Below are 57,671 nucleotides of genomic sequence, written 5' to 3' on the forward strand. Positions count from 1 at the left end.
GCCCTACGATGAATCTCAAGGTGACCTCTTCAACGAAGCGGAATGTGAAGCCGCTAAGGAAGAAGAGGTTGAGGTTACGACGACCACCACAACCACAACGAAGAAACGCGGTAAGCGTAAGCCTCTTCCAAAGACCTTACCTCGTGAAGTTATCGAACTTGATTTAGACGACCATGAAAAGCAGTGTGCATGCTGCAATCATGACCTGCATAAAATCGGTGAAGACAGCAGTGAAAAGCTGGAGTTTTCGCCAGCCGTACTCAAAGTGCTGGAATATGTTCGCCCTAAATATGCTTGCCGCCAGTGCGAGCAAACTGAAGACAGCAATCACATCGTTCAAAAGCCAGCACCGCAAAGCATTATCCCGAAGAGCTTTGCCACAGAAAGCTTGCTTGCCAACATCATTCTTGGCAAATACCAGTACGCGATGCCACTTTACCGCCAAGAGTCGCTGTTTACCCAGTCGGGAATCGAGCTATCACGAACCACTATGGCCAGATGGGTTATCCAAGTTAGTGAGAAGTTCAAACCACTCTATGCCGCTCTAAAAGAGCACCTACTTCAACAAGTGGTGGTCCAGGCGGATGAAACGCCACTCAATGTTCTCAAGGAAGAAAAACAGTGTTACATGTGGCTCTACTGCTCGGGCGCAGACTCGCCAGAAGCCGCACTCCCCAATGTGAAGAATATTGCCTTGTACGACTATCAAAACAGTCGCGCGAGGGCATGCCCTGTTGCCTTCTTGGGGGATTACAGTGGTTATCTACAAACCGATGGCTATGGTGCCTATGATGGTCTTTATCACGTCACCAATGTTGGCTGCATGGCACATGCACGGCGAAAGTTCATGGAGGCTAAGAAGCTTCAAGGTAAAGGTAAGTCAGGCAAAGCAGATAAAGCGCTGGCCAAAATCCAGAAGCTCTATGGGATAGAATCGCGCTTAAAAGGTGCGACTGTCGAAACACGAAAAGCAGAACGTCAACTGCATAGCAAACCGATACTGGACGAGTTGTACGAGTGGATGACATCTCAACAAGTGATAGCGTCTAGCCCGCTGGGTAAAGCGATAAAATACACGCTCGGCCAATGGCCGAAGGTGATCCGCTATATCGATGACGGTCACTTATCGATAGACAATAACCGCGCTGAACGCGCAATTAAACCGCTGGTCATTGGCAGAAAGAACTGGTTGTTCTCGAACACGCCAAATGGTGCTGATGCGAGTGCGATGCTTTACAGCATCGTCGAGACTGCGAAAGCCAACGGCCTTATCCTCTACGACTACATGGTCAAGTGCATGAAAGAGCTCGCGAAAGCTGAGCCCGATATCGATGCACTCCTACCTTGGAACCTCAAACACTAACAAATATCGCCCCGTGGGTTCATGGGGCGTTTACCGAGAGCCTATCAATTAATGCTGCTTGATCTGAGGTGGGTACCATAACATCTCGCTGTAACCCGCCATCAATAGATAGGGTAATACCATCTTTGTTATAGTTATTAACGAGTTTAGGAATATCATCAATAATTCGTGTTTGCTCATTAAGACTAGTAAATCGAGCTTCTACGGTGAGAGTTGCGTGTGGTGATATTGTATTGGCACCAATACCACCATTTATTTTTCCGACATTGATTGTGGTTCCATTATCAAGATCAGTTTGTTCGGCTAACTGAATAAGAAGTTTTGCAGCGACTAAATTGGCATCCGCACCATCGCAAAAATGGTTACCAGCATGTGCTGCCTTACCCTCAATATTAATGGTGTAGGTAGCAATACCTTTACGTGCTGTTACTACTTCATGATTTTTTCCTGCCGCTTCAAAATCAATACAAGCACTGTAATTCGACGCAATAGTTCGAAGTAGAGACTTACTGTCATCACTGCCTGTTTCTTCATCACTGACGAGTAAGATATCTATATTTTGAACTTTCCCAAGTCTTTCGTAGATATTATGTAGCGCCATTAAAGCAACAAAGTTCCCACCTTTCATATCACATGCACCTGGTCCGTATAGCCACTCTTCATCCTCACTGACTTCTTCAAACGTATTTGGTGGAAATACGGTATCAAGGTGACCAAGAAGAAGAAGGGTTGGAGATTGAGCTTTATGTGAAGAGCTAAAGAGCAGGTGATTACCTACTTCTGAACGCTGAAAACACTGAAGTTCCATACCTAGTTCTGTTAGCCAACCTGCCATCAATTGACCATACTCATCGACCCCTTTTTTGTTTTTGGTCCAAGAGTTTTTTTTCATCATTGTCTTAAGAATTAAATAATCATCGTGTTTCATAGGTAACTCCACATAAATGCAATTTTAATATGCTACTAATTTATTATTAATTATTGCATTTTGACAAGATTATATGAAACCATGTTTACATAGATTGATGAATTTTATGTTTATGGCGTATTTACAGTAGGAGTTAAAATGGAACGTCGTATTGGATTATGGATGTATCAAAACGGTGGCGGTGAGCAGATACAGGAGCAATTAGTTTCTAAGTTAAATGAACGAGAGATCAGCGTTGTTACCAACCTTGATCTTGGAAATGCGGTTGCACATGACGGAGGTATTTTCTGTAATGATCAGGATATGGGCTCGCTAGATCTGTTTTTTTCATATAATGCAGGTCAGCAAACGCCTTACCAAACGTATCTGTATCAAACTCTTAGTACTATTATTCCAACTATTAATAACTATGAAGCATTTGAATTAACGGAAGATAAATTTAAAACAGCTCAATTGTTAAAAAGGCATGGAATTAATACGCCAGACTATGTTGTTTGCAATAAAAGAAATATAGATAACTTAAAAAAGCATTTCAATTTTTGGCAAGGACAAGCCATTTGTAAACCAATCAATGGCTGGGGAGGCAACGGGATCATCAAACTCGAAAGTGAACGTGATCTTGACTTGATCTATCCTTACATCGTGAATCAAGCATCACCTCAGCTATATCTAGAGCGCATCATTGAAAATGACTTCACTGATTATCGTGTTGATATTGTCGATGATCAGTTTATTGCTTGTTACGGCAGAAAAGCGGCTGAGGGTAGTTGGAAAACTAACATCACAAGCGGTGGTAATGTCATACAGCGAGAAGCTCCGCCAGAGGTAATTGAACTCGCTCTTAAAGCAGCACGCATTACTGGTTTAGAAATTGCGGGCGTTGATATTATTTATGATATCAAGCATCAAAAGTATGTTGTTCTTGAAGTTAACGGTATTCCTGCTTTTGCAACACCAGCTCAAGAAAAAATGGGAATCAATTTTAACGCTAAGAAAATTCAATGCATCGTTGATCTTATAGATAGAAAAACAAGAAAGGATAGCAACCGTTCAAACTACGCATCCACTAATTCAAACGTTGCTACTGACGTTAACTTCACTGATTTCGCATAATTTAGGGAGGATATATGCTAAACGGTAATACAAATTCTCGTCCAAAACTTGGGCTACTTTACCTTGATCATGTTTTACGCTTTTTTGATCGTTCAAATTTTAAAGGGTGGCCAGATAAGATAGAGCAGGTGACCTATCATTGGGGGAATGATAAACAGCGCTTTATCAATGAAGTGAAAAGAAAAAATATTGATGTACTGATTGGAAATATTCCAGCTACTGCTTACGAAACATTTCGTGATATCTCAAGAGCGCTTCCGAATGTGAAGTTTATTCCGTCTTTGGATGCGCAGTTTTGTAATAAATCTAAAGAGAATGTCACTCGCTTTTGTCATAAATATCAATTACCTATACCTAAAACAAAGATATTCTACAATGTAGAAGAGGCACTTGTTTATATCAATGAGACAAGTTATCCGAAAATCATTAAGCGTTCTTATGGACCATCAAACTACGGTGGGTATTTTGTCCACAAACTAGATAGTGCTGATGAAGCAATAAAACTATTTTCTGAACGTCGCTACTTCCCCGCTTATATTCAAGATTTTGTTCCAATGAAAGCCGATATCCGTGTGATGTTAATTGGGCATAAACCTGTTTGTGCTTTTTGGCGAAGACCGCCAGAAGGTGAGTGGTTAACCAATACTAGCCAAGGTGGCAGTATGGATTATCAAGCCATTCCTGAGAAAGTATTAGAAATTTCAATTAAAGCTTCAAAAGCTGCGAAAGCAGAATATTGGGCATGTGATATCGCTGTTAGCCACACTGATGAATACAGTATTTTAGAATGTGCGACAGCTTTTGCCGCTTTTCCTTATATTCGCGATTGGATTGGGCAATATTTAATGTGGCAACTTGTGCCAGAGATGTTTAAAAAGCCTTATTTCCCTCATAAGAACTGGGAAGAGTTAGGAAAAATTGATGCTTCACTCTTAAGAACGATGCGTAATATCTCATTTGGGCAAGCTTCAATATCCACTGATACTGGCGAATTAAATCCTCAAGATAAGTTATATGCACTTGAAAACATTCAAGATGACTTAAATGAAGAGTGGCCGAGTGAAGTTTGGAACTTACAAGGTCTACACAGTGGCGATAACGGGTTAAATCAATTTTTAGCGAAGTTTTTAGAGCCTAAAGCGCAAACGGAATTAGAGAAAGCGCTAGATTTAGGCGTCGAGCAAGCGCAATACCCAACAGCGGCTATTGCTTCAGATAAAGTTGATGATACGCTAAATCAGCAAGAGATAATCGCGTTTTTTACTTCAGTTAAAGGAATCGGGGCGAACCTTGCTAACAACGTTGTTGAGCGTTTTGGTGTAGCAGGAACCTTGGATGTATTGAATAATCATCCTTTACGATTACTTGAAATTAGTAATTTAAAGCAGAAAAAGCTAAATGCAATCATTACTGCTTGGAATACTCTTCCAAGTGAGGTTGAGTAATGAAAAAACAATATCTCTCTTATCAAAATACTATTGATTTTCTCACCGAGGCGATGGAGAAGTACCCACACCTTATAAGATTACAAAATATTGGGCAGACTCACGAAGATCGTCCTATCATGATGGTGACTTTGTCACAGGATGTGGCTTATGCAGATTTGAAGCCCGCATTACTTTATACAGGAACGATTCACGCAAGAGAATGGATTGGTATCGAGTTAGCTGTGAATTTTATTCAGTATATTCTTGATAATTATCCTTCCAATCCCGATGTTGTTGAAGCATTAACGCGAAACACACTTTATATGGTGCCTTGTCTTAATCCTGATGGGTTTGAATATTCAAGACAGCACTTTTCATTTTGGCGCAAGAATAGACGTGATAATAAAGACGGTACGTTCGGCGTTGATTTAAATCGAAACTTTGGCGTGAATTTTAAGCGTAGTTTTGATACTCAGTCGAATATTTACAGTGGACCTGAGGCATTTTCAGAGCCAGAAACACAAGCTATCAAAACGTTTGTTGAAGAACATAAAAATATCAGTATTGCGTTAGATTATCACTCGCAGGGGAACGTGTTTTTCCCAGCGCATAAGTTTAACCATGAAGCGGAAATTGAAGGTACCGATTTAAATATTTTATGCGCTAATATGGCGCATAAAATTCATAAAGTAACAAACAGACAATATGGCATACACAGAGGTAAGCCACCTGCTAATTTGATCCATGGAAGTGGTCGCGAGTACTACTATGATCGCGGGATTCTCTCAAGTGTTGTCGAGGTCGGTAGCCGAAATATACCTGACTATTTAGTTAATATGACGCAAAGTGTGAATGAGAATATTCCTGCTTTGCTATATGCGTTAAATAGTGCGATTGATTATTCTGATCTTGCCCCGTCTCGACCTGAAAACTTCACGGTAAAACAAGTAGAAGATACCCAAGTTGAGTTGATTTGGAATAGCAACGATGATGACAGTAATTGTTATTATCAAATCTACCGTAGTGATACACCAAAATATCACTGTACCCCTGAGACGTTAATCGCTAATACCTCCGAAAGCAGTTTCACTGATAGTCAATTACAATCTGGTCATCGATACTTTTATAATTTGAGAAAAGTTAATAGGGTGACACGAATAAAATCACCTTTCGCTCCAGAACTTAAGATAAAAACAAATTTGGCAAAAGATGAGTTTTCTTACATCTTATTCCCTGCAGCTGAACAAATTGGCTATGTAGGGGAATTAACAAAAGAGTTTAATGCGGAGCATTTTGGATATAATTCTTTGTTTATTGGTGTCAATAAAACTAAAGGTATCTGTTATGGTGTCATTGCTTTTGATATTGATAGATTGCCCGAAGATGCGATTATCAAAGATGCATGCTTTTCGCTATATCCAATGAACCGTGTAGGTGCCAAAATAGAAAACTATGGCGAATGGTCAGTTTCTATTCTTGATCCTGAAGAAATCACCAACATTCGAAGTTTTGATCAAATTCATCAAGCTGTACCGCAACAAACCCTAGGTGATGCCATTTGCTCCGATCAAATTACGCAAGGTATTTGGAAGTCATGGTGTTTCAGTGCGATAGAAAAACAATTACTGCAACAACAATTAAATCAAGGACGTTTACTTCTTAAAATTCAGGGGCCGACTTCGCTTCCAATTGGTAATGATTCCCAAATTATGCAATTTGATATCGGTTATGGTCGTTTTGGTGGTGGTATTCATTACCGCCCAAGCTTAGAAGTAATCTACACTAAAAAAACATCTAAAGTCGCGATATCTGCAAGTGACTGTCATACCTTTACCTTGCAAGAACCACCACAAAAGAATGTTATCCAATGTGGCTTTGATAGTGATGAGAATACAGTATTTGGGCAAGTCATGTTTTCATTAGACTGCCTCAATCAGGAAAAAGATATTGTTATTACTCAAGCCTATTTTGAGATAGAGCATGAGCAATCGAGAGAAATTTCACAACCAATGCGTTTTACCGTCGATATTGCGGAAATTGATAACCTTGATTTTGATAGCGTAAAAAATCGTGAAAAAATCGAATATCTAGGTTATGAGGCAAGTAGTATCGGTTTATCTAAAGCACCTAGAAAGAGCTTTATGTTTGATAGCTCTGCAAGGCAACATTTAGAAGATGTTATAAGCCGTGGACTGCCTCTTAATTTGATCATCCGTGCTACTTCGGCTTCAAGGCACAAAAATGCCATGGTGACTTGGTTCAATTGTGATAGCGAAAAATGCCCGCAGTTGGTTATTGAATACATGGAACGTCGAAAACAACCAGTAGCAGCACCGACAGATTTAAATGCCACACTCGTTGATGGTGCAACGAAATTGACCTGGAAGAAGCCAGAGGATCCAGACTTAGTGGGTGTTTATGTGGTTAGAAATTGCTTTCATCCTCCTCGAACACCACTCGATGGCGTAAAGCTTTATGCTGGCAAGGATGAGTATACATTTGACCGATTTGGTAATGCGAATATACCGAAATTTTACTCGGTGTTTAGCTATGATAATGTTCCGAATTACTCTGAGCCTGTCACATTGCAATTTAGTAGTGATAACTCTTCACCAGTGATATTTGATGAATTGGAACCACAAGATGAGGCTGAACATCTATATCGAAATGGTGATTAATTGATGGCATATGCTGGCGTTAAAAAAACTGCTTAATAAAAGTATATAAAAAAGCCCCAATATATGGGGCTTTTTAGTTTGGAAGTTATGACGTTAATTGTTTCACTGCTAATGCTTCTTCTTCGTCATCTTGTGCTAATTGAGCTTCAGTTGCTGGTGGACAGCGATCCACAAACCATCCCATGAATGAACAGACAATTGTTACGATAATACAAACGAAGCTTAACCACATAAAAGGTGCGTATGAGAACGTTGCAACACCTAAAATGCTCGCCATGTAAATACCGTTATCACTCCACGGCACCATACCAGAGGTTAACGTACCACCAAACTCAGCGTTACGAGAAAGGTTCTTACGTTGGTAGCCTAGACGGTCATAATTTTTCGCACAAATTTTAGGCGTTAGGATCAGTGATACATACATCGCAGAACCAAATACGTTACCAAGGAAAGCAGTAGCAATAGTAGTAACGGATAGGCTACCTGCAGAATTTACCCGCTTTTCAAATAGGCGAGCAATAGTTTGCAGTACACCGACTTTATCTAATAAGCCACCAAAGCCTAGACCAAAGATGATCACAGCAACAGAGCCAAGCATTGAAGACATACCACCACGGTTTAGGATCGCATCAATAAACTCAATACCAGAACTAATAGAAAATGGAGCCCATGCAGTATTAAAGGCCACTAAAGGATCCATACCTTGAATCATCACCGCCCAAATAATACCCAATAGAGAACCTAGCGAAATAACAGGGAATGATGGTAAGCGTAAAGCCAGTAAAACCAAGACAATAGCCACAGGGATAAAAGACCATGGTGAGATAACAAATTGCTTATCCATTGCTTGCATTACTGAATCAACTTGAGACATATCCACGTTACCGGCGTAGTGGTAGCCCACAACAGTAAACATAATACCAGTGATCACATAACTGATTAATGCAATCGGCAACATGCCTTTAATGTGCTCCATAATTTCTACGTTAGACATAGAAGATGCAAGGATCACAGAATCTGAAAGTGGTGACATTTTATCACCAAAGTAACAGCCTGAAAGAACAGCACCAGCTGTCATAGGTGCGGGAATACCTAAACCTTGGCCAATCCCCATCATAGCGATACCTGCCGTACCTGCTGCACCCCAAGAAGTACCGGTTGCTAACGCTGTTAATGAGCAAATGATCATTGTTGCTAGCAAGAAAATGGATGGGTGGATGGCTTTTAGACCGTAGTAAATAATGGTTGGAACAATACCACCTGCAATCCAAGTACCCACAAGAGCACCAACGGCAAGAAGAATTAATACGGCACCAAGACCATTAGCAATACCTTTTGTTGCGGCTTTTTCTAATGACTTGTAATCATGACCTAGTTTTATACCTAGCCCGATAATGATGAACCAGCCGATGTAGAGTGCTAGCTGAATAGGCAAATTTAACTTAGCGGTAAATGAGAATGCTAGTGCAAGGAAAATACCGAGAGCAAAAAAAACTTGCATCAACGAGGGTAGTTTCACGACAGTCTGTTTTTCCATACTTCTAACCTTGTTTATCGTACCTGTAAATGAGCTGCTAGCCCAAAGTCAGTAATTAATATTTCTATACTGGTTAATAAATCACGTGCATCACAGCTTGTAACAAAGTTGGCTACTCTAGCAGGTGGCTCTAAAACCGCGATAAATAATGTTTCTTTATGTGATCTGAGTCTTTTGCTTTGAAAGATAAACAAAAGCACTGCTTTTCTTGTGTTTTTTTTGTTAAATAATGTTTTTATTTTGTGTTTGCATCTTGGTTTTATTGTTCTAGTTATTTGTTTCAAAACATAATGGTAATGTTCTAATTAGTTTAAAAAACTAAAATGACCTCAATTAGTAAATAATATATCTAACAAAAAACGACTGTGGAGATTATCAGGATAGTCGGGTGTTTTCAAAGATATGTATTTGATTGAATTATATGGCCTTGAATGTTGAATTTCATATTTATAGGTAAAAATACACGTTAAGTACTAGTTTTTAAGTCTTTTTGCTGCTTTATTCTTCTTTGTTGTTGCATTTTTGAACTTATAAAAATAACTAATACCAGTGATAAGAAATTCAAATATCGATAAATTAACAAAGATTGTTACTCTTTTTTGCGATAGTATTTTTAACTAGATATTAAAATTATGCTTGTTTTTAAGCCGTTAAATCTCTATAGATGGAAACAGCAGTTAAATTACGACAGGGAGTGTACTAGCAAATGATGAAAGTAGGTTTAGTTGGTTGGCGTGGTATGGTTGGTTCTGTGCTGATGCAACGTATGGTCGAAGAGGGCGATTTTAAACTGATTGACCCTGTATTCTATTCAACCTCTCAGATTGGTATCCCAGCGCCTAATTTAGGTAAAGATGCTGGTATGCTGCAAGATGCTTTTGATTTAGAAAGCTTAAAAAAACTTGATGCCATTATTACCTGTCAAGGTGGCGGTTATACTGAAAAAGTATACCCAGCATTACGCCAAGCTGGCTGGAAAGGTTACTGGATTGATGCGGCATCAACATTACGTATGAAGCCAGAATCTATTATTACACTTGATCCTGTTAACTTTGATCAAATTCAGCAGGGCATTCACAATGGTACCAATACGTATGTAGGTGGTAACTGTACTGTGAGTTTGATGCTGATGGCTGTCGGCGGCCTATATAAGGCTGGACTTGTTGAGTGGATGACGTCACAAACGTATCAAGCTGCCTCTGGTGCTGGTGCTAAGAACATGCGTGAGTTGATCAGCCAAATGGGTGTGATTAACGATACAGTGACAAGCGAGCTTGCGAATCCATCAACATCGATTCTTGATATTGACCGTAAAGTTGCAGATACCTTACGTTCGAGCAATTTTCCATCACAAGAGTTTGGTGCGCCATTAGCCGGTTCTCTGATCCCTTGGATTGATGTGAAGCGTGACAATGGTCAAAGCAAAGAAGAGTGGAAAGCGTCTGTTGAAACGAACAAAATTCTTGGCTTAGAGGATTCTCCAATTCCAATTGATGGTACTTGTGTACGTATTGGTGCGATGCGCTGCCACAGCCAAGCACTAACATTGAAGCTGAAGAAAAATGTGCCGCTAGATGAAATTGAAGAAATTATTGCATCGCATAACGATTGGGTAAAAGTTATCCCGAATGATCGTGATGTAACAGTGCAAGAGCTTAGCCCAGCTAAAGTAACAGGCACACTATCGGTACCTGTAGGTCGTCTACGTAAACTTGCGATGGGTGATGATTACCTAAACGCCTTTACTGTTGGTGATCAGCTACTGTGGGGCGCTGCTGAGCCACTTCGTCGAACACTACGTATTATCCTTTCTGAAAAAGCATAATATTAGTCAGTTGATTATAAAAGAACGCCTGCAGTGATGCAGGCGTTTTTGTTTATAGCGGTTTTTATTAAGTGTTATTTACGCTGGCGGAAACCACGACCACTTAAGATCGTTTTTAGTACGTCTTTTTCTCTTAATTTACTCATCCCGACATAAGCAACTGGAACAAGAAATAGTGAGAAAAATGTACCAGCGGTTAATCCACCCACTAATACCAAACCAATATTAACGCGACCTAATGAGCCAGGACCTGATGCAAACGCCAATGGTAAAGCGCCTAAAATCATGGTTAATGATGTCATTAAAATTGGACGTAAACGTGAGCGCGCACTATGGATTGCAGCCTCAATGGCTGTTTTACCATGCTTACGTTGCTCATTGGCAAATTCAACCAGCAAGATACCGTGTTTAGTGACCAATCCGACTAAGGTTAATAAGCCTATTTGTGAGTAAATATTGAGGCTTTGGCCAAAGACCCAGAGGGTCAATACAGCACCTACAATACACAAAGGGACTGTCAGCAAAATAATCAATGGGTCAACGAAACTTTCAAATTGCGCAGCTAAGATCAGATAGATGAAAATTAGCGCCATTAAAAATAACGTTTGTGTACCATCTTGTGAGTCCATTAACTCTTTAACCACACCGTCATAGGCGTAGCTTTGTGAGTCATCAAGTAACTCAGGTACATTTTCATTGATGTAATCACGTATATCACCCGCGGTATAACCTGGCATTAATGTCGCTGTGATTTCAGCACTGTTTTGTCCCATATAAGTCTTAAAACTGGACTCAGATGTTACTGCTTTAATTGAGACGAATTCAGACAACGGGATATTCTGCCCTGACTCTGACGCCACATAAAGCTTATCGATAATATCGAAGTTACCCAGATCTTTACGGTTTACTTGAACGCGAATAGGGTAGGTATAACCGTCATCAGCCTGTAAGTTTGCCGCTTTCAATGAACCAAGGAAGGTTGAAAGAGCATTGGTCACATCGGTATAAGCTACGCCTGATAAAATTATCGCATTGCGGTCAATTCGTAAGTCATAACGCAATTGATCTCGAAGTAATGAGCTTTTAACGCGAGTTAAGCCTTTATACTCACTCAATTTTTTAACGATACGGTTAGCCGTATCATTGAGTTCAGTATTGTCTCTATTGACGGTTTTAAGCTGTAACTTCAAATTAGATGTAGCGTTTAGGCCATCAGCTGAGCGTACACTAAATGACATACTGTAAGCTGATAGTGTTTTTGCTGCCTTTTCAGTAAGCTCAGCAACGATCTCATCTGCCGGTTTAGTACGTTTACCCCAAGGTTCGAGTAAAATATGATTTGATGGTGTTGCTTCGATATAAGATAAATTCGCAGCAATATCTTTGTTATCTTCCATAACCGTATTTAGCTCAGAGTTATGTTTGATATGATAACGACGACCTACACCAGTCGGTGCTTCTGAAGTACCATCAATAAAGCCTGTATCTTCTGTCGGCAACAATACTTGTGGCATATACCATACAGCGACACCCGAAAGTGCGATAAGTGCGAGTGCGATACCACCCATCAATGCTTTTCGATCAAACCATTTAGATAGTTGTTTCGTGTAACCTATTGATAGTTTGTGAATCTGCTTATCAATTGCAGCAAACCATTTAGGTTGTTGTGCTACGGGTTTAATTAAATAAGCACACATCATCGGTGAAAGTGTTAGTGCGACCATACCTGAGATGATAACTGATGCTGCAAGGGTAAAAGCAAATTGGCGGAAAAGATCAGCTGTCATACCTGACATCAAACCAATAGGCAGGTAAACCGCTGCAAGGGTCATTGTCATTGCTATTACTGGGAAGATAATTTCATTACTACCCTTAATGGCTGCATTAAGGGGTGTTTCACCTTCTTCTATATAGCGATAACAGTTTTCAACCACCACGATAGCATCATCAACCACAAGGCCGATCGCAAGAATAATTGCTAAAATAGTTAGCACGTTAATGCTGAAACCAAGAAATGACATCACAGCAAAAACACCAATAATACAGACTGGGATGGTGATAATTGGGATTGATGCAATACGCAGTGAGCCAAGGAAAAGTACCACAATTACTGATACTAAAACGATAGCTTCAAAGAGGGTATGGAAGCCTTGGTCAATAGATTCTTGAATGAAATCGGCTTGGTTATAGACCATCTTCATTTCTAAACCGTCAGGCAAGTGTTGCTGCATCTTGGCGATTTCAGCTTTTACACGTGCGGCAACATCAACAGGGTTCTCACTTTTCAGTGGTAGTACCTGCAACGACATTGCGGTTTCACCATTCACTTTAAGTTTGCTTGGTGTCAGACTGTTTTCACCCATTTTGACATCAGCAATATCTTTGATACGAATGATGTTGCCATCATCGACTCGGATAACAAGATCTTGTACATCCTTAACACTGGTTACTTGAGTAACAGGGTTAATTTGGAAGTTTCGTGCTTCACCAACGATCTGACCAACAGTAAATGATGAGCTGTATGCACTTAATGTTGTTACAACATCAGCAGCTTTTACATTGAGTGCCATCATACGGTTTGGGTTAAGCCAAACACGGACAGCTTTTGCTGCACCACCATACGGTCCATATACCCCACCGACACCTTGAATATGTCTAAACTGAGGTTTAATTTGCTGACCAATGAAGTCGTACATCTCTTGCGAGCTCATCTTCCCTTTATTGACAAAGGTAATAATGTTACTTGCTGAGCCCTTATCACCTGAATCATCGGTAACAGTCGGCTTATCAACCATACTTGGTGGAAAATCAATGATAGCTTCAATGCTGCTACGTAACTTATTCATTAAGTTCGCATATTCAACATCAGTAATGCCGTCGTCAAACTTTACATTTAATGTACATTTACCTTGGGTACAGTCAGTCGTCATAATATCGACGCTCTCTAACCCTGTTGCGGCATTAATTAAATGCGTCGCAACATTTCGTGACATGAAGTCTGCACTAGCACCATCAATGCTGGCTGTAACTGTCGCTTTAGGTGTACTGTGTTCAGGGAAATATTGAATTGCAAGTTTTTGGAAAGAAAACAAACCAATAAGAATAATTGCAATACTTAAAACTGAAGCAAAAACAGGGTGCTTAATACAGACTTCAGGTAGCCTCATTGCTCTGCTCCTTCACTGGTTTAGTTTCTTCTTTTCCTGCTTTTGCTGGATCAGTTGTTTTCTTTTTCTTTTCAGGTACTGGTGCATCAGCTGTTGATGCTTGAGTCTTGATAATATTTACTAAAGTTTCATCATCGATTTTTTGATGACCGGTAACCACAACAACTTCATCAACTTTTAAACCTTTTTCTATAATGACATAGCCATTATTAAGGTTTTTACCTAATGTAAGGTATCGCTTGGTTGCAACATTGTTTTTATTAACGACCCACACGTAACGATCTTCATTGTGGGCAATAATAGCGTTTTGTGGCGCAACAATTCGATTAGTGCGACCATTTACCATCTGGCTTACTTGTGCAAACATACCTGGTGCTAAAACGTGGTCAGGGTTCTCAATACGAGCATGAATTGCTACACGACCAGTATTTTTATTAACGGCAGGTGCAACGTAATCTACAACACCCTTAAATGTCATATCTTTATATGCTTCGACCGTTACTGTGATGGGTTGCCCTTTCACAGCTTTACCTAAATCGTTTTGGCTGATGGTATAGGTAACTTCAACTGGATCTAGATTATAAACACTCACCAGAGGTGTCGCAGCATCTATCATGCTGCCCTTTGATTTTGTGAAATTTGTGAGCTCACCATCGAAAGGGGCGGTTAATGAATAATCTTTTAGAATTGCTTGTTGTTGGCGGTAGTCTGCGGCTGCAAGGTTTGCAGCATCTTGAAGTTCTTCAAAGTCTTGCTTAGATAGTGCGCCAGGTTGCTTTTTGTTTAGTTCAATAACACGTCGAACTTTATTCTTTGCGGTAGTGAGCGAGCTTGATGCTTTATCAAGATCTGCTTTAACTTTACTGCTGTCTAGTTTGGCAATAACCTGCCCTTTTTTTACTACGTCACCGTCTTTAAAATTGATAGCCACGAGTTTACCGGGAGTACTAAAGGTGAGTTCTGCAAAATCAATCGCATTGATCTTACCAACCTCATTTAATGTGGCGACAAACTCTTTGGTAGAAATGGGTTCGACAGTAACAGGAACCGCTTGTGGTTTCTCATCGTCTTTAGCGTGAGCAAAGTTCGATATTGTTAAAGCCATTAGGGTAAGTAGAAGTGGGGATAACTTTTTGTAGTGCACGTCGTATAACTCTCTTATTTCAGGATAAGGGTGTCAGTCTTAGTTAATGTATATTAAATAGCCATATGAATTGTCAGTGAATGGTTAGCTTATAATTGCATCTTGGTGCGTATCTATTTAGACGTAGGTTATATGTCTAATTTAGCCCATAAAAATTCAGATACAAAAAAACCGTAAATAGATGCTTCTATTTACGGTTTAATTTCGGTTTACGCTTATTTTTTAGAAATTAAGCAGCTAGATTTTTAGCAACGAAATCCCAGTTTACTAGTGACCAGAAACCATCCATGTAGCTTGGACGTAGGTTGCGGTAGTCGATGTAGTAAGCGTGTTCCCATAGGTCAACAGTTAGTAGAGGTGTAACACCTTCTTCTGTGATTGGGCAGCCAGCGTTAGAAGTGTTAACGATCTCTAGAGAGCCGTCAGCTTTCTTAACTAACCAAGTCCATGAAGAACCGAAGTTGTTAATTGCTGAATCTGTGAATTTTGCTTTGAAATCAGCGAAAGAACCGAATGCTTTTACGATAGCTTCAGCTACTTCACCTGTTGGTTCACCGCCAGCATTTGGTGCTAGACAGTTCCAGTAGAACGTGTGGTTCCACACTTGAGCTGCATTGTTAAATACGCCGCCAGTTGAAGATTTGATGATATCTTCAAGTGACTTTTCAGCAAGCTCTGTACCTTCAACAAGACCGTTTAGCTTTACAACGTAAGTGTTGTGGTGCTTACCGTAGTGGTATTCAAGAGTTTCTTGAGAAATGTGTGGCTCAAGAGCGTTCATTGCGAAAGGTAGAGCTGGTAATTCAAATGCCATTGCTCAATTCTCCATATTGGTTTGGTGGCTTTCGCCACGACATCATTGCTTCCAGTAAGCATCAAGGCTTACTTCATTATTTTTGAATCTGACCGATTCATTTTAGCAACTTTTTTCTTTATTAAAAGGCTTGGAAATAAAAAAATACCCTATACCTCGTTTATCAAAGCGTCAATGACCTTTAATAAAGCGAGGGTATTAAAACTGAGATCTGGTATTGCATCAAAAGCATTCGCTTAGGACGGGAAAATATTTTTATTGGTGACGATAACCAAGTAGAATGGTAGGGTTTAAATTATTACTATTAAGATTGTACGAGGAAGTTATGGAAACTATCGACAAAATTAAGCAGCAAATCGCAGAAAACCCAATTCTACTTTACATGAAAGGTTCACCTAAGCTGCCTAGCTGTGGTTTCTCTTCTCAAGCTTCACAAGCACTAATGGGCTGTGGTGAAAAGTTTGCCTACGTTGATATTCTACAAAACCCAGATATTCGCGCAGAACTTCCAATTTACGCGCAGTGGCCAACCTTCCCACAATTATGGGTTGATGGTGAGCTTATCGGCGGGTGTGACATTATTCTTGAGATGTTCCAAAAAGGTGAGCTTCAGCCATTACTAAAAGAAGTTGCTGAACGTCGTGACGCAGCCTCTGCTGAATAATTTTTATGACTAAACGTTATTGTTAAATAGTGTTTAGCTGATAAATAAAAACCGCCAAATTGGCGGTTTTTTTTGTTTGTATTGATAAATAATGTATGGCTTATAGCACCATAGAAGCTAACCAACCAAATCCAATTAATGGCAAGTTATAGTGGATGAACGTTGGTACAACCGAATCCCAAATGTGATCGTGCTGACCATCAGCATTCAAGCCTGATGTTGGACCTAAGGTCGAATCTGAAGCTGGAGAGCCCGCATCACCTAATGCTGCAGCAGTACCTACTATTGCGATTGTTGCCATTGGTGAGAAACCAAAAGATAGACAAAGCGGTACATAAATCGTAGCTAGAATTGGAATGGTTGAAAACGAAGAACCGATCCCCATGGTTACTAATAAACCCACAACCAGCATTAGCAGTGAAGCAAGAGGTTTGTTATTACCAATCACAGCTTCAAGGGAATTCACTAAGGTTTCTACGCCGCCTGTTGCTTTCATTACCGCAGCAAAACCTGCTGCTGCAATCATAATAAAGCCGATCATTGCCATCATATGAACACCTTTGGTGAACACATCATGGGTTTCTTTCCACTTAATGACGCCCGTGAAAGTAAACACCATAAAGCCAACAAGGCCACCTATGATCATCGAACCACTATATAATTGTGCACCTAACGCGGCAAAGATAGCGGCAACTGCGACATAGACATGACGCATGTCGATTTCTTTTTTCTCAGGCTCACTGGCAAGGATCTTTTCAACGGAATATTCTCGTGGTTTACGGTAACTGATAAAAATAGACACCAATAAACCAAATAACATGCCACAAGCGGGTAAAAGCATTGCTACGGGTACTTGGCTGGCTAATACATCTAAGCCGTTATCGTGTAAGTTTTTGAGTAAGATGTTATTTAAAAAAATACCGCCAAAACCAATAGGTAACACCATATAAGGAGTGACTAGACCAAAAGTTAATGTACAAGCGATTAAACGACGGTCTAATTTTAGTTTGGCAAAAACATGCAGTAGCGGTGGAATTACAATTGGGATGAAGGCAATATGTACCGGAATAACGTTCTGAGAAGAAATGGCAAGTAAAACGAGAATGATAAGAACGCTATATTTGACGCCCGTTGCAGCAGCGGCGTTATTATGACCGCTAATGCGCTTGATCACTTTTTGCGCCAGTACATCTGTGATACCTGAACGGGAGATTGCAACGGCAAACGTACCGAGCATGGCATAACTTAGCGCAGTGGTTGCACCGCCACCAAGGCCACCTTCAAAGGCTGATACGGCATCAGTGAGAGACATTCCACCGATAAGGCCGCCAACAATGGCACTAAAGGTTAGCGCGACCACCACATTCACTCGCATTAACGCGAGTATCAGCATGATACATACCGCTATAACTACAGGGTTCATAAAACTTTATTCCATCCGTTTTTAATGAGGAAACTGTTAACTTCGTTTTCAATGGTTATTTCAAAGTGTGTGACTACTCACAGAATTGTTGATGTGAAATAACACGGTTTTCACCAGTTTGCTTAAATTTTTGCACATGTCGAGGACAAAATGTGTTTTGAACTACATTTTATTAAGGTTGCTTATTTTTAACACAGTAAAACAATGAGAAAAAAGCGGATATTCAGTAAATAAAAAGGCTAGCATAGTGCTAGCCTTTTGAAGAGCTTCGTCTTTCACATAGTTTATTGGTTTGTGTTTATTACATTATTATTTTCAATCGATAATGTTTTACCGTCACTATTAATAAATGAATGCATTTCTTTTTGCATTTCAACCGTTACAGATTCATAAGCGGATGGGTCAAGTAATGAAGAGTGAGCTCCCCCATTAAATAGCACGGCATTTCTCACTAAGGTGCCATTAATTGAAACATCTGTTGGTGTCAGGTTCATCGTTTTTAAAAGCGGTGTTGTCCCCGTAAACGGCGAATATGGAACAGGAATGTTTGTGCCTGTCACAGTTTCGCCAATAGTCGTCATGTTTGGAATTGTTTCATCATTTTTTACTTGGGTGAGGTATACCGAGGCCGTACTTGGTACGAGTAATGAATGGTTAATTGGATCGACGCTATCAAGCACTGTTTGCCCGGCATAAGCAAACTGTGTAAATGAGTCATAAATTGTGCTTAGCGTTGCTAATGAGGTTTCACTACCATTACTAATTAATCCCGCTTCATAACCTTGATAACAAAGTGGAATCGGTGTGTCGCCACATTGGTTTTTAAAGTCGGCATTTGAGCTTGCTAAAATGTTCCCTTTGATGAGATTGCCAAAACTGTCTGAATTTAAGAGTAGGTAAGGGATCTCAGCGCCAGGATTAGCAAAAGCAAATTGATCAATCGCGAAGAGTTGATCTGCAGCGTCGTTGCCTGTTGGACGATTTGTCACATTAGCCACATTAATCCCAGTCATTGCACCTAATGAGTGACCTACGAAATTAACACTGGTTGTTGGGTTTAATTTTGCTAATGGACCAAGGGCAGCAAATTGTTCAGGTGTGAGTGATGAAAATTGACTAAACAGTCGAGTTATTGATGCTTTTAGGTTGATCACATCAATCGTACTTTGGCGTAAATTATCACGGGCAACCGTTAGTGCACCAAGATTTAAATAAATAGATGGGTTGTCAGCTGCGGTCACGCCACCGATACCTCGATCACCATGCAATGGAAGGTTAATTGCAAAAATGGCACGACATTGATCGCCAATGATACTGTCAGCAAGTGCTGATTGAGTCAGTGTATCTTTATTGCTAGTTACGCCATGCTGATAAATAGTGACACTGTTAGATAAAGGAGCGCTACAGTTAGAATTATTAGGTAGTACTAATGTGTACTCGATTGAAGCGATTGAGCGCAGCTTAGGTACAGGGCTATAACGAGTGATTAGCCTTGTTTCGTCTAATTGTTTGCCATCAGGTAAAATGATTTCAGAACCAGTTAATGCGGTCAATACGCGTTGTTGTGCTGCGGGATCTGTTGCGACATTAGCAAAGTCTGTGGGATCGATATTTAGCTCTGCAATTTTTGTTTGAACGGCAAGCTTTTCGGCATCGGTACCATTTGCTAATACGTATTGGATTTTAGCAAGGCTTGGCATACCACTTTGCCAAGGTGTGGTTAAGAAATTATTGGGATCGGTACTTAAGAAATAAGGTAGATGAATAGTTCCCTTGAAGATTTCGCCTTTTCCGCCTGGAGTATTTCCTTTAGAGGCTGGGACATCAATATTAAAGAGGGTGGTATCTAAGGTAGTTGTATCAATACTGCTGTCGATTGCCGTGCCTTTCCAAATATCAGACGGCTTACTATTTATCGCTAATGCTGTTGCTGATTTAGCGGCAAAAAGCACATCACCAACAGAGGCGGTGGTAAACCATGATGAGAAAATAATACTGTCTTTATCAACCCCAACTTGTGCAAAAGCAGCTTCGGTTGCTTGGGTCACTGCTTGAGCTGGAAGTAAGGCTGGAGAGGGGGGCGTTGTTGTTGATTTCAATGTGGCGTAAGAGCCGCTGGTGCCGACAGGGTTATTTTTATCGTCTTTTAATGTATTAGTGACTGCAAACATATAGTTACTTGCAGGATCTAAGGGTTTAAGTAAGACTGCTGTTAATGTATCACCTGAGGCTTGAACAACATAATCTTGCTCTTCAACCAGCTTAATAGGCGCAGTGCTATCAGAGGTGTCAGTAGGATCGCCTGATTTTATTAGATAAAAACTGCCAGCCGCACTGTCTGGGTTTAATGGATTACCTTTAAAGTTTACCAAAATTGGTTGACTGGTACTCCAACCATCGGTTGTACCCATAGCAACGACAGGATTTGAAATATCAGTAGGATCATCAACGGTACTCTCAACGCTGAGTGTGCCATCTTCTTGATCCATTGCTAAATAGGTCGGCGTTACAATAATTGGCGAACTTGGGTTTGAGATAATATCAAAGTTTACTTTTGTTTCTGCATTTAGGCTGTCAGCAGTATCGGGATCAATCGTAGGGGCGCCTGTTATTTTACTGTCGCCACCACATCCTGTTAGTCCCAAGCTAGCAGCTATAATGATCGATAAAAAATGCTTGTTCATAGTATTCCTTACTTTCAATTTTTAGTTCAGTCTTGTGTTAAAAAATGTAATTAACTTGTGCGGCACCGATGAAAGCATCACTGGTTGCGGTAAAGCTATCACCCGCTTCAGTAAATGTGCCGTCTTTGCCGTAGACATAACTAACACCTAGATCAAAACTTAATTGGTCGCTGTATTTATAGCTTGCTCCTGCGGAGTACCAGAAGCGGTCAGTATCTGGAATACTTAATGTTGCTTTACCGCCTTGCTCATCGTAGGCAAAGCCGGCACGTAAGGTAACTTGTTGATTAAGATTGTATGTACTACCAATAGCCCAGCGGAATGCATCGTCATATTTTTCTTCTTTCAATAAGCAGACACCGGGTAGTTGTCCACCAAAGTTACATTCACTGCTGGTGGCTTTTAGCTCAGTGAATTTACTCCATTGGGTCCAAAATATACTGTAGTGCAAAGCGAATTGATTATTGAGTTGGTGAAATCCTGAAAACTCAGCGGTAGCAGGGAGGGGAGCTACAAGTTTTGCGTCAATGGTTGAACCGCGACGATTGGCACCGAGAACTTGCCCTGAGTAATCAGTAAAGTCACCGTCAAAATCAAGATCAACTTGTGAACGGTAAGCTAAGCCAAAACGGTTATTCTCATCAATTTCAAATAGCGTGCCTATGTTCCAGCCAAATGCCCATGTATCTCCTTCCATATTAATGGTTTTGTCGCTTGGCTTTATTGCAGGGTAAAACGGTAGTGCATTCTTACCATAGTGGCGGTAAAGCTCAGCTTGTGCATAAACAGCACTAATGCCAACACCGATGCTCCATTGGTCATTGAGTTTATAGGCAACACTTGGGTTTAAGTTTATGGTGAGAAGTGAGGTTTTACCTGCGGATGTTCCGTCATAAAAATCATCAGGGTAATCGGTTGTAACTCCGTAATTAGAGAATAAGGCCATGCCCCAAGACAAACGATTATTAAGCGGTTGAACAAAGTAAGTTGAAGGAACAAATGCCAGAGGTGCGACATCTTCGGCTGTTTGTTCACCCGTTGGTGCATCATGTGCAGTGACATCAATATTCGGTAAAACAAGACTTCCTTGTGCAGAAATAGCCATTTTATCGAACTTTGTCATGCTTGCAGGGTTACGTGCGAGAACACCAGGATTATCAGCAATAGCTGCTTCACCTGCAAATGCACGGCCTAAACCCGTTGCTGATTGTTCTGATACTTGAAAGCCTGCGGAATTGGCATGTGCTGATAGCATCGAAGTGGTAATTGCGATAGCGATATAACGCTTTTTAAAGGTCATTAAATAGTCTCTTTGTTTGGCTTCTTTTTTATTGTTGTTCATTCTGAAATAGTACTTTTTTTAAAGAAGCAAAGTAAAAAAACGTAATGTAAAACAAATAATCATGCTTAAGTTTATAATCTATAAACAAAAAGCTATTTTTATAGGACTCATCACGAATGGATAAAAAAAGGTAGAGACTCAGAGACATAAATCTCTGAGTCTTTGAGGGGGATTTAAAAGAAATTAGAAGCTACGGCTATATTGAATGCCGTAAAGCCAAGCATTTGCTCTTGTAGTAGCAGTCAGCGTTCCCAGAGTTGTTGTTGATAATGCTGATTGTTCTTTAACGTCAACATCTTTACCCATTAGATAAGTAAGGCCGAAGTCGATATTAGATTTGCTATCCAAGTGATAAGTAAAGCCGCCAGAGATCCAGTTTCGATCGGAATCAGGTACTGAAATTGAGGTCATTTGGTCTTGAGCACTGGTGTCATGCATATAACCTGCACGTAACGTCCAATCATTATTTAGGTAGTAAGTACCACCAATGGCGTAGTGCCAGCCATCCTGCCACTCATAGTCTTTAATAACTGTACCACCAGTAGTCTCTAACTTGTCGAAGCTACTCCAGCCTATCCATTGGATACTGTAGTGGATTGCAAATTTGTCGTTAAGTTTGTGGAAGCCAGAAAATTCAGCCATGTCGGGTAGTGGCATTTTTAATTTTTCACCACTTAGATCATAAGGCTTACCAAGAGAGGCATTGGGAATATAAGTCATATCGCCTTTGGCTTCTAGAGTAGGACTAAATCGATAAGTTAAACCAAAGCGATTATTATCATCGACTTCAAATACACTGCCTAAATTAAAGCCCAATGCAAAACCATCGGCATCAATATCAACTAAATCGCTTGTGCCAGTTACTGAACTTGGAAGTGGAGAAAGTCCTCTACCGCGTGTAAATTTACCGCTACCATAAATAACATCGATACCGGCACCAAGACTTAGCTGCTTGTTTAGACGGTAAGATGCACTCAGGCCAAGGTTTAAGCTTTTAACTTCGGTTGTGCCACCAAAGATATCAGATGGAACAGCGCCGCCGTATCCATTAGGAAACTCAGTTAACGTACCGAAGTTAGAATAAAGGGAGGCACCTACTGCAATTTTTTCATTGATAGGGTGAATGTAGTAAATGTTAGGAACATAACTGACACCACCTATTGATGCATCATTAACACCAAATGATTGAGTACCTAGCGGACTTGTTATTGCTAGGCTTGTATTTTTTACTTTGATATCAGTGTCTATTACTGTCAGACCTAGCGACATTGCAGGTCTGTCGAATAATGCCATTGCAGCAGCATTCTTCGCTACGACTGACGCATTGTCAGCAATAACCGCATCGCCAGAGAATGCGCGACCTAAGCCTGTTGCTGATTGAGAGTTAAGCTGGAAACCAGCGGCTTGAACATTAAATGAAGATACCAGTGCTGCTGCTATTGATACGGTAAGAAAGCGTTTATTTACGGACATTATACTGCCTCTCTGTAAGTTATTGTATAGCTTCTTATTCATCCATGTAGGAAAAACAAAATGTAAAGTACAGAAAGAGTATAGAGCTGTTTAAAAAAATGTTAAATTTTTGTAATCACAAAAATTAATACTTTAGTTCCAATTATTTAGCATAGTTTTGTAGTAAGTGTTTAAAACGTTTAATTTAAATGTTTCGAAATAAGAGCTATATAAAAAAAAGCTCATATAAAATATGAGCTTATCAGTGCGTTTAATTATATTTGAGACAGATTGAATTAGTTATTGTCACTTTCGTCTGTTTGAGGTGCAGTTAAAGGCCAGCCACCTAATTTTTTCCATTTGTTAACTATCTCACAAAATAGTTCAGCGGTACGTTCTGTATCATAAAGCGCTGAATGTGCTTCACGATTATCAAATGGGATATTTGCCGTTTGACATGCTTTCGCTAATACCGTTTGACCAAATGCAAGCCCACTTAATGCGGCTGTATCAAAAGTTGCAAACGGATGGAAAGGGTTACGTTTTAATTTTGCACGTTCAGATGCCGCCATAACAAAGCTGTGATCAAATGTTGCATTGTGCGCAACCATAATGGCGCGAGAACAATCAGAGGCTTTTTGTTCTTTACGGATCTGCTTATAGATTTCTTTTAAAGCGTGTTCTTCAGATACCGCACCACGTAATGGGCTAAAGGGGTCACGGATCCCGTTAAAGTCCAAAGCTTCTTTATGTAAAATCGCGCCTTCAAAAGGAGAGACATGGAAGTGAATTGTTGTTGCTGGCTTCAGCCATCCATCTTCATCCATTTGTAATGTAACGGCACAGATTTCAAGTAATGCATCTGTTTTAGCGTTAAACCCCGCGGTTTCTACATCAATGACGACGGGAAAGTAGCCGCGAAAGCGACTTTTTAATGTATTGAATTCGTTATCTTGGCTCATAACACTGCTGTCAAAATAGAGGAATAGACTATTATGTCAGATCCATCCCTTGATACCAATTTGATCTGATGTATAAACAAAAATACCCAGCCTCTTTTTTCTTAACGTGAAACGGGTTCTGAATCGTTAAAGCAATGGATGTTATGGTCGATATAAATAGAGGTTTAATTTTTATCGATTAAAAGTCAGCTTTTATATTTCGAGACGTTAGATTAAGACAGTTGGATAATGATATTTCTTACTTTTAAAAAATGGCCTAGGGTCATTGTATATATTTATTTTATTGTTTTCATTGCCAAGTTGGGCTGGGAAGCAATATATCGCATCGCCTAATCAGTCACAGTGGAATGTTATTGTTGATACGCCGCTAGAGTGTCGTTTGTCACATCATATACCGGGCTACGGTGAAGGTGAGTTCGTAGCACGTTCCAGCAAAAAACAATCTGTTGCCTTTGAATTAAAAATGTATCGCCCGATGGGAGAAACACGAAACGTCCGCCTAACTTCTATGCCTGCGCGTTGGATGCCTGGAGAGTCAGCAAATACCATGACACGACTCAAATTTTTTAAGCAGTTCGATGGTTATATTCAAGGGAAAACGGTGTGGAATATGCTTGCTGAATTAGAGGATGGGAGAAATCCTACATTTATGTATCAAGATTGGCAGCGACAAAATCGCTCATTAGAGGTTGGATTATCTGCCGTTGCGTTTCAAAAAGGTTATCAATCATTTAGCCAATGCTTGAGTAAGCTATTACCCTATGGATTTGAAGATATCGCATTTTCTGTCCTTCACTACAGTGAAAATAGCGACACATTAAATAAAATTTCACAACAGCGTCTTGCTCAAATTGCCGACTTTGTTCGCTATTCTGACGATATTGATTTGGTTTTAGTTGCTGCGTTTAATGACTCTATTTCCGGTACAACGGAAAGCCAAGAGATGTCAGAACGACGAGCGGAAAAATTACGTCAGTATTTTCAATCGTTAGGGTTACCTGACGAGCGTGTTCAAGTAGAAGCGTACGGTAAGCGACGTCCTATTGCTGATAACTCAACCCCGATGGGAAGAAATTTAAATCGTCGAGTTGTGATTTCATTAGGACAAAGTCCGATTTATTAATCAGTAATGGAAAGTGGGTGGAATAAGGATCGTTATTATCGAATGATATAACGAGCTTTATTTTTATTAATGCAGTTTAAAGGAAGCAATTAGCTCACAACTTGAATAGTTGTTAATGGTTTTTACTTGATTAGCAATTGCAGGGTTAGGGTGTCGTTTTAAAAAACCAATCAATGCCGATTGGCAACACCCTAAAGAATTTATATAGCTATGGCATTGCGTTTGTTTGCACTGTGGGATCAATGCAATAACTTGTTCAGAGGCAAGTTGTAAATATTTTAGCTCGTAGTCTGGATCGCCATGTTGTCGCCAAAAATTGGCAAGGTTATGGCAAGAAACGACTTTCATCGTTAAGAGATCCGTTAGTTGTTCGGTGTTCGTTGAATCTGCCGAGATTTCCTGAGCAATTGATAAGGCGAGTTGATAATGAACAATAGACATCAAGGGGTTATTGTTAGTCTTAGCATCATCAGCCATTAAGGTGTGTCTTTCCCACTCTGAAATATCCATGTCATTATCCTTTGTAAGTGGTATTGCTTTTGCAGTTAGAAAGCCTGTAACGCGCTAAGGTAGTTTATTTCAACTTGTTCCCAATCGATTAAATGCCACCATGCATCAATGTAATCAGGACGAACGTTTTGATAACTCAAGTAGTAAGCATGTTCCCATACATCAAGCGCCAGAATTGGAGAACCTTGTACTGTTACCGTATCCATTAACGGGTTGTCTTGATTCGGCGTTGATGAGATCTCAAGTCGTCCATCTACAACAGAGAGCCAAATAAATCCGGCACCAAAATGATTGGCAGCTAATGTTGAAAATGACTCTTTGAACTTAGCAAAACTTTCAAAATGGGCATTAATTGCTTCTGCAAGTAAACCTGATGGATGACGAACGCCTTCGGGTGACATACATTGCCAGTAAAGGTTGTGATTATAGAAACCACCGCCATTATTACGAACTGCTGCAGGGTATTGAGATATATTGCTTAAAATAGTTTCAATGGTCTGGTCATTGAGATCTGTATTTTTAATCGCAGCCATAAACTTATCAAAATAACCTCTATGGTGTTTGCTATAGTGGATCTCAACAGTTCTTGCATCAAGATAAGGTTCTAATGCATTAAAGTCATAAGGTAGTTTTGGGAATAAATGTTTCATAAATTAGACCTAGTAAAAAATGCTCAATAGATATTAATGATAATTATTATCATTATCAACCGCGGTTTTGTATGGATATTAATGAATTTTTAGCTTTTAAATTATGAATTTGATGATTAGTTAACAAAGAATGCATGGTTTTTGGTTATGATTTACATTGTTTAGATAAGGATTTTCGTTATGAATAAAGTTGTTTTAATAGCTGTTGTTGTATTGGTTGCGGTAGGTGTAGGTATTTTTAGTGTGGGTAAATTTACTGAAAAAGCAGCGAATGAGACGACAAAAAAAGTATTAAAAGAAGTGGTAAGTGCTGATTTAGCGCCTGTCGCAAAAGCAATTGGTAAGCTAGAAGCCTGTGAATCTGGTGCAACAGCAGAACTTGAAGCGTTAGGACATACAGCAACACCGCTGGGTCGTAGTTTGGCTTATATTGCTTTAGCGCAAAATAGTTATTTGATGGATGATAAAGATAAGGCGCGAGTGGAATTGCAACAAGCGGTTGATGCGAGTACTGACAAGCCCTCAGCGGAAGAGCGTAATGAGATGTTTGCCAAGTTGGGTGAAGGCGCAAAACAAATGGCAGAAAAGCGTAAAGCATATGGTTTTAAAGTAAATTGTGAACCACTTTAATTGCTGATGGCAGAGACGAAAAAGGAGCGTTCAAGCTCCTTTTTTATTGTGTTAAATCTTTTACTAATTAAATATCTACCTTATCTTTGTAATCACAAAGGTCCTCGATTAGGCAGCTGCCACAGCGTGGTTTCCTTGCAATACAGGTATAGCGTCCGTGTAAAATTAACCAATGGTGAACATCGACTTTAAATTCCTTTGGGACCACTTTAAGTAGTTTCTCTTCAACTTGGTCGACGTTTTTCCCCATTGCAAACTTCGTTCGATTACAAACTCGGAATATGTGGGTATCCACTGCAATCGTCGGCCATCCAAATGCCGTATTTAAAACAACATTTGCTGTCTTTCGACCAACCCCTGGGAGTGCTTCTAATGCTTCACGGTTTTCTGGGATTTCACCATTATGTTTATCTAAGAGAATACGACAGGTTTTAATGACATTTTCTGCTTTAGAATTAAATAACCCAATGGTTTTTATATATTCTTTAACGCCGTCAACGCCTAAATCGTAAATAGCTTGAGGGGTATTTGCAACAGGATAAAGCTTGTCAGTTGCTTTGTTTACGCTGACATCAGTGGCTTGAGCTGAGAGTAATACCGCAATCAGTAACTCGAAGGGCGTGCTCCAATGAAGCTCTGTTTCAGGGTGTGGGTTTTCAGCGCGTAAACGTTCAAGAATTTGGACGCGTTTTTGATTATTCATTTTCTATTCCAAATAAGGCTTATTGCAATGTAAGTAGGGAGTGACAGAGTGAGCATCTGTCGTTGCAATTAAGCATTTTACTATTCCATTATTTTGTCGCGATATGTAATAAAAAGAAACCCAATAAGCATGATACTTATTGGGTTTGATCTTTAGTCTACGGTAGTGACGCGAGCACGTTCAACCGTTGGCTTTGATTCTTCTTTAGGCAGTTTTTGTTGACGACGTTTATCAATCGCATTCTTGGCAGCAATCATTAAACCGACACCGATGAAGGCACCCGGCGGTAGCATTGCAAGCAAGAACCCAGAATCAAAGTGGAATACTTGGATTCGTAATACCGATGCCCAGCTGCCTAGTAGGCGATCAGCACCGTCAAACAAGGTTCCTTTGCTTAATAGTTCACGCATTGCGCCAAGAATGAATAAAGCCGATGTCATACCTAAGCCCATCCATAAACCATCGAGTACTGCAGGTAATGGTTCATTTTTAGAGGCAAAGGCTTCAGCGCGACCAATGATAATACAGTTGGTTACAATCAAGGCGATAAATATACCTAATGATTTATACAGACCAAAAGTAAACGCATTCATTAATAACTGTACGCAGGTTACGAGTGAGGCAATGATCATCACGAATATCGGAATACGGATTTCCGACGGTACCCAATGGCGAATTAAAGATACAATAAGATTTGAGCCCATTAGTACCAATGTGGATGCTAAACCTAGACCGAGGGCATTGGTCACTGTTGATGAAACGGCGAGTAAAGGACAAAGACCAAGCAGTTGAACAACTGCAGGGTTGTTTGACCACAGGCCATTTGTCATCAATTCTTTATTAGTTGTCATATCATTCACCTGCACAATCAAGTGGTTGGTTGATGATTTTATCCTGGTTTTGATCCCAGTATAACGAAATGTTTTTCACAGCTTTGACGACAGCTCGTGGTGTTATGGTCGCACCTGTGAATTGATCAAATTCACCACCATCTTTACGTACTTTAAATGATGGATCGTTATCACCATTTACATGCTTACCATTAAAGCTGTAAATCCAATTACTAACAGTGGCTTCAATTTTATCACCCAATCCTGGTGTTTCGTTCTGTTGTAATACACGCAAGCCAGTGATCACGCCTTTCATGTCTAAACCAACAATAATTTTAATTGCGCCGCTATAACCGTCAGGGGCAATACCTTCAATAGCAACACCAACAGGCTTATTATCTTTTTTAGCAATATAAGCTGGCATCTGAGCCAATGTACCTAAACGTTTATGATCTTTAACTAAAGTACAACTTTTGTAGAGTAAGTTATTGTGGTTTGCTACGGGAATCACTTGGTTTAAAGTATCCAGTAACTGTAGGCGCTGTTGCTCTGCTATGCGATCTTCCGTTAGGTAGTTAGTCAGGGCTACTAGCGCTGTCGCTAAACACGCAAAAATTGCAAGAATAGCACCGTTTTTTTTCATTGCATTAAACATGGCTGCTCTCTTAATTAGTGCCCGTAAGTACGAGGACGAGTGTAATAATCAATAAGTGGTACACATAAATTTCCCAGTAAAACGGCGAAGGCAACGCCATCTGGGAAGCCACCCCATGTGCGGATCAGATAAATCATAACACCGATAAAACCACCAAATATTAAACGGCCTTTTACAGTTGTTGATGCTGTTACCGGATCGGTGGCAATAAAGAAAGCACCTAACATGGTTGCACCAGAAAATAGGTGGAACAATGGAGAGCCCGTTGTATCAGGGTGCACAATGTAAACAAGGCTACTGATCACAAATAGTGACGTAATCATTGCAACTGGGATATGCCATTGGATAACACGTAGCTTTAATAGAATTAAGCCGCCAAGCAGGAAGCCCATGTTTACCCATTCCCAACCAATACCAGCAATCGCACCATAAACAGGTTTTGCCATTGTTTCTGCAGTTGTAAAGCCTGTATGTAACGATGTTTTTAAAGTATCTAGTGGTGTTGCCATAGTGTAGCCATCAACTGACATTTTTAGTTGTGGAACACTAAATCCATCTTGAGTAAAGCCAGTAAAGATAGCATAAAGACTATCCATAAAGTTGGCAGGTTGTGCGCTCAATGATGCTGGTGGTAACCATGTTGTCATTTGTACTGGGAATGAAATGAGCATTACGACATAAGCAATCATCGCTGGATTAAAGAGGTTTTGACCGATACCGCCATAAAGGTGTTTTGCTATAACGATCGCAAAGAACACACCAATAACAGTTAACCACCAAGGGGCTAATGGCGGGATTGATAAGCCAATTAATACGCCAGTAAGTAGGGCTGTATTATCTCTTAAATAAGGTACAACTGGACGTTTACGCAGCTTTATAATAATTGCTTCAAATATGATTGCAGAAATAGATGCTAGTAAAATTTGGATCAGAGTACCGAAACCAAAGAAGTAGCATTGAGCAATAACGCCAAATACCGAGCATAATATAACTGTACGCATAATAGCGCTGGTGCTACGGCGGTTATGGTCATGGGGTGAACTGGCAATATTAAACGCCACGATTAATCTTCCTCAATGTTTTGTTGTTCTTTGGCAGCTTGTTGTGCCGCTTTTCTTGCTTTAGCACGTGCAACGGCAGCAGCAACAGCGGCTTTTTTCGGATCCACGTTTTCGGTTTCAACTACAGGTTCAGGTGTTAATTCAGCTTGTTGTGCGGCTTTTCTTGCTTTAGCGCGAGCGACGGCAGCAGCGACAGCCGCTTTTTTCGGATCCACGTTTTCTGTTTCAACTGAAGGTTCAGGTGCTGATTCAGCTTGTTGTGCAGCTTTTCTTGCTTTAGCACGTGCAACGGCAGCAGCAACAGCGGCTTTTTTCGGATCCACGTTTTCTGTTTCAACTACAGGTTCAGGTGTTGATTCAGCTTGTTGTGCGGCTTTTCTTGCTTTAGCACGAGCCACTGCAGCAGCGACAGCAGCTTTTTTCGGATCCACCTCTTTTGTTTCAAGCACTGGTTCAGGTATTGATTCGGCTTGTTGTGCGGCTTTTTTTGCTTTAGCACGGGCAACGGCAGCTGCGACAGCATCTTTTTTACTGTCATTTTCAGCTACTGGTTGGTTATTTGCTGCAGCTTCTTTTTCAGCTTTACGTTCACGAGCTTGGCGTTTACGCTCTTCACGTAATTTCGCCATTTCACTGTTATCTGGCAGGCTCTCTGAAGTTGCACCTTGTGCTGAAGCGGCTTGTTTTGCTTTTGCTTTTGCAATCGCAGCAGCAACAGCAGGTTTCACTTCAGCTGTATCTGCTTTAGCGGCTGCCGTTTGTTTGGCTTTTACGCGGGCAATAGCCGCTGCGACTGCATCATTACCCCCAGTTTTCGCCATTTCGTCACGACGAGAATCTGCCGCTTTTTTAAAGCGGTTTTCACGTTCAGCCTTATCACGTTCCATGCGTGCTTGTTTGGCTTCAAAGCGTTGACGAGCTCGCTCTGCATTCATTTCATCTTGGCTACGTGCCCAGATCTCAGCTTTTGCTTGGCGATAGTACTGAACGAGAGGGATCTCACTTGGACATACATACGCACAAGCGCCGCATTCAATACAATCTTGCAGATTATATTCTTCACACTTGTCGTAATTTTGATCCTTGGCGTACCACTGTAATTGCTGTGGGAGCAATGATGATGGGCAAACATCAGCACATGCAGAACAACGGATACATGCCATTTCATAGGTATGTAATGGTAGCTCTTTGCGTTTTGGTGCCAAAATACAGTTGGTTATTTTGGTGATCGGCACATTGGAATGTGGGAGTGTAAATCCCATTAACGATCCACCAATAATCACACGAGGGTGCTTTTTATCGGCTTTATAGCCAAACTTATCTAACAAGAAGGCAATCGGTGTACCTAACATGGCAAAAACATTACCGCGTTTCTTGAAGGCTTCACCGGTTAGCGTAACAACACGCTCAATCAGTGGTTCACCGTCGATAATGGCGCGCTTTATTGCAAAAGCAGTACCTATATTTTGCATGATAACGCCAACAGAAGTTGAACGTGACTGACTTGGTACTTCTCTGCCTGTTAAGATTTTAACTAACTGTTTTGAGCTACCTGATGGATATTTTGTTGGTACAACACGTATAAGGATGTTGTCTGCTTCGGTGACATGATGCTCAAGGGCTTTAATCGCTTCAGGTTTGTTATCTTCAATACCGATGATTGTTAGTTTTGGACTAATAATATGGCGAAGAATACGAACACCTTCGATCACTTCTTCAGCATAATCGCGCATGAGTCGGTCATCAGCAGTAATATATGGCTCACACTCAGCTGCGTTGATAATTAAAATATCAACATTACCTAAACCACCTTGAAGTTTTCTTGCAGTAGGGAAACCAGCGCCACCTAATCCAGCGATACCACTTAAACGGATTGTTTCTATCAGTTCTGCGGGATCACGATCTTGATAATCGGCATATGTTTTTTTCTCTCCCCAAGTATCGGTGTGATCTGGGTTAAGAACGATACATAAGTCGCTTAAACCTGATGGGTGCGCAGTCGTACGTTGTTCAATGGCTATTACTGTGCCAGATGTAGGCGCATGAACAGGGACACACATTGCAATGTCACCTTGTGTCAGAGCTTGACCTTTTTGCACTTTGTCACCAACAGCAACGATAATATCGCCTTTTGAACCAATATGCTGTTTAAGCGGTAAAACGAGTTCTTGTGGAATGCCAGCACTAACTATAGGTGCTTGATTTGAGATTTTTTTATTTTCAGCAGGATGAATGCCGCCGTGGAAATCCCACAGCTTACCTTGTTTTATTTGCTCAATGATAGATAGCATAACTACGACTCTACCTTTTCTGTACTCGGTGCATCACTGATATTTACAATTGGAATTTGGCTTAATTGCCATTTCCAATTATCAGGAGTTTCTTTAACTGGGATCATTTCGATACAGTCAGTAGGGCAGGGAGCTACACAGAGATCGCAACCTGTACATTCATCTTTGATAACCGTATGCATAGATTTAGTGCCGCCAACAATGGCATCGACAGGGCACGCCTGAATACATTTAGTACAGCCAATACACATATCTTCATGAATAAAAGCGACTTTTTTAATGTTTTCTTCTGCACCTTGGGTTGAATCAGGAACATCAACACCCATTAAGTCAGCTAACTTTTCAATAGTAACTTGACCACCAGGAGGACACTTGTTGATCACATCGCCATTGGCAATCGCTTCTGCGTAAGGGCGACAGCCAGGATAACCACATTGACCACATTGGGTTTGCGGAAGAATATTGTCGATTTGTTCAACAATAGGATCGGCTTCAACTTTAAATTTAACTGAAGCAAAACCAAGAATTAGTCCGAAAATTGCTGCCAGAATAACAATAGCAATGACTGCGATAAGGATCCCACTCATTACAATTTCACCAATCCAGTAAAGCCCATAAATGCAAGAGACATTAGCCCTGCGGTGATCATCGCAATGGATGCGCCTTTAAAGGGCTCAGGTACATCAGCTGCAGCAATGCGCTCACGCATAGAAGCAAATAAAACAAGCACAAGTGAGAACCCCACTGCAGCACCAAAACCATAAATAACAGATTCAATAAAGTCATGATGCTCATTTACGTTTAATAAGGCCACACCTAGTACAGCACAGTTAGTGGTGATAAGTGGTAGGAAAATACCTAATAAACGATAAAGCGTTGGGCTTGTTTTATGTACGACCATTTCTGTGAATTGCACAACAACGGCAATGACTAGAATAAAGCTAAGTGTGCGTAGGTACTGAATCCCTAATGGATCCAAAATGTAAGTTTCAACAAGATAAGCACAAACAGAAGCAAGCGTTAGCACAAAAGTGGTTGCTAAGCCCATTCCAATAGCTGTTTCTAATTTTTTAGATACGCCCATAAAGGGACATAAACCTAAAAATTTAACGAGTACAAAGTTGTTAACCAACACTGTACCAATAAGTAATAGGAGGTATTCAGTCATACCGGCTTCATTATTAATAAAAGAGATCTAAGCATTATCTGATTTTGTTGGCGTTATAACAACTCCTGTAGCGTAGGGTTTTAGGGATTATTGTGTTTTTCATAAACATAAATCGTGAAATATTAGTTTTTAATTTAGGTATTACGTCTTTATTTAGCTGGCCGATCAAAAAACAGCGACTACATATGACACAGAAGTTATCAGCTTTTGGTTTTGTGTTTATTAATTGTTAGTTGGCTGTATGCCTTAGCCATAAAGCTTGTGATGGTAAGTTAAGTTTTCGCAAAATATGTTTTGATAGCTTGTAAAGCAGTTTTAAACCTCGTTTTATGTAAGGATACTTGTGATCATCGTGTGAGATGATGGCATCATTGAATGAGCATAGGATAGAAGTGATGGATATTTTATTATTGAGTAACGGTAAAATTGCAGGTAATACCCATGTAATGGAATTTGCGGGTGATGCAATTGTTGAGCAAGTTAAGCGAACAGGCGCTAAACATTTTCTTGTTATTCCTTATGCTGTGATTCGATCGAGTCATGATGATCGTGTGGCTATGGTACAAGCGACATTTGATCGTTTAGACCTTGATTGTGTTGCAACAGGTATTCATCAAGCAGCAGATCCTGTTAAAGCCATTGAAGAAGCTGAAGGGATTATTGTAAGTGGCGGCAATACTTGGGTTTTAAATAAAACACTTCATGACTTAGGTTTAGTTGGGCCACTTCGTAAGGCGGTATTGGCTAAAGGTATTCCTTATATTGGTTGGAGCGCAGGCACCAATATTGGCTGTCCAACTATTCGTACCACTAATGATATGCCAATTGTCACTGGTGCAGTATTGAGCTCACTTAACTTTGTTCCTTTCCAAATAAACCCGCATTATCTAGAAGCATCGGTTGAAGGACATATGGGAGAGACCCGTGATGAGCGTATTCAAGAGTTTTTAGAAGTGAATAAGCATGAACCTGTTGTGGGCATCCCTGAAGGTACATGGCTGCAATTATTAAATGGAAAGTTAAGTTATCACACTGCAAATGGTAAGCCATTGAAACTATTTCAGTATGGCGTTGAACCTGTTTATTTTGAGGAAGGGCAAGATATCCAATTTATGATGGAATATAGCTATTAATACATCAGACGATATCTGATCAAAGAAAAGCCAGCGTTATGCTGGCTTTTTTGTTGTGGTTATATAGAAGGTTTTATTTTACGCTTTTGCTTCTAGATGCATATAAAATAATGCTTGATTTTTAGAATAGTAGATTTGACCAGTATTTAACTTAGTTATCCACAAAAACTGTGGATAAGTGTGTTGATTTCATCTTGTAAACGTATTGGAGAGTGGTGGTTCGAGCATATCGCTTTATTATGTTTGAGGTGGATGAACGATAAAAAGGTAATAATTTCAGATACTATTATTAGCTATATTCATATCTATAAGTATTATTGCTAAGCAAACAGATATTATTAATGGTTGCTTTTCATTGAGCTAAAAAATTGAACAGAATAGGTATAAGCTGTGGATGTAAACGTTAATGCTTAAATGTTTTTGAAAGGTTAACAGTGTAAGATTTAGATGTTTCTTTGGGGAGAAGAATAATACGCCTTACAGCTTAGTTGGTCAATCGATCTAAATTCATTTTTCTGCGTTATTTTGATATTTGGATAATAATTTCATAAAAAGAGATAAAAAAAATTATATATATTTTAACATTTTTGCTCGTTGTGAAATTCACAGTTTAAAAATTTCAAATTAAATGTATTACTAATTAATGAGTTAGAGTTTTATTTCTACGATAGAAAGTATCAATATTCTGAAATTCAGAACAACACATAAGTCTGGTTTATTTATCCTTCCTTTATATTCATCTTGTCACTTTTACCTTATCCATCTTTCCCTTTATGATTCATTCCACATTAAGTTCCTGGATTCGGGTAAGGCATTTCAACTTATGATTAAGATAAGGGAGCTTAATGATCTACACGTCAAATTTAGCTTAACGTTTTGCTTATAAATTGAGTTAGCTTATTACAATATAATGTTGTTTGCTTCAATATTAGTTAGTTAAGACCCAAAGGGGGCTATTTGCAGATTGTTGTAAATAGTTGTGGTCTTTTATTCTGTGAGTCATGTTTAGTGTTCAAACTCTCAGTGTTAATTTAACTAATATTGAAGCTATTTTTTTATCTGCAATTTAGTTTTTTCATCTCAAGTATTTCCAGTAGTTGACATTACTAATGGTCTATCCACAATGTAAACAGTAATTTATTGCTGGATATGTAATTTATGAGCGACTTATTTTCTCTTGCTTCTGAATATTCACCATCAGGCGATCAACCTACTGCGATTGCTCAATTGGTTGATGGTTTAGACTCAGGACTCGCACACCAGACGTTACTTGGCGTAACAGGTTCAGGTAAAACGTTTACCGTAGCTAATGTTATTGGCCAAGCTAATCGACCGACTTTGATCCTGGCACCCAATAAAACGTTGGCAGCACAGCTATATGGTGAGATGAAAGAGTTCTTTCCAAATAGCGCCGTAGAATACTTTGTATCCTATTATGATTATTACCAGCCTGAAGCGTATGTGCCTACAACGGACACATTCATTGAAAAGGATGCGTCGGTTAATGCTCATATTGAGCAGATGCGACTATCAGCAACCAAAGCATTAATGGAACGACGCGATGTTATAATTATCGCTTCTGTGTCTGCGATTTATGGCTTGGGTGATCCGGACTCTTACTTAAAGATGATGCTGCATGTTCGACGTGGTGATTTTCTTGATCAACGTGACATTCTTCGTCGATTGGCTGAGTTGCAATATACCCGTAATGATATGGCCTTTGAGCGTGGTACTTTTCGAGTTCGTGGGGAAGTGATCGATATTTTCCCTGCAGAGTCAGAAAAAGAAGCGATTCGTCTTGAGCTATTTGATGATGAAGTGGAGTGTATTTCATCTTTTGATCCCCTGACTGGCAGTATCACGCATCGTGATATGCCACGTGCCACTATTTACCCTAAAACACACTATGTGACGCCACGAGAGAAGATCTTAGACGCGATTGAAGGGATAAAGAAAGAACTGGTTTTGCGAAAAGAGCAGTTTTTAAGTAACAATAAACTCTTAGAAGAACAGAGAATTAGTCAGCGCACACAATTCGATATTGAGATGATGAATGAGCTAGGTTTCTGTTCTGGTATTGAAAACTACTCACGTTATCTTAGTGGGCGTGCTGAGGGTGAGCCACCACCAACCTTGTTTGATTACTTACCTGCCGATGGCTTACTGATCATTGATGAGTCACACGTAACAGTGTCGCAAATTGGCGCGATGTACCGTGGTGATCGCTCTCGCAAAGAAAACTTAGTTGAATATGGGTTCCGTCTTCCTTCTGCACTTGATAACCGACCGATGAAGTTTGAAGAATTTGAATCGTTAGCGCCTCAAACGATTTATGTTTCAGCCACACCGGGTAATTATGAGATTGAAAAGTCGGGTAATGATATAGCAGAGCAGGTGGTACGCCCAACGGGATTACTTGATCCTGAAATTGAAGTACGTCCTGTTGGCACACAAGTGGATGATTTACTGTCTGAAATTCATATTAGAGAGAAAAAAGGTGAGCGAGTATTAGTCACAACCCTTACTAAGCGTATGGCAGAAGATCTCACTGAATACCTTACAGAGCATGGTGTGAAGGTACGTTACTTACACTCTGATATTGATACCGTAGAGCGGGTGGAAATTATTCGCGATTTACGATTGGGTGAGTTTGATGTGTTAGTAGGCATTAACTTATTACGAGAAGGGTTAGACATGCCCGAAGTGTCATTAGTGGCGATTTTAGACGCTGATAAAGAAGGTTTTTTACGATCTGAGCGTTCATTAATACAAACGATTGGTCGAGCTGCTCGTAATATAGAAGGGAGAGCCATTCTTTATGGTGATCGTATTACGGGATCAATGGAACGTGCAATTAACGAAACTCAACGACGTCGTGAAAAGCAAATTGAATATAACCTTGAGCATGGTATTACACCTCAAAAGTTGAACAAGAAAATTGGTGACATTCTTGAACTTGGTGCTTCGAGTTCTCGAGGTAAGTCGCGAAATAAAGCGGCAGATCTTCACAAAGTCGCAGAAAGTAAAGGAACGTATTCTGCGCTCTCTCCACAAGAACTAGAATCACAAATTCAAGTATTGGAAAAACAAATGTACGACTTTGCACAAAATCTTGAATTTGAACAAGCGGCAGAAACACGCGATAAGATCCATAAACTAAGACAGCAATTTATCGCAAATAGCTGATTTTTTATTGGCTATTTTTCTTGTGAATCTTGAATTTTAGGTAAAAAAAAGCCAACCGATAAAAAGGTTCGGTTGGCGTCATTGTTTTAGTGAAAAAAATCCACAAACAACGTCAGTTGGCTAGGTTGACTCTTAACTTAAGAGTCATTTTATATAAAGCATGTAGTGTGCCAACTTTTAAAAATCGTGTTTTTTTATACAATCCTGCGTGTTTCCTGTCTTTGAGTAGCACTTATTTGTTCACGATACTGCACAAATAAAAACAGGCATTCGCATTATGCGAATTAATTTGCGAATTAATATGAGACAATTGAAAAAAGAGAAATCTATCCCCCATATTTTTTTCTATTGATTACAATTAGTTTAAGGGGCTTGTTTTAGGAGGAGCAATGGAGAGCAGAATGCAGCAACGCCAAGTATTAATGGTTGAAGATACAGCGTCAGTTGCGGCCTTGTACAAATCTTACTTAAACCCTCTTGGACTTAATGTAAGCATTGTTGGTACAGGGAAGGAAGCACTGAGCTTTATTCAAGATATTATTCCTGATCTAATTTTATTAGATCTCCGTTTGCCTGATATGACGGGAATGGAAGTGCTTGAACGTGTAAGAAAAGAGCACGGTAATGTTCCTGTTGTAATAATGACCGCTCATGGTTCTATTGATATAGCAGTTGAAGCTATTCGTTATGGCGCGCAAGACTTTTTAATTAAACCCTGCGAGGCTGATCGATTACGAATTACAGTAAACAAAGCGCTTAAATCTGAAAGTAAATCGAATACAAGTAATCAATCTAAGCAATCAGATGGAGCACAATACCAAGGATTTATCGGTAATAGTTTACCAATGCAGGCGGTATATCGCGTTATTGAATCTGCAGCTTCAAGTAAAGCGACGGTATTTATTACTGGTGAAAGTGGTACGGGTAAAGAAGTGTGTGCAGAAGCGATTCATGCAGCCAGCCCACGTCATGATAAACCGTTTATTGCTCTAAATTGTGCCGCTATCCCTAAAGACCTAATTGAAAGTGAACTTTTTGGACATGTAAAAGGTGCCTTTACGGGGGCTTCAACGGAGCGACAAGGTGCAGTTGAAATGGCACATCATGGTACGCTAATGCTTGATGAGCTGTGTGAAATGGATCTTGATTTGCAAAGTAAATTGTTACGATTTATTCAAACGGGAACCTATCAAAAAGTCGGCTCATCAAAAATGAGCAGTGTCGATGTCCGTTTTGTTTGTGCGACTAATCGAAACCCTTGGGAAGAAGTGCAAGAAGGCAGGTTTCGAGAAGATCTATACTATCGTTTACATGTTATTCCTATCTCTTTACCGCCATTAAGGGAACGCGGTGGAGATATTATAGAGATTGCTCATGCACTATTAGGTTTGATGTCGTTAGAAGAAGGAAAAAGCTTTAGTCGTTTTTCTGAGCCAGTTTTACGATTATTTGAGTCCTACTCTTGGCCTGGTAATGTACGTGAATTGCAGAATGTGATCCGTAATATTGTGGTTTTAAATACTGATGATGAAGTCAAACTTGAAATGGTTCCGCCGCCTATTAATTCAATAAACGGCGTAGAAATTGCATCTTATCCTAAGGCTATACCTGAAAAAGTACAGAGAGAAAGCCTTGCTGATGAATCTATTTATTCACATGATCATCATAAAAATAAAATAGAGCCGCTCTGGGTTGTAGAAAAAAGAGCGATACAATGGGCGATTGATGCTTGCGATGGCAATATTCCAAGAGCAGCAGGCTTACTGGAAGTAAGTCCATCAACGATATATCGTAAATTGCAATCTTGGCAAGACACTAATGCCAGTGCTAGGGAGATGGATTAAATGGCAACAACGATAAATTCTGAGACAATTAAACGCCTTGCTGATGAAGTTGGTAAGGACACCGTGTCATTGCTATTAAATGTTTTCAGTGATGAATTAGAACAATATTCAAAGCAATTATCGGCACATCCTTCCGTTGATCAAATTGGTGAAATTAGCCATGCAATAAAAAGTAGCGCTGCAAGTTTTGGTGCGGACGATTTAGCATTAATGGCACAAGAATGTGAATATCGAGTAAAACAAGGACAAGATGATTGGATGATTGACCATTTGTCTGAATTTAGACAAATGGTCGAAGGTATGGTGGTTGAGTATAAGCAATTAGCAGGAAGTAATGAGCTTATCAACCGCATGCTTTAACTTATCTCGGTCATGTCTCCATTCATGATTACTGGATGCAAGATCTTCAATTTGCAAATTAAATTTATTGTTTAAATCTGTATGAAGTTTATCGGTCAAGATTGTATCTATCTTGCGTCCATTCATTGCTCTTTCGCACCAATGTAACATGGTTTCTAGTGGCATTTTTCCTGCTGGGCCATGTTCTTTATCGAGGTTAGTAATAAATACGATTTGTGCGTTGCTGTTTTTTAACGCAATACCTAAATCACGTAAGAGTAAAATAGGCATAACGCTTGTTAAGAAACTACCCGGGCCGAGTAATATCAAATCAGCTTGATTGATTGCGTTTAAGGCTTCTTTTGTCGCCGGCACTGCGGGTTCAAGATAAAGGCGTTTAGGTACTTCTTGTAATTCATCAACACTAGTTTCACCATTTATAATCTCGCCACTATGGGTAATTGCAGCGAGATCTGATGGGTGTTCTGACATTGGAATGATCTGAGTCTCAACATTTAACATATCTCGGATCAGATTAATGGCATCAAGTGGACGAATCGAGAGGTTATCTAATGCGGTAAGCATTAAGTTACCTAGGTTATGACCATCCAACTCACCGTTACCTTTAAAACGGTATTCAAAAATCATCGAACCAATCGATGGCTCTGTAATTAATTGATTAATACAGTTGCGCATATCGCCCCAAGCAATACCGCCTTGGCAAGCTCTAATACGCCCCGTTGAACCACCATTATCTGTTGTCGCAACAATACCTGTTACTTTTGAACCGTAACAAGATAGCGAGGATAGGATTCGTCCTAGGCCGTGACCGCCACCGATGGCAACAATATTCTTTTTTGATTTATCTGCTTTAAGCATAGTGTTGGCTTTGTGATATTTTTATAAGAAATCAGATTAGCAAATAAAGTATTATGTTGCATTTTTTGCTGTGTAAATTACCTGTGATATCTCACATAAAAAAGATTAGTGGCTTGTTTTAATCATACTCATTAAATAATCGTAAGTATTTAAACAGGTTGGCTTATTGAGTAAATGCTGCTTATCGATAGTGGGTAACGGTAATATTTCTAACCAACGTTGACATAACCAGCTGAGGTTATTGAAGTCTTTGCATTTGTAGAGCTCATCAAGATCAGGAAACTTTTCAAACATTTTCTTCAGACGAATCGCAAGTAATTGTTGTTCTTTATTGATTGCGATCTCTTCCCAGCAGGGTAAAGACGTTGTCTCTCCCCAAAATACACCATCTGTTGTTTGTTTTATCGACTGGATCTTAAAGTTATTACGACCTGAAACGGTGAGTTTGATTAACGGGGAGCCTCTCTCTTGGTTGAAATCATCAATCGTGACACGAGTGCCTATATGAAATAAATGTTGAGCTTCCTTTTTATCGCTATACATACAGATACCTAACCCATCTTTTGAAGCGAGTGCGGCTTTCAAGGTAGGTGTTTGATCGACTGGCGAGATATAGATTTGCATCCGACCAGAAGGAAGAACATGGCGCTTTTGAAAAAGTAGCGGTAAGACTTTAGCCATAATGAACTCCATAGTAAGATTTGCAATGCCTAGCTATATAGACAATGCAAAACTGATGCCGACTAAAAGTTAAGGCGTTCACATAGCTTTGTCGTTGACTTTATGAGTATTTTAATTGAAGTACGCTCGTTATTGACTCTATTTTAAGTTAATAAGGCCTGATATTGATTGCAGTTTGAAAATCAATATTTGCAAAATCACATTAGTTCAGTGTCATTTTTGACGCTCAATTATTGATAAAGCCGCATCGGTAGGAAGCAGTTCTAAATGGCCTAATTCATCAAAATACCAACCTTTTATGAGCCCTTTATCACGCATATCTATAAAACCATCCACGACTTGCTGTGCAGCAGTTTGTGCTGAGTCTGCATCAATACCATCTTCTCGTTGTAAATAGAGTGCGATATCTTCGATTGAAGCCGATTCCATTATATTTGCCATAATATCCTCACTTTTTATTGGTGAATCGCGGCTTAAATTATTAACTAGTATTGTCGTGATCCTACTCGAAAGGTAGAATACAGACTGTTTTTTTCCAGTATTTGTCAAATATGGAAAAACTCTGATACTTTTATATTAAGAAATGCTGTTGTGTAATATTCTCTCAAGGAATGATTTGCTTTGCATAACTGCCATAACTCCGAGCATTCTTCACTAAGTTACTAAGCGATGTTGGACTTATATATATATACGTTCAAAAGTTGATAGGTGATTAATGCCAGTGACGATTTGTCACCAGGGTTTATTTAGAAATGAATTGACCTCCCGTATTTGGAAAGGTGTTCCGTGGCGAAACAATTAGAAGATAGTTTTCATCGTAAGTTTTACTACTTGCGACTCTCTGTTACAGATGTCTGTAACTTCAAATGTACCTATTGCTTGCCAGATGGCTATCATCCAACAGAAAAGAAAAAACCTTCCTTTCTAACATTGGGTGAGATTCAGCGAGTTGCCTTAGCATTTGCTGAGTGTGGCACTAGTAAAATCCGTATCACAGGTGGTGAGCCGAGTTTACGTCGTGATTTTACTGATATCATCAAAACGGTGGCTGAGATCCCTGGGATTAATAAAGTAGCGACAACCACTAATGGTTATCGTATGGCTAAGCACGTCCACGAATGGCGTGATGCTGGCTTAACGCATATCAATGTGAGTGTTGATAGCCTTGATCCTAAGATGTTTTATCAAATTACCGGTGAGAATATGTTCCATCAGGTAATGAATGGCATTGATGCGGCTTTTGATGCTGGCTTTGAGCAAGTTAAAATTAATACGGTACTTCTTAAAGATCTTAATTCACAAGAGTTACCTAAGTTTTTAGAGTGGATTAAAACTCGTCCAATTCAATTACGTTTTATAGAATTGATGCAAACTGGCGAAATGGACAGTCTTTTTCAAAATCATCACCTTTCAGGGGTGAGTATTCGTAATCATTTGATCGCTAATGGTTGGCTACTGAAAATTAAAGGTAGTAATGACGGCCCAGCACAAGTTTTTTGTCACCCTGATTATATGGGCGAAATTGGCTTGATCATGCCTTATGAAAAGAATTTCTGCGAAAGCTGCAACCGTTTACGAGTTTCAGCTAAAGGCAAGTTACATCTTTGTTTGTTTGGTGAACAAGGTGTTGAGTTGCGTGATTTACTGGCAAGTGATGATCAAAAAGAATCGTTAATTGCACGTATTCAAGCAGGGCTAGGTGAAAAAGCGGTTAGCCATTTCTTGGATGAAGGCAATACAGGTATGACGCCAAACCTAGCATCCATTGGCGGTTAATTCAGTCTACTTTTCCTAATTTTAGTGAGCCTAGTTGAGATAAATATCTCTACTAGGCTTCGTATCGCTTCGTTGAGGAACGATTAAATAATGAATCAATTTACACATATTAATGCATCAGGTGAAGCCAACATGGTTGATGTTTCTGCTAAAGCGGAAACCGTACGTGAAGCACGTGCAGAAGCTTTTGTTCATATGGCAGCAGAAACATTAGAGCTGATTGTGTCAGGTCAGCACCATAAAGGTGATGTGTTCGCAACAGCGCGTATTGCTGGCATTCAAGCAGCAAAAAAGACATGGGAGCTGATCCCACTTTGTCACCCGTTGCTACTTTCGAAAGTTGAGGTACAGTTAGAAGCGATTCCAGCTGAAAACAAAGTACGTATTGAGTCTTGCTGCAAGCTAGCGGGTAAAACTGGAGTAGAGATGGAAGCATTAACAGCGGCTTCTGTTGCCGCATTAACGATTTATGATATGTGTAAAGCGGTACAAAAAGATATGGTGATTAGCCAAGTGCGTCTGTTAGAAAAAACAGGCGGTAAATCAGGTCACTTTAAGGTAGAAGCATGATTAAGGTTCTTTTTTTTGCACAAGTAAAAGAGCTTGTCGATACTGATAGCCTTGAAGTTGATGCCATTTACTCTACTGCTGATGTGTTACGTGAAGCATTGTCAACGCGTGGCGAAAAATGGCAATTGGCACTAGAATCAGGCAAGTTGCTTGTTGCTGTCAATCAAACTATTTGTTCATTAGATACACCATTAACTGATGGTGATGAAGTTGCATTTTTTCCACCAGTAACAGGGGGATAAGTGATGATTTCTGTTCAGTTTGATGATTTCTCTGTTGCTAATGAATATGAAAAATTAGCGGAAGGCACAGAAGCTGGCGCTGTTGTAACTTTTATCGGTAAAGTACGTGACTTTAATCAAGGCGATGCCGTGACAGCTCTATCTTTAGAGCATTATCCTGGAATGACGGAAAAATCGCTTCAAGAGATAGTTGATCAAGCATACAAACGTTGGCCATTGCTTAAAACACGTGTCATTCATCGTGTGGGTGATTTAGCATTAGGTGATCAGATTGTATTTGTGGGTGTAACAAGTGCTCACCGCGGCGCTGCTTTTGAAGCGTGTGAGTTCATCATGGATTTTTTAAAAACACGTGCACCTTTTTGGAAAAAAGAACAAACACCAGAGCAAAGCCGTTGGGTCGATGCTCGAGAAACGGATACATCAGCCGCTGATCGCTGGAAATAGCGAATGAATAAAACAAAAGGAGCCGAAAGGCTCCTTTTTTGTTAAAAAAGTAGGTGGTTCTAGGTTATTGCGATTGGTTATTCTTTTTGTACTTGTTACGTGATATCACGCTAGTTGGAACGTAATTAGGGCGAAAACGTGATGGGCTTGGGCGTGATGCGCAACCTACTGGTCTCATAAAATACTCTTAAAATGGAATAAAGGGGTTATTCTTTGATATTTGTTAAATTTATAATTGAAGCCTAAATCTTAACATTAATAATTTTACCCCTCTTTTTTATGTTACGTACGTAAAATTATGGATAAATATGTCGATATAATAAAACTATCTATCAGTGAAATTGTTAATCATTTTTAGTTATGTAAAAAATATGAAATAAAGTTTTATGACAGATTAGAGGCGAACTATGTAGATGTGTGCCATATTTTAAATGCGGTTAGTTTTTAAATAAGAATTGGTTGCTAGTGTTAGACCAAGCAGGACAAGTGATAATTGAGGTCTACTGGCATAGCTTGACAGCGGAGGGTTCAATGAAGCACAGACGCGTATCCAATAAAAAAATGAAACAAATTATGCATGATATTGGCATGACAGATCAGCCAGAGAATGATGATTCGCAATTGCTATTAGAGCGAAGAGAACAAGCAGTAAATGAAGATAAACAACTGATTAAATTAGATAGCGAAAATAAATAATTTACTCATAATATTTGAATAAAAAAGCATCGATAATATCGATGCTTTTTTGTGTGTGAAATAAAATTGAGAATGGAATGTTTCATTTTTGTATGATATTTATTGCGATCTTGTTTTGTTTTGTGGGTTTTATGTTCTGTTATTTTGGTTTTGATTGATTTTATTTACTGCCTTTTATGTAGTTTGTTGGTTTTATATAGTGTTATTTTCTTATTTATTGGTTTTTATTAAAATTAAACGTTAACAATAGTATTATTGATAGTGTTATTAGCTATTGAATAGTGATCTTCTCAGCATAAAGAATCTTTCAATTGTTAAAATATGGTAAATATATTTATATTCTGGTAACGTTTTGAATAATTCTTCGGTTTGATTGGTTAGTTTTAGGATAAAAACTAGCCGATAAAGCTATTTAGAGTAGCCAAATGAAGAACGTCACGGACGTAATAAACTGATGTATTGGAGTAATGCATGTACAAGAATAAAATCACTAAAGCACTCATGGTGAGTGCAAGTTTTGCCGTAGCTGCCACTTCTTTTTCTTCTTTTGCGGCACAAGTTCCTTCTGATGTAAAACTTGCTGACAAGCAAGAACTTGTTCGCGGTAATGGAACAGAGCCAGAATCACTTGATCCGCAAAAAGTATCAGGTGTACCTGAATCAAATGTTATTCGCGATTTACTCGAAGGTTTAGTAAATCAAGATAGTAAAGGTAATTTAATACCAGGCGTCGCTAAGTCGTGGGAAACAACAGATAATAAAACTTGGATTTTCCACCTTCGTGAAGACGCAAAATGGTCTAATGGTGATCCTGTTACTGCGGATGATTTTGTTTATACATGGCGTCGCTTGGCGGATCCAAAAACAGCATCTCCTTACGCGTCATATATTCAAATGACAACAATGGCAAACGCTGAAGATATTATTGAAGGGAAAAAACCAGCAGATACATTAGGTGTTGAAGCGGTTGATGCACATACTTTAAAAGTAACATTGGATAAGCCAGTGTCTTACTTCGCATCCATGCTTGTTCATACTTCAATGAAACCAGTAAACCAAAAAGTAGTTGAAAAGTTTGGTGATGATTGGACGAAAGTAGGTAATTACGTATCTAATGGCGCATACAAGTTAGATAAGTGGGTGGTTAACGAGCGTATTGTACTGACTCGTAACGATAATTACTGGGATAACAAAGATACGGTTATCAATAAAGTTACTTATCTCCCAATTGAGAACCAAGTGGCTGGAATGAACCGCTTCTTGGCGGGCGAATTAGACATAACTTATGAAATGCCAAATGAGCATTTTAAGCGTCTTGAAAAAGAGTATCCGCAAGACGTAAAAGTCACTCCTTATTTATGTTCTTATTACTACGAATTTAATACGAAACGTAAACCTTTTGATAATGCAAATGTACGTAAAGCATTGTCATACGCTATTGACCGTGATGTATTGGCGAAATTTATTGTAGGTAAAGGTGAGACACCAGCTTATAACTTTACACCGTTAGCAACTAATGGCTTAGAAGTTGCGATGCCTGAATATTCGAAGTTAGATCAGAAACAACGTCTAGCTAAAGCAAAAGAACTTTTAAAGGCCGCTGGTTACGATCAAAACAACCCTCTTCAATTTAACTTGCTTTACAATACTTCTGAGAACCATAAGAAAATCGCTGTAGCAATTTCATCTATGTGGAAAAAGGGACTGGGTGTAAAAGCAGTACTTGAAAACCAAGAGTGGAAAAGTTACCTAGACTCTAAGCGTCAAGGAAACTTTGACGTGTCACGTGCAGGTTGGTGTGGTGATTACAACGAAGCATCAACATTCCTAGCTATCATGCATAGTGGTCACTCACAAAATTATCCGAAATACTCTAGTGTCGCTTATGACAAAGCGATCGATGATGCAATTCTAGCGAAATCGGATGCACAGCGAGCGGCTGATTATAAACAGGCAGAAGCGCAACTTGCTGCAGATATGCCTATTATGCCGATCTACCACTACGTAAACGCACGATTAGTGAACCCGCAATTGGGTGGTTACCCAATGGAAAACCCAGAAGATAATATCTACTCAAAAGATATGTACTTCAAAGCGAAATAATTCGCGATAAATAAAAATAATAATATGCAGTCTTCGGGGAATGGAGGCTGCTCTTTGCACTCACAGCAATTACGGTAGCGTTTATGTTTAAATTCATAGCTAAACGGATTTTAGAAGCCATACCGACACTCTTGGTATTGATCACTATTTCTTTTTTCTTGATGCGCTTTGCGCCAGGAAATCCTTTTTCAAGTGATCGTCCACTTCCACCTGAGGTTATGGCAAATATCGAAGCGAAATACGGCTTAGATAAACCAGTTTTAGAGCAATACACCACCTATCTCGGCAATATTGTCCAAGGTGATTTTGGTCCGTCTTTTAAATACAAAGATTTCACCGTTAACGAGCTGGTCGCAAAAGCCTTGCCTGTTTCGGCAAAAATTGGCTTTTTCGCTTTTATTTTTGCGTTAGTGATGGGGGTCGCTGTTGGCACTATTGCGGCATTGAAACAAAATACCTGGCTCGATTATACCATTATGTCCACTGCTATGGCGGGAGTGGTCATGCCGTCCTTCATCCTCGCCCCTGTTCTTATCTACATATTCTCGATTAAGCTGCAGTGGCTACCTGCTGGTGGTTGGCAAGATGGCTCTACAAAATTTGTGTTGCTACCGATGTTTGGCATGGCGCTTCTCTATGTAGCCACGTTTGCCCGTATTACTCGTGGTAGCATGATTGAAACGTTGAATAGTAACTTCATTCGTACTGCGCGTGCGAAAGGTTTAAGTTACCCTTATATCGTAATTAAACATGCTTTAAAGCCTGCACTTCTTCCTGTTGTTTCTTATATGGGACCTGCTTTTGTTGGCATCATTACGGGTTCTGTCGTTATCGAAACTATTTTTGGTTTACCGGGTATTGGTAAGTTATTCGTTAATGCAGCGTTTAACCGTGATTATTCTTTAGTACTTGGTATTACTATTTTGATTGGTTCATTAACCATCATCTTTAACGCCATTGTGGATATTGTTCTCGCAACAATTGATCCTAAGATCCGTTACTAAGAGGCTAATAATTATGATGTTAATGAAAAAAGATAGTGTAGAAGCCTTAGAGAACTTTTCAGAAAACTTGGAAATTGAAGGCCGTAGCCTATGGCAAGACGCGCGTGTGCGTTTCATGCGAAATAAAGCGGCAATGATTTCTTTAGCAATTTTATTTCTAATTACCTTTGCCGTTATTTTCGGCCCAATGTTTAGCCAATATGCGTTTGATGATACCGACTGGTATGCACTACATGCCGCGCCATCACTCGGTGCTGAAGGGCATTTTTTTGGTACTGATAGTTTAGGTCGTGACTTATATACTCGAACCCTTATTGGTGGGCGGATCTCACTGATGGTCGGGATTTTAGGTGCGTTAGTCGCGGTGGTGATTGGTACGCTATATGGCGCTGCATCGGGATTTATTGGCGGTCGAACTGATCGCGTTATGATGCGTATTTTAGAGATTTTATATTCAATCCCATTTATGTTCTTCGTGATTGTTTTAGTGACGTTTTTTGGTCGTAACATCATGTTGATCTTTATTGCGATTGGTGCCATTTCATGGCTTGACATGGCCCGTATTGTTCGCGGTCAAACCCTATCTTTACGTGGCAAAGAGTTTATTGAAGCAGCATATGTTTGTGGCGTGAGTCGCTGGCGTATTATCACTCGTCATATTGTGCCTAACGTATTAGGTATTGTGGCGGTTTACTCAACGTTACTTGTTCCGTCAATGATTCTCACAGAATCGTTCCTGAGCTTCCTTGGCTTAGGAGTACAAGAGCCGATGACAAGTTGGGGCGCACTGTTACAAGAAGGCTCGCAAACAATGGAAGTGGCTATTTGGCAGTTGATATTCCCTGCAAGTTTTATGGTTGTGACATTGTTCTGTTTTAACTACGTGGGTGACGGTCTACGTGACGCATTAGATCCAAAAGATAGATAAGGATGAAGCAAGGCAAGAAACAAAATGGTTAACAATAATAAAGTTTCCAATGCTTAGTTTCATTTATAAGGAAGTAATATGAGCTTATTAGATGTAAAAGATCTGCGTGTCGAATTTACTACCCCTGATGGTATTGTTACTGCAGTTAATGACTTAAATTTCTCGCTGAACCTTGGTGAAACCTTGGGTATTGTTGGTGAATCAGGTTCGGGCAAAAGCCAAACTGTATTTGCCATCATGGGGTTACTCGCCAAAAACGGCAAGATCAGTGGCAGTGCTAAATTCGAAGGCAATGAAATTTTAAATATGCCTGAAAAGGTGATGAATAAAATTCGTGCAGAACAAATAGCGATGATTTTCCAAGATCCCATGACATCGCTAAATCCCTATATGAAAGTGAGCGATCAGCTCATGGAAGTATTAATGCTGCACAAAAATATGAGTAAGTCTGAAGCGTTTGAAGAGTCTGTTCGCATGTTGGATGCGGTTAAGATCCCTGAAGCACGCAAACGGATTAGCATGTACCCGCATGAATTTTCAGGCGGTATGCGTCAGCGCGTGATGATTGCAATGGCGTTATTGTGTCGTCCTAAGTTGTTGATTGCTGATGAGCCAACAACAGCACTTGATGTAACCGTTCAAGCGCAGATCATGGAATTACTGAATGATTTGAAGAAAGATTTCAATACATCAATCATTATGATCACTCATGACCTTGGTGTAGTCGCGGGAAGCTGTGACAAGGTACTTGTGATGTATGCCGGCAGAACGATGGAATACGGCAAGATCAATGATATTTATTATCAGCCTAGCCATCCTTATACCGAAGGTTTGTTACGTGCTATTCCTCGTTTAGATACTGAAGGGGAGGAGCTACCTACTATTCCTGGAAACCCGCCGAATTTATTACGTTTACCTACGGGGTGTCCATACCAAGATCGATGTCATCGTGTATCTGCACGTTGTAAACAAGAGTCTCCGATCTTAACTCCGTTCGATGATGGTCGCTTACGCGCGTGTTTTTCTGATATGGGGGCATGGTAATGAGCACAGAAAAGAAATTATTATTAGATGTAAATGATCTTAAAGTTCACTTCAACATTGCTGCTAAATCAGCATGGCCATGGAAACAGCCACTTAAATTAAAAGCGGTTGATGGTATTAATATCCGTATTTATGAAGGTGAAACACTTGGTGTAGTGGGTGAATCGGGTTGTGGTAAATCCACTTTTGCTCGTGCTGTTATTGGGTTAGTTGAAGCAACAGATGGGCAAGTTGTTTGGCTTGGTCAAGATTTGACAAAGTTAAAACGTGAAGCCTTACGAGAGAAACGTAAAGAAATTCAAATGATCTTTCAAGATCCATTGGCGTCATTAAACCCACGTATGACTGTGGGTGAAATTATTGCAGAGCCATTAAAAGCGTTTTATCCAAAGCTTTCAGCTGATGATGTTAAGCAGCAAGTACAAGCGATGATGACGAAAGTGGGTTTATTACCTAATGTGATTAACCGTTATCCTCATGAATTTTCAGGTGGGCAGTGTCAACGTATTGGTATTGCACGTGCATTGATCTTAAAGCCTAAAATGATTATTTGTGACGAGCCGGTATCAGCACTTGATGTATCGATTCAAGCTCAGGTTGTTAATTTACTTAAATCACTGCAAAAAGAGATGGGGCTTAGTTTGATCTTTATTGCCCATGATCTTTCGGTTGTGAAGCATATTTCTGATCGCGTGTTGGTGATGTATCTTGGTAACGCAGTTGAGATGGGAGAAAGTGATGCATTATTTGCTGATCCTAAACATCCTTATACTAAGGCCTTAATGTCAGCGGTACCTATTCCCGATCCAGAGCTTGAGCGTAATAAGCACATTGAGTTATTGGAAGGAGATTTACCTTCACCAATGAATCCCCCTTCTGGCTGTGTATTTAGAACCCGTTGTCCAAATTCAACGTCATTATGTGCAAAGCAAAAACCAACTTTGCAAGGTGGTGATGTACATGCGGTATCATGTTTACATGTAGCTTAGTGAGCTTTTGATAATACTCTCCAATAAAAGAAAACACGGCCATTGTGGTCGTGTTTTTTATATTCTAGCTGTTGTTTATATAACGTTTTTAGATTGATATTTTTTTAATATCTTCGTGAATGGTTGTGGTTTGCTATAAAGAAAACCTTGGTGGTAGTGAATTCCCATAGTGAGTAAACACTCTGCTTGTTCAATTGTTTCTACGCCTTCTGCGACTACCTCAACTTCAGCTTTATCAGCAAATGCTACCAATGATCTCACAATGGTATTTTTGTTATTACAATCTAGTTCATCAATAAATATTTTATCGATTTTAATAGTGGTGGCTTGTAGTTTTTGTAGTGCGAGAAAATCACAATAGCCATTACCAACATCGTCGAGCTTGATTTGAATTCCCATATCATTAAGTTTCTGGCATACATGGCTGGCAAGTTCGATATCTTTTATTGGTGCTCGCTAAGTTAATTCAAAGGCTAAGTTGTGGGCTTTAACTTTGTAATGTAGTAAAGCATTACGTGTGATTTTTACTAGTTCAGGATCTTGAAGCACACTTGCACTTAAATTAATACTGAAGTAATAAGGCAGCGGTTTACCGTGATGAAGCATTTCCAGTTTTCGAATATCTTTCGCAACCCTATTAATGAGTTGAAAAGTCAGTGGAGTGATAACTCCGTTCGCTTCACATTGCGGAATAAACTCATCAGGTAAAATGACTTTACCTTTTTTTGTTTCCCAGCGGATCAACACTTCATAGCCACAAATCTGCTGTTTCTTGGCATCAACAATAGCTTGGTAATAAGGAATAAGATGGTTTTGTTTAATCGCATTTTCGACTAAGAATTTAATAATTCTGGCACTGTGATAGCGGCGATAACAGAGGTAAATTAAAGCTGTTGTGAATAGTGCGAGTAAAAAGATAAGGTATGGACGAATTTTCGTTTGATATGAATCAATGGCAGTATCAGTGACATAATATTTTAGCCATGCTTTATTATTTAATGACATGGTTAAAATCGGTTTAATAATATTTTGAATAGTAGCGCTTATTTTCTTATTCGAGAAAATTTTTGAGATGGCGGTTGTTTGATCACCTGTAATGAGAGTGGTCTGGTTACCTTCAATCATTTGTAGCCAACTACTTTTGGGTAGTTCTGCAAGTAACGCGTTACTTGGCTGCTGCACGATATCAACAGTGATTGTGCCACCAATAATGTTCTTGTTGTATTGAACAATTGACTGGCTATTATTTTTGTTAGCAATCAGCATAATTTGAGGATCTAATAGAATATATTGAAGCGGGTGCGAATGCAGTGTGCTTCTATCACGGTGATCACTACATTTTTTACCACTCTGTGTAGTCAGTTGAATAGAGGCAATTTGAGGGGAGTAATAGCTTATTTTTTCAAGCTCTGTTATGTCATGCTGGTCGCAGGTATATGACAAACTGTATTGCAAATTATCCAGTAATATAGAAGTATTTTCTATTTCATTAATATAAGAATAAAAACGTTGATTCTCTAAAAAATTCAAATGATATTTAAATATTTTAGAGCTGACTTTTTGTGAGGAAAGCGTTATTAAAATAGTAATGATAGCAATAGCAAAAAAGCTAATAGCAAAATTAAAAAAGGTAAAAGAAAGACGCTTTAATTTCACAGTTAGTATACTCTATTAGTTATAGTATTAAATAATATAATTCATGTGATAATAAGACCCTACTTAATTATTCTGAAAATAACGTATGAAAGAGGAATACTAATAAAATAAAGTTTAATTATTTATGATTTGATTGAGTAACTGATTTTTAAATGAATATTTCAATAACAATAGCGTTAAGATATATTTAATGTTGTAACGTTGACGTTATAATTTTCACTTCTTTTTTTTAAATAGTCATGATTATAGGTGTATGATAACTATAGTGAGTAACCTGACTATCGTAATGTAGAACTATTATTAAAAGAGTATGCGCAGTTAAACTTTCCATATTATTTTTTGTATAAATACCAAGTTTTAGTTTTTTTTATCTTAAATGTCAAAGTTTTAATTTTAAGGTGCTGTTTTTTAATTTGTTTTTATCATTAACTCTGTTTTTATCACATGTTGTAAATTACTTTTATTATTGTTTTCTCTCTTCTGATTTTCAGATTCAATGTTATTCATAACATATGAGTTAACCATATATCTTTACCTTGTTAGCCTACACACATAGGACACCTAGTCAGCAGAAATAGAGTGTAGTAATAATTAAGAAGAAGATATACAGGAAGCTTATGCATTTGTTTTCAAAATTAGCAAGAATTATATTATCTTTATTGATATGTATAACTGGTTTTTCGGTACTTCCAGTACAAGCAAATATTATTGATAATTTGGTTGTATCTATTAATGCAACTAAAAATTATGATTCTGGTTCGTCAGTTAAATACACCATATCAATAAAAAATAACTCTACGGACCATTTTTATAAAAATGTAAAATTAAATGCACTTATTGCTGATATTACCACTACCTTAGATTCTAGAAGTGAAGGGTTAGCTTTTTCTTCTGTTTTAAATAAAGCTGGAAAAAGTGGTGAAAATAGCAGTGCTGGTACATTTAACACTACGGGTAATTTAGAAGCGAATGATATTATTATCGCCCCCACAGAGTCTGTGAAATATATTATTACAGCAAAGACAGTTAATAATGCGATGGGTGATATTAGTACTGATGGGAAAGTATCTGTAAAGAAATTGATGTTTTTCCCTATGCTCGATATTGAACCTGTTATTACGAAGTATTTACAGCCAAATGTTTCCATTACTAAAACAGTAACAGCAAATTATACAACAGGTAAAAATGCTCAATTTACCATTGTTGTAGAAAATGCGGCTGACGCGGGGACTGCACGTAATTATCATGTTGTTGATGAAATTTCGTCGATTATTGCTTTATTAGACAATAATAATGTTGATGATAATAGTCATTGGACAGAAAAAGACATTACTGATCAATCGCCAATCGCTTCATGGTCTATTGATGCGATGATTGAGAATAGCGCTGAGTCAGCCTTAACATCCACTGCAACGAATACTGATCTTAATGATGTTATTACTCTTCCTCCTGCTGGAAAAATTACCTACGTTATCGATGTAAAAACCAAAGATGTCGCTATTGGTAATATATCAAATATAGCTACCTTATTAGACTCACAAAAGCATGTGGTAAAAACGACAGATACGGTATCGAGTAAGGCGCAGTTAGTAACCACGACCAAAAATACCAAGCAAGTTGTTGAGAAAGAGTACACATCGGGGCAGTTGATCACTTACAAACTAAAAGTAGCAAATACTCAAAAAAACAAGTTTGCCAATAATATTTCTCTCACCGATAAGCTTATGACATGTCCTAAAACGACACAATTAATCGGCAACGATGAAACACCTTTTGAGTACTGGTATATCGATTCTATTAATGCAACTAATACCGATAAAGGTACTGATGCTGGTAGTGAAGCGAATGCTCCAAAAACTCAACGAACAGGTGATATCAATTTTGTCGTTGATTTAGCGCCAAGCTCCTTTGTTGAATATACGATTAAAGCGAAGGTGAAAGACACGACGGTTGGCCATATTCAAGATAGCAGCGCTTGTGGTGATGATTTTAATGAGTCGGGGTCAGGTCTTGATATGCCGAAAGGTAAGATTCAGATCAAGAAATCGGTTGATCAAGACAAATTCACACCAGGTCAAGATATTACCTACACCATTGTTATTAAAAATCCATCAAATGGCTTATTGATGAATATTCCAGTGGTAGATGACTTAGCTGCAATTACTGCTGAAGATGTTGATAGTAATAATATTTACCCATTTACCAAGATAAAGGTCGAAACAGAGCAAGGAACGCATTCTAATGCAGATGTAGATAACCAACTAAATACAAATCCGATTAATGTAAAAGCTACGATCTATCCTAATGAAGAAGTGAAATACATTGTAACCGCGACAACACGTAAAGATATTGTGGGCGTCATTAAAAATACTGCGGTTGCAGGTGAAGGTAGTCAACAGGGTAAATCTACTGTTATTACTACGCCTCGTTTAGAAAATTTAAACATAGAGAAGCATGTTAAAGGCGCGAATAGTGATGGGTGGCGTGCGTACGGTTATAAGGATGACGAGTTTACTTACACCATTAAAGTAACCAATCCATCTCCAGCTGGCTTTGCCAAAAATGTGACAGTGACGGATGCTATTTCTCAAATAAAAGCTGAGTTACTTGAAAAAGCGGGTGAAGAGGTGCCTGTATTCACGTCATGGACAGTATCAACGGATACTGACGGTGGGGCGAAAGTTGTTAATGCGCCTGAAAATAATAAAGATTTAGAGAGCGTTGTTAATGTTCCAGCAGATGGCTCGGTAACATTTACTGTGACAGCCAATATTGACCCACGTAGAAAAGATCATGTGATTTGGGGGAAATTTACTAACCAAGCACAAGCTAAATTGGCGCGTACAGGTGAAATTATCAAAACAGCTAACGTTGATGTCGTTCCTGCTGAGCCGCGTATTCGTTTACGTAAATTAGTTTCAACAGAAACATACAACGTTGATCAGCCACTTGATTACACCATTGATATTCAAAACTACGAGCGTGATGGTTATGTGAATGACGGTTATGTCACTGATTCTATTTCTACTTTGGGTATTTTTGATTCGTGGAAAATTTGGTGGGAAGTGATTGATGATGATAAAAACTCATCAACGACATATCGCGGTCAAGGTACTGAACTGTTTGGTTTTCCTAACTCTGAACCTTCGACAAAGGGTACGAAAGATTTAGATCGTGCTCGTTTTGATTTAGCCCCTCATCAAACGCTTCGAATCCACGTTAAAGGGGTTGTGTCTCATAATGCGATAGGCAAAGGAATAATCACTAACGTTGCAACTGTTGATGACAATTCAGGTGAACATTTTGATGCTTTGTGGATGTAAAAGAAGACGGTGTGACGGGTAATAGCGTTAGTATTTATAAGTATGGCGATCCTGATTTTAAACGTTACCACCCTGGTGATAAGTACACTTGGACTGTACATGTTGTAAATAACAGTGCACATCAAGTTGATAATGTAATTGTTAACGATCAGATCTCAGGCCTTGATATTGCGCTAGCAAATAATGGTGATAACCATAACGCCGATACGACAGGTACACCTTATCGTTCTTGGAAAATAACCAAACAGATTGGTAGTGGTAGTTATCAAGCATTTGATGTAGATGTTGATTTAAGCGATCACATTTCACTGAAGGCAAAAGGTGAAGATGGTGATAGCGTTACTTACCAAATTACAGCCATCATTAAAGACAATGTCGTTGGTGATTGGTTAAACAATGTTGCTGAAGTTATTTATCGTTCACCTAAAAATGGACGAATGGAGGAGATTACAGCTTATGCTGAAGCATCGGTAGAACGAGCATCAACCGGTGGAAATATCACGCGTAAATTAAGTGACTCTCATTATATTCCGGGTAAAACTGAAATTGTTTATACCATCACGGCTTCTTCAAACTTGGGCTACATGAATAACAAAGTCATTTTGGAGAACCTAGAAGGTCTAACGGTAAAAACTATTAATAAAGACGGTACAACTTCAGAAGGTAACCCGTTTGAACATGGCTTAG

Annotated in this window: 46 protein-coding genes, 1 pseudogene and 1 riboswitch (1 of these 48 running past the window's edge); of the genes and pseudogenes, 24 read left to right on the forward strand and 23 right to left on the reverse strand. The window is 39.3% G+C overall.

The window, feature by feature from the left end; all coding sequences use genetic code 11:
- Positions 1 to 1,363 (forward strand): IS66 family transposase (locus tag SKA34_RS15730; RefSeq protein ID WP_006646526.1); only part of this gene is annotated, 1,363 nt, incomplete at its 5' end.
- Between the two features lie 19 nt (positions 1,364 to 1,382).
- Here the strand turns inward: SKA34_RS15730 and SKA34_RS15735 are convergent.
- Positions 1,383 to 2,291, reverse strand: coding sequence for a M20/M25/M40 family metallo-hydrolase (locus SKA34_RS15735; protein ID WP_006646527.1), 909 nt, complete (start codon positions 2,289 to 2,291; stop codon positions 1,383 to 1,385).
- A gap of 138 nt (positions 2,292 to 2,429) precedes the next feature.
- Between SKA34_RS15735 and SKA34_RS15740 the strand changes: the two genes are divergently transcribed.
- Genes SKA34_RS15740 through SKA34_RS15750 form a run of 3 tightly spaced genes read left to right on the forward strand, consistent with a single transcriptional unit; the run spans position 2,430 to position 7,509 of the window.
- Positions 2,430 to 3,404, forward strand: a complete 975-nt coding sequence (locus SKA34_RS15740) for a RimK family alpha-L-glutamate ligase (RefSeq protein ID WP_006646528.1) — start codon at positions 2,430 to 2,432, stop codon at positions 3,402 to 3,404.
- 14 nt (positions 3,405 to 3,418) lie between these two features.
- Entirely contained in the window at positions 3,419 to 4,849 is a 1,431-nt protein-coding gene (locus tag SKA34_RS15745) for a RimK family alpha-L-glutamate ligase (RefSeq protein WP_006646529.1), read from the forward strand.
- The gene (locus SKA34_RS15750) at positions 4,849 to 7,509 is read left to right on the forward strand and encodes a M14 family zinc carboxypeptidase (RefSeq protein ID WP_006646530.1); all 2,661 of its coding nucleotides are present in this window, start codon (positions 4,849 to 4,851) and stop codon (positions 7,507 to 7,509) included. Before SKA34_RS15745 ends, SKA34_RS15750 begins: the two co-directional genes overlap by 1 nt.
- An 85-nt stretch (positions 7,510 to 7,594) precedes the next feature.
- Here SKA34_RS15750 and nhaC read toward each other — a convergent pair whose 3' ends face one another.
- Positions 7,595 to 9,046: a Na+/H+ antiporter NhaC gene (gene nhaC, locus SKA34_RS15755; RefSeq protein WP_006646531.1), complete on the reverse strand. Its 1,452-nt coding sequence runs from the start codon at positions 9,044 to 9,046 to the stop codon at positions 7,595 to 7,597.
- 709 nt (positions 9,047 to 9,755) lie between these two features.
- On the opposite strand from nhaC, the gene asd reads away from it, so the two are divergent.
- A complete protein-coding gene (gene asd / locus SKA34_RS15765) occupies positions 9,756 to 10,871 on the forward strand; it encodes an aspartate-semialdehyde dehydrogenase (RefSeq protein ID WP_086004124.1) in 1,116 nt (371 codons plus the stop codon).
- A gap of 74 nt (positions 10,872 to 10,945) precedes the next feature.
- Here asd and SKA34_RS15770 read toward each other — a convergent pair whose 3' ends face one another.
- From SKA34_RS15770 to sodB, 3 genes are all read right to left on the reverse strand, one after another.
- Entirely contained in the window at positions 10,946 to 14,038 is a 3,093-nt protein-coding gene (locus SKA34_RS15770; RefSeq protein ID WP_006646533.1) for an efflux RND transporter permease subunit, read from the reverse strand.
- Positions 14,025 to 15,182, reverse strand: a complete 1,158-nt coding sequence (locus SKA34_RS15775) for an efflux RND transporter periplasmic adaptor subunit (RefSeq protein WP_039860645.1) — start codon at positions 15,180 to 15,182, stop codon at positions 14,025 to 14,027. Before SKA34_RS15775 ends, SKA34_RS15770 begins: the two co-directional genes overlap by 14 nt.
- A 229-nt stretch (positions 15,183 to 15,411) precedes the next feature.
- Positions 15,412 to 15,996, reverse strand: a complete 585-nt coding sequence (gene sodB / locus SKA34_RS15780; protein WP_006646535.1) for a superoxide dismutase [Fe] — start codon at positions 15,994 to 15,996, stop codon at positions 15,412 to 15,414.
- A 325-nt stretch (positions 15,997 to 16,321) separates the two neighbouring features.
- Here sodB and SKA34_RS15785 point away from each other — a divergent pair, with 325 nt between their 5' ends.
- Positions 16,322 to 16,660, forward strand: a complete 339-nt coding sequence (locus SKA34_RS15785; protein ID WP_006646537.1) for a Grx4 family monothiol glutaredoxin — start codon at positions 16,322 to 16,324, stop codon at positions 16,658 to 16,660.
- Positions 16,661 to 16,760: 100 nt separating this feature from the next.
- On the opposite strand, the gene SKA34_RS15790 is transcribed toward SKA34_RS15785, so the two are convergent.
- The 5 genes from SKA34_RS15790 to rnt form a co-directional block, all read right to left on the reverse strand.
- Complete coding sequence (locus SKA34_RS15790) at positions 16,761 to 18,083, reverse strand: Na+/H+ antiporter family protein (protein ID WP_006646538.1); 1,323 nt, start codon at positions 18,081 to 18,083, stop codon at positions 16,761 to 16,763.
- Between the two features lie 284 nt (positions 18,084 to 18,367).
- Positions 18,368 to 20,767: a VolA/Pla-1 family phospholipase gene (locus tag SKA34_RS15795; RefSeq protein WP_006646539.1), complete on the reverse strand. Its 2,400-nt coding sequence runs from the start codon at positions 20,765 to 20,767 to the stop codon at positions 18,368 to 18,370.
- 37 nt (positions 20,768 to 20,804) lie between these two features.
- Complete coding sequence (locus tag SKA34_RS15800) at positions 20,805 to 22,067, reverse strand: outer membrane protein transport protein (protein WP_006646540.1); 1,263 nt, start codon at positions 22,065 to 22,067, stop codon at positions 20,805 to 20,807.
- Positions 22,068 to 22,292: 225 nt separating this feature from the next.
- On the reverse strand, positions 22,293 to 23,582 hold the full coding sequence (locus tag SKA34_RS15805; protein ID WP_006646541.1) for an outer membrane protein transport protein: 1,290 nt from the start codon (positions 23,580 to 23,582) through the stop codon (positions 22,293 to 22,295).
- A 275-nt stretch (positions 23,583 to 23,857) separates the two neighbouring features.
- On the reverse strand, positions 23,858 to 24,523 hold the full coding sequence (gene rnt / locus SKA34_RS15810; protein ID WP_006646542.1) for a ribonuclease T: 666 nt from the start codon (positions 24,521 to 24,523) through the stop codon (positions 23,858 to 23,860).
- Positions 24,524 to 24,788: 265 nt separating this feature from the next.
- Between rnt and SKA34_RS15815 the strand changes: the two genes are divergently transcribed.
- Complete coding sequence (locus SKA34_RS15815) at positions 24,789 to 25,646, forward strand: OmpA family protein (RefSeq protein WP_006646543.1); 858 nt, start codon at positions 24,789 to 24,791, stop codon at positions 25,644 to 25,646.
- A 66-nt stretch (positions 25,647 to 25,712) separates the two neighbouring features.
- On the opposite strand, the gene SKA34_RS15820 is transcribed toward SKA34_RS15815, so the two are convergent.
- Positions 25,713 to 26,156 carry a DUF2753 family protein gene (locus SKA34_RS15820; protein WP_006646544.1) on the reverse strand — a complete coding sequence of 148 codons (444 nt, stop codon included), beginning with the start codon at positions 26,154 to 26,156 and terminating at the stop codon, positions 25,713 to 25,715.
- 35 nt (positions 26,157 to 26,191) lie between these two features.
- Positions 26,192 to 26,806 (reverse strand): superoxide dismutase, encoded by a 615-nt coding sequence (locus SKA34_RS15825; protein ID WP_006646545.1) that lies wholly within the window; start codon positions 26,804 to 26,806, stop codon positions 26,192 to 26,194.
- A gap of 180 nt (positions 26,807 to 26,986) precedes the next feature.
- Here SKA34_RS15825 and SKA34_RS15830 point away from each other — a divergent pair, with 180 nt between their 5' ends.
- A complete protein-coding gene (locus SKA34_RS15830; protein WP_006646546.1) occupies positions 26,987 to 27,436 on the forward strand; it encodes a hypothetical protein in 450 nt (149 codons plus the stop codon).
- Positions 27,437 to 27,503: 67 nt separating this feature from the next.
- On the opposite strand, the gene nth is transcribed toward SKA34_RS15830, so the two are convergent.
- The 7 genes from nth to rsxA form a co-directional block, all read right to left on the reverse strand.
- A complete protein-coding gene (nth, locus tag SKA34_RS15835) occupies positions 27,504 to 28,139 on the reverse strand; it encodes an endonuclease III (protein ID WP_006646547.1) in 636 nt (211 codons plus the stop codon).
- A 152-nt stretch (positions 28,140 to 28,291) separates the two neighbouring features.
- Positions 28,292 to 28,990, reverse strand: coding sequence for an electron transport complex subunit E (locus SKA34_RS15840; RefSeq protein WP_006646548.1), 699 nt, complete (start codon positions 28,988 to 28,990; stop codon positions 28,292 to 28,294).
- A gap of 1 nt (position 28,991) precedes the next feature.
- The gene (rsxG, locus tag SKA34_RS15845) at positions 28,992 to 29,624 is read right to left on the reverse strand and encodes an electron transport complex subunit RsxG (protein ID WP_006646549.1); all 633 of its coding nucleotides are present in this window, start codon (positions 29,622 to 29,624) and stop codon (positions 28,992 to 28,994) included.
- A 14-nt stretch (positions 29,625 to 29,638) separates the two neighbouring features.
- Entirely contained in the window at positions 29,639 to 30,685 is a 1,047-nt protein-coding gene (rsxD, locus tag SKA34_RS15850; protein ID WP_006646550.1) for an electron transport complex subunit RsxD, read from the reverse strand.
- A 2-nt stretch (positions 30,686 to 30,687) separates the two neighbouring features.
- Positions 30,688 to 32,976: an electron transport complex subunit RsxC gene (gene rsxC / locus SKA34_RS15855; RefSeq protein ID WP_006646551.1), complete on the reverse strand. Its 2,289-nt coding sequence runs from the start codon at positions 32,974 to 32,976 to the stop codon at positions 30,688 to 30,690.
- A gap of 2 nt (positions 32,977 to 32,978) precedes the next feature.
- A complete protein-coding gene (rsxB, locus tag SKA34_RS15860; RefSeq protein ID WP_006646552.1) occupies positions 32,979 to 33,563 on the reverse strand; it encodes an electron transport complex subunit RsxB in 585 nt (194 codons plus the stop codon).
- Positions 33,563 to 34,144 carry an electron transport complex subunit RsxA gene (gene rsxA / locus SKA34_RS15865; RefSeq protein WP_006646553.1) on the reverse strand — a complete coding sequence of 194 codons (582 nt, stop codon included), beginning with the start codon at positions 34,142 to 34,144 and terminating at the stop codon, positions 33,563 to 33,565. The genes rsxB and rsxA overlap by 1 nt, the downstream gene beginning before the upstream one ends.
- A gap of 395 nt (positions 34,145 to 34,539) precedes the next feature.
- On the opposite strand from rsxA, the gene pepE reads away from it, so the two are divergent.
- From pepE to SKA34_RS15885, 4 genes are all read left to right on the forward strand, one after another.
- Positions 34,540 to 35,277: a dipeptidase PepE gene (gene pepE / locus SKA34_RS15870; RefSeq protein ID WP_006646554.1), complete on the forward strand. Its 738-nt coding sequence runs from the start codon at positions 34,540 to 34,542 to the stop codon at positions 35,275 to 35,277.
- 1,158 nt (positions 35,278 to 36,435) lie between these two features.
- Complete coding sequence (gene uvrB / locus SKA34_RS15875; protein WP_006646555.1) at positions 36,436 to 38,463, forward strand: excinuclease ABC subunit UvrB; 2,028 nt, start codon at positions 36,436 to 36,438, stop codon at positions 38,461 to 38,463.
- Positions 38,464 to 38,864: 401 nt separating this feature from the next.
- Entirely contained in the window at positions 38,865 to 40,307 is a 1,443-nt protein-coding gene (gene luxO / locus SKA34_RS15880; RefSeq protein ID WP_006646556.1) for a quorum-sensing sigma-54 dependent transcriptional regulator LuxO, read from the forward strand.
- Positions 40,308 to 40,667: an Hpt domain-containing protein gene (locus SKA34_RS15885; RefSeq protein ID WP_006646557.1), complete on the forward strand. Its 360-nt coding sequence runs from the start codon at positions 40,308 to 40,310 to the stop codon at positions 40,665 to 40,667.
- Here the strand turns inward: SKA34_RS15885 and yvcK are convergent.
- The 3 genes from yvcK to SKA34_RS15900 all read right to left on the reverse strand — a co-directional run bounded on the left by yvcK (position 40,629) and on the right by SKA34_RS15900 (position 42,647).
- On the reverse strand, positions 40,629 to 41,525 hold the full coding sequence (gene yvcK, locus SKA34_RS15890) for a uridine diphosphate-N-acetylglucosamine-binding protein YvcK (RefSeq protein ID WP_006646558.1): 897 nt from the start codon (positions 41,523 to 41,525) through the stop codon (positions 40,629 to 40,631). The genes SKA34_RS15885 and yvcK overlap by 39 nt on opposite strands.
- 105 nt (positions 41,526 to 41,630) lie before the next feature.
- Positions 41,631 to 42,206, reverse strand: coding sequence for an LON peptidase substrate-binding domain-containing protein (locus SKA34_RS15895; protein ID WP_006646559.1), 576 nt, complete (start codon positions 42,204 to 42,206; stop codon positions 41,631 to 41,633).
- 213 nt (positions 42,207 to 42,419) lie between these two features.
- Positions 42,420 to 42,647, reverse strand: coding sequence for a hypothetical protein (locus tag SKA34_RS15900; protein WP_006646560.1), 228 nt, complete (start codon positions 42,645 to 42,647; stop codon positions 42,420 to 42,422).
- A gap of 185 nt (positions 42,648 to 42,832) precedes the next feature.
- A riboswitch (molybdenum cofactor riboswitch) is annotated at positions 42,833 to 43,004 on the forward strand.
- On the opposite strand from SKA34_RS15900, the gene moaA reads away from it, so the two are divergent.
- The 10 genes from moaA (at position 42,993) to oppF (ending at position 52,005) form a co-directional block, all read left to right on the forward strand.
- Positions 42,993 to 43,982, forward strand: a complete 990-nt coding sequence (moaA, locus tag SKA34_RS15905) for a GTP 3',8-cyclase MoaA (protein ID WP_006646561.1) — start codon at positions 42,993 to 42,995, stop codon at positions 43,980 to 43,982. (Overlaps the previous riboswitch by 12 nt.)
- A 90-nt stretch (positions 43,983 to 44,072) precedes the next feature.
- Entirely contained in the window at positions 44,073 to 44,552 is a 480-nt protein-coding gene (gene moaC / locus SKA34_RS15910; RefSeq protein ID WP_006646562.1) for a cyclic pyranopterin monophosphate synthase MoaC, read from the forward strand.
- Positions 44,549 to 44,794: a molybdopterin synthase sulfur carrier subunit gene (gene moaD, locus SKA34_RS15915; RefSeq protein WP_006646563.1), complete on the forward strand. Its 246-nt coding sequence runs from the start codon at positions 44,549 to 44,551 to the stop codon at positions 44,792 to 44,794. The genes moaC and moaD overlap by 4 nt, the downstream gene beginning before the upstream one ends.
- A 3-nt stretch (positions 44,795 to 44,797) precedes the next feature.
- On the forward strand, positions 44,798 to 45,241 hold the full coding sequence (moaE, locus tag SKA34_RS15920) for a molybdopterin synthase catalytic subunit MoaE (protein ID WP_006646564.1): 444 nt from the start codon (positions 44,798 to 44,800) through the stop codon (positions 45,239 to 45,241).
- 531 nt (positions 45,242 to 45,772) lie between these two features.
- Complete coding sequence (locus SKA34_RS15925) at positions 45,773 to 45,937, forward strand: hypothetical protein (RefSeq protein ID WP_198138502.1); 165 nt, start codon at positions 45,773 to 45,775, stop codon at positions 45,935 to 45,937.
- A 471-nt stretch (positions 45,938 to 46,408) separates the two neighbouring features.
- Positions 46,409 to 48,040 (forward strand): ABC transporter substrate-binding protein, encoded by a 1,632-nt coding sequence (locus tag SKA34_RS15930; RefSeq protein WP_006646566.1) that lies wholly within the window; start codon positions 46,409 to 46,411, stop codon positions 48,038 to 48,040.
- An 83-nt stretch (positions 48,041 to 48,123) separates the two neighbouring features.
- Positions 48,124 to 49,044 (forward strand): oligopeptide ABC transporter permease OppB, encoded by a 921-nt coding sequence (oppB, locus tag SKA34_RS15935; RefSeq protein ID WP_005368811.1) that lies wholly within the window; start codon positions 48,124 to 48,126, stop codon positions 49,042 to 49,044.
- Positions 49,045 to 49,060: 16 nt separating this feature from the next.
- A complete protein-coding gene (gene oppC, locus SKA34_RS15940; protein WP_039860716.1) occupies positions 49,061 to 49,972 on the forward strand; it encodes an oligopeptide ABC transporter permease OppC in 912 nt (303 codons plus the stop codon).
- Positions 49,973 to 50,050: 78 nt separating this feature from the next.
- A complete protein-coding gene (locus SKA34_RS15945; protein WP_006646568.1) occupies positions 50,051 to 51,016 on the forward strand; it encodes an ABC transporter ATP-binding protein in 966 nt (321 codons plus the stop codon).
- Positions 51,016 to 52,005, forward strand: a complete 990-nt coding sequence (gene oppF, locus SKA34_RS15950; RefSeq protein WP_006646569.1) for a murein tripeptide/oligopeptide ABC transporter ATP binding protein OppF — start codon at positions 51,016 to 51,018, stop codon at positions 52,003 to 52,005. Before SKA34_RS15945 ends, oppF begins: the two co-directional genes overlap by 1 nt.
- Positions 52,006 to 52,080: 75 nt before the next feature.
- On the opposite strand, the pseudogene SKA34_RS23930 reads toward oppF, so the two are convergent.
- Positions 52,081 to 53,661, reverse strand: a pseudogene (locus tag SKA34_RS23930) (EAL domain-containing protein).
- A 617-nt stretch (positions 53,662 to 54,278) separates the two neighbouring features.
- On the opposite strand from SKA34_RS23930, the gene SKA34_RS15960 reads away from it, so the two are divergent.
- Both SKA34_RS15960 and SKA34_RS15965 read left to right on the forward strand, forming a co-directional pair.
- Positions 54,279 to 56,984 carry a hypothetical protein gene (locus tag SKA34_RS15960; RefSeq protein WP_006646573.1) on the forward strand — a complete coding sequence of 902 codons (2,706 nt, stop codon included), beginning with the start codon at positions 54,279 to 54,281 and terminating at the stop codon, positions 56,982 to 56,984.
- On the forward strand, positions 56,975 to 57,671 hold the start of the coding sequence (locus SKA34_RS15965; protein WP_006646574.1) for a DUF11 domain-containing protein. 5,663 nt of this gene lie beyond the right edge of the window; 697 of the gene's 6,360 nt are visible here — the first part of the coding sequence; its start codon is at positions 56,975 to 56,977; the stop codon falls past the right edge of the window. Before SKA34_RS15960 ends, SKA34_RS15965 begins: the two co-directional genes overlap by 10 nt.

This window comes from Photobacterium sp. SKA34, assembly GCF_000153325.1.
Classification (GTDB): domain Bacteria; phylum Pseudomonadota; class Gammaproteobacteria; order Enterobacterales; family Vibrionaceae; genus Photobacterium.

Bases quoted from the DNA above. Each gene is read 5' to 3' on its own strand.
- SKA34_RS15735 (WP_006646527.1), bottom strand. From the start codon at position 2,291: ATGAAACACGATGATTATTTAATTCTTAAGACAATGATGAAAAAAAAC.
- SKA34_RS15740 (WP_006646528.1), top strand. From the start codon at position 2,430: ATGGAACGTCGTATTGGATTATGGATGTATCAAAACGGTGGCGGTGAG.
- SKA34_RS15745 (WP_006646529.1), top strand. From the start codon at position 3,419: ATGCTAAACGGTAATACAAATTCTCGTCCAAAACTTGGGCTACTTTAC.
- SKA34_RS15750 (WP_006646530.1), top strand. From the start codon at position 4,849: ATGAAAAAACAATATCTCTCTTATCAAAATACTATTGATTTTCTCACC.
- nhaC (WP_006646531.1), bottom strand. From the start codon at position 9,046: ATGGAAAAACAGACTGTCGTGAAACTACCCTCGTTGATGCAAGTTTTT.
- asd (WP_086004124.1), top strand. From the start codon at position 9,756: ATGAAAGTAGGTTTAGTTGGTTGGCGTGGTATGGTTGGTTCTGTGCTG.
- SKA34_RS15770 (WP_006646533.1), bottom strand. From the start codon at position 14,038: ATGAGGCTACCTGAAGTCTGTATTAAGCACCCTGTTTTTGCTTCAGTT.
- sodB (WP_006646535.1), bottom strand. From the start codon at position 15,996: ATGGCATTTGAATTACCAGCTCTACCTTTCGCAATGAACGCTCTTGAG.
- SKA34_RS15785 (WP_006646537.1), top strand. From the start codon at position 16,322: ATGGAAACTATCGACAAAATTAAGCAGCAAATCGCAGAAAACCCAATT.
- SKA34_RS15790 (WP_006646538.1), bottom strand. From the start codon at position 18,083: ATGAACCCTGTAGTTATAGCGGTATGTATCATGCTGATACTCGCGTTA.
- SKA34_RS15795 (WP_006646539.1), bottom strand. From the start codon at position 20,767: ATGAACAAGCATTTTTTATCGATCATTATAGCTGCTAGCTTGGGACTA.
- SKA34_RS15800 (WP_006646540.1), bottom strand. From the start codon at position 22,067: ATGACCTTTAAAAAGCGTTATATCGCTATCGCAATTACCACTTCGATG.
- SKA34_RS15805 (WP_006646541.1), bottom strand. From the start codon at position 23,582: ATGTCCGTAAATAAACGCTTTCTTACCGTATCAATAGCAGCAGCACTG.
- rnt (WP_006646542.1), bottom strand. From the start codon at position 24,523: ATGAGCCAAGATAACGAATTCAATACATTAAAAAGTCGCTTTCGCGGC.
- SKA34_RS15820 (WP_006646544.1), bottom strand. From the start codon at position 26,156: ATGGATATTTCAGAGTGGGAAAGACACACCTTAATGGCTGATGATGCT.
- SKA34_RS15825 (WP_006646545.1), bottom strand. From the start codon at position 26,806: ATGAAACATTTATTCCCAAAACTACCTTATGACTTTAATGCATTAGAA.
- SKA34_RS15830 (WP_006646546.1), top strand. From the start codon at position 26,987: ATGAATAAAGTTGTTTTAATAGCTGTTGTTGTATTGGTTGCGGTAGGT.
- nth (WP_006646547.1), bottom strand. From the start codon at position 28,139: ATGAATAATCAAAAACGCGTCCAAATTCTTGAACGTTTACGCGCTGAA.
- SKA34_RS15840 (WP_006646548.1), bottom strand. From the start codon at position 28,990: ATGACAACTAATAAAGAATTGATGACAAATGGCCTGTGGTCAAACAAC.
- rsxG (WP_006646549.1), bottom strand. From the start codon at position 29,624: ATGTTTAATGCAATGAAAAAAAACGGTGCTATTCTTGCAATTTTTGCG.
- rsxC (WP_006646551.1), bottom strand. From the start codon at position 32,976: ATGCTATCTATCATTGAGCAAATAAAACAAGGTAAGCTGTGGGATTTC.
- rsxB (WP_006646552.1), bottom strand. From the start codon at position 33,563: ATGAGTGGGATCCTTATCGCAGTCATTGCTATTGTTATTCTGGCAGCA.
- rsxA (WP_006646553.1), bottom strand. From the start codon at position 34,144: ATGACTGAATACCTCCTATTACTTATTGGTACAGTGTTGGTTAACAAC.
- pepE (WP_006646554.1), top strand. From the start codon at position 34,540: ATGGATATTTTATTATTGAGTAACGGTAAAATTGCAGGTAATACCCAT.
- uvrB (WP_006646555.1), top strand. From the start codon at position 36,436: ATGAGCGACTTATTTTCTCTTGCTTCTGAATATTCACCATCAGGCGAT.
- luxO (WP_006646556.1), top strand. From the start codon at position 38,865: ATGCAGCAACGCCAAGTATTAATGGTTGAAGATACAGCGTCAGTTGCG.
- SKA34_RS15885 (WP_006646557.1), top strand. From the start codon at position 40,308: ATGGCAACAACGATAAATTCTGAGACAATTAAACGCCTTGCTGATGAA.
- yvcK (WP_006646558.1), bottom strand. From the start codon at position 41,525: ATGCTTAAAGCAGATAAATCAAAAAAGAATATTGTTGCCATCGGTGGC.
- SKA34_RS15895 (WP_006646559.1), bottom strand. From the start codon at position 42,206: ATGGCTAAAGTCTTACCGCTACTTTTTCAAAAGCGCCATGTTCTTCCT.
- SKA34_RS15900 (WP_006646560.1), bottom strand. From the start codon at position 42,647: ATGGCAAATATAATGGAATCGGCTTCAATCGAAGATATCGCACTCTAT.
- moaC (WP_006646562.1), top strand. From the start codon at position 44,073: ATGAATCAATTTACACATATTAATGCATCAGGTGAAGCCAACATGGTT.
- moaD (WP_006646563.1), top strand. From the start codon at position 44,549: ATGATTAAGGTTCTTTTTTTTGCACAAGTAAAAGAGCTTGTCGATACT.
- moaE (WP_006646564.1), top strand. From the start codon at position 44,798: ATGATTTCTGTTCAGTTTGATGATTTCTCTGTTGCTAATGAATATGAA.
- SKA34_RS15925 (WP_198138502.1), top strand. From the start codon at position 45,773: ATGAAGCACAGACGCGTATCCAATAAAAAAATGAAACAAATTATGCAT.
- SKA34_RS15930 (WP_006646566.1), top strand. From the start codon at position 46,409: ATGTACAAGAATAAAATCACTAAAGCACTCATGGTGAGTGCAAGTTTT.
- oppB (WP_005368811.1), top strand. From the start codon at position 48,124: ATGTTTAAATTCATAGCTAAACGGATTTTAGAAGCCATACCGACACTC.
- oppC (WP_039860716.1), top strand. From the start codon at position 49,061: ATGTTAATGAAAAAAGATAGTGTAGAAGCCTTAGAGAACTTTTCAGAA.
- SKA34_RS15945 (WP_006646568.1), top strand. From the start codon at position 50,051: ATGAGCTTATTAGATGTAAAAGATCTGCGTGTCGAATTTACTACCCCT.
- oppF (WP_006646569.1), top strand. From the start codon at position 51,016: ATGAGCACAGAAAAGAAATTATTATTAGATGTAAATGATCTTAAAGTT.
- SKA34_RS15960 (WP_006646573.1), top strand. From the start codon at position 54,279: ATGCATTTGTTTTCAAAATTAGCAAGAATTATATTATCTTTATTGATA.